The following is a 57,671-nucleotide window of genomic DNA, read 5'->3' on the forward strand; positions in this document are numbered from 1 at the left end:
AAACAAGGCCTAAACTTTTACATCGGCCACTCAGGGCGAAAAAGGCCGGCATTCATTTCAAGCAAAAGCCCATTGATAAAATGCATCATGCCTCCTTTTTGATTTAAGAACACTTATCCATATTGGACAAACAAGGCCTAAACTTTTACATCGGCCACTCAGGGCGAAAAAGGCCGGCATTCATTTCAAGCAAAAGCCCATTGATTAAATACATCATGCCTCCTTGTTGAATTATTTAGTGAGTGGTTACAAACTCAGCACTCGCACTGTATCCCCTGCTACTATTTTTAACGCATCGGCCACATCATGACTTAGCACCGCTTTATGATGCTTAAGTGACACACTGATAGATGCCACCGTGGCACGAAAATCAGTGACTGATATGTTGCTCACTATGTATTCAGCTTGGTCTATAGGTGAGCCAATTTCCACTTGCAAGCGCAAACAATCTCGCACCGAACGAATATGTTCAATTGGGCACTCAACGGTTGGCCCAGCATCAAAAATGTCAATATAGCCATTTTGATGAAACCCCTCTTTCTCTAGCAATTTTAGCGCAGGTAAGGTTTTTTCATGCACTTTACCAATCACCTGTTGCGCTTGTGGGCTAAGTAAACTGATATAAATAGGATATTTAGGCATTAATTCGGCAATAAACTGCTTATTACCTAAGCCAGTTAAATGATCTACAGTGGGAAAATCGACAGAAAAAAAGTGCTGCTCAAGCCAAGCCCAAAAAGGCGAACGGCCATCTTGATCACTCACACCACGCATTTCTGCAATCACAGTGCGGGCAAAACGATTACGATGCTCCGCCATCAATAAAAAACGACAACGTGATAACAATCGGCCAGCATGACCACTGCGGTAAGGCTCACGTAAAAATAAGGTGCAAAGCTCTGACACCCCAGTGTAATCGTTACTTAAAGTTAAGGTTTCAACTAAGTTATAGACCCCAAGTGTAGGGGAAGAGTGCACCACTTTGCCAACATGGTAATTATAAAAAGGCGCGGTCATTCCCACCGCTGCTTCAATGGCTGTCGTGCCGACGATTTCACCCGAATTTAGGTCTTCAGCCACCATCAAATAGCCTTGATCGCCGGCTTGTTTTACTTCTTTGCTAAAGGAGGTAACAGAATGGTCAATTTTACGCTGCAATAATGCTTCGTTGACCGGCAGAGAGGTAAACCCCACACCTGACTCCTCTGCCATTGCTAACAACTGGAACAAGTCTGAAGCTTTAATTGGACGGATCACTAGCATAAGCGTACTCCATCATAATGCCCCAGCAACTAGGCTGGGGCTAAACTATCCATTCACGATAGCACAGATTATTAGCTTAGCACCTCAGCAATGGCTGTGGTTAAACGTGCGAAGCCAAGCTCAATTTCTTCATCGGTAATATTTAGTGCTGGCGCAAAACGCAATACATTCGGACCCGCTACTAATACCATTAAGCCAGCTGCTGCCGCTGCAACCAAAATATCACGTGCTCTGCCATGATATTGCTCGGTCAGCTCAGCGCCAATCAACAACCCTTTACCACGAATATCAGCAAAAAGATTAAATTGCTCATTGAGTGTAGCTAAGTGCGCTTTAAATACCTGTTCTTTTTGCTTAACGCCGGCTAGCATTGCTGGCGTATTAACCAAATCAAATGCTGTTTCTGCCACTGCACATGCCAACGCATTACCGCCGTAGGTACTGCCATGAGTGCCAACTTTTAAGCTTTGGGCAATCTTAGTGGTAGTCAACATAGCTGCAATGGGGAAACCGCCACCCAAGGCTTTTGCGCTGGTTAAAATATCGGGTACCACCTCAGTGCCCATGTAAGCATACAACTCACCAGTTCTGCCCACACCTGTTTGCACTTCATCAAATATTAGCAAGGCATTGTGCTTATCACACAATTCTCTAACGCCTTTGATAAAAGCAGGATCGGCACTAATCACACCGCCCTCGCCTTGCAGGGGCTCAATAATAACCGCGCAAGTGTTATCGCTGATGGCCGCTTCAAATGCAGCTAAATCATTGTAATCAAGATGAGTAATCGCGCCCGGTTTAGGACCAAAGCCATCAGAGTAAGCCGATTGACCACCTGCCGTTACGGTAAAGAAGGTGCGGCCATGAAAACCTTGGTTAAAAGCAATAATTTCCACTTTATCTTCATTGAAATGCTCAATGCTATAACGACGCGCGAGTTTTAAAGCGGCTTCGTTCGCCTCGGCCCCCGAGTTAGCCAGAAAAACTTTCTCGGCAAACGTGGCATCGACTAATTTTTTCGCTAAACGCAGCGCAGGCTCATTGGTCCAAATATTACTCACATGCCAAATTTTTTCGCTTTGCTCTTTCAACGCACTGACTAATGCAGGATGCGCATGGCCTAAACAGTTCACCGCGATGCCACCAGCAAAGTCGATATAGTTATTTCCTTGTTGATCCCATACCCGCGATCCTTTGCCACGTACTGGGATCACCGCCGAAGGCGCATAATTAGGAACCATTACCTCATCAAATAAGGCTCTTGAAACTGCTATGTGTTCTGACATCACTACATCCCTCTACTATCACGCCCTGAAAACAGAACAAACAACCAAACCATGTTAATGTTTTGTTAATTATGTGGGCAAATTTAAAATTCGACAATATTTATGCAAAAAAAGACTGCTTTTGCTACAGCTACACCGCCATCAAAAAGTAAATATTAAGTCACCTTTATTGAATAAAATAACCGAACACCCCAGATAAATCTAGGGGTAAAATATGAAAACATGAATAAAAATTCAAAATAAAAGAATGACTATTTAACCTGGCGAACAAAGTTATCTAACAACTGCAGTCCTTGCTGCGATAAAATGCTCTCTGGATGAAACTGCACCCCTTCCACCGCCAAGGTTTTATGGCGAATAGCCATGATTTCACGCGGCCCTAAATGTTCGGTATAGGCACTCAGCTCAAAACAATCGGGTAAGCTTTCTGGCTCAAGCACTAAGCTATGATATCGCGTCACGGTTAACGGATTTTCAAGGCCAGTGAAAACACCAAGGCCATCGTGGGTAATCGGGCAAGTCTTACCATGCATCACCTGATTCGCACGCACTACCTGAGCACCAAACACTTGGCCAATACTTTGATGGCCTAAGCAGACTCCCAACAAGGGGATCTCACCGGCAAAACGTTCAATCGCGGCCAGCGAAATTCCGGCATCGTTTGGCGTGCAAGGCCCGGGAGAGATCACTAAGTGCCCCGGCGCCATGTCTTTTATTTCTTTTAAAGAGATTTGATCGTTGCGTTTCACGATCACCTCAACCCCTAGCTCACCAAAATATTGGTATAGGTTGTAGGTGAAAGAGTCGTAGTTATCGATCATTAGTAGCATGATTTACCTATTCCAAAATTTGCCATCAGAGGTGCACAAAAAGAAATCGCTATCATACCTACAATCAATGAGGGTGCAATTATTGCTGCATTCAATATCGGTTAAGGCAAGATTTGATAATATTATCGAAACGCAGCTAATCGCGATAATATAGCAAAGTGGTTCAAACAAATGCCCAAGGAGTCAAAATGTCAAACCAATTCAAAGGACTGCTCGCAACTGCCGCACTTGTACTGCTTGGTGGCTGTAACTTTATCATCACCAATGGCGATGTTTGGCGTAATGAAACCCAATTTCGCGCCATCAATTTTATTGCGCCGCAAATCGATGTGCAAAACACCGATGAAAAAGGAATTTGGACCAATAATCTGGTGCAAAATCTTAATTATCGTGAAGTATCTCAGCAAGTTAAGTTTGACTTAGGCAATGACAATCAACGCGATTATTTAATTAAAGCCGTTGATTCTAATAGCCGTGAAGACATAGTCACCACTCACCGCGTCTCCTTGCAACAAGACATGGAGTATTTACTGTATCAATATGGCGATGTGACCAGCGTCGGCAACACTCGGCCATTAATGAGAACCAGTCAGATCTTTACCGATAAGGTGAGCGATGGCTTTGTTCGTACCCGCTTTATTCATGTGCTGCCTAGTTACGCTCAAGACGTAGATGTATACCTTGACAACTATAAACAAATTTCTGACTTAAAATATGGTTTTGTCTCGGCGACCCGCTCTGTTAGCTCCAGCACTGGCGGTTATTTATTACGGGTAGTCAAAGCCAAACAAAACCCAGATGTGTTAGCTAACCAACTGCTAAACAAAACCATTTACTTGGACAACAACAGCAGCTATCAAATCTTTATTTCCCCTGCCTCAGCCAACGGTAATGGCGTTGGCGTAGATGCCACCTTATACCGCGAGCCCACCGAATAAAGATCTGATCGGCCACCCGCGGCGTTTAACTACACTCACACTAGGTAAACGCACGCGGATATTCTAATGACGATGGCCAACTACCACACTCTGCGCCTGATTTTAGGCGATCAGCTCAACGCCCATCACTCTTGGTACCAAACCAAAGATAGTGGGGTGCTGTACTTGATTGCCGAGCTAAAACAAGAAACCGATTATGTGGCGCATCACGTGCAAAAGGTGTGCGCGTTTTTTGCTGCGATGCAAGGCTTTGCTAACGCATTAAAGCAAGCTGGTCATCAGGTATTGCACTTAACCTTAGATGACAGCCAAGTCTATCAAGACTTACCCGATTTACTCACGCAGTTGTGCCAACAACACGGCATTAGCCAGTTACAGTTTCAACGCCCCGATGAATATCGGTTGCGCCAACAGCTTATTAATTTACAAATAGACAAGGTGAATATCAGTGAGTGGGACAGCGAACATTTTTTAGTGCCTTTTTGCGAGCTAGGTGATTATTTCGCCCCAAATAAACATGTATTAATGGAAGGCTTTTATCGCAAGCTGCGCAAACGCTTTAACCTGCTGATGGAAGATGATGGCAAGACGTTAGGGGACAAGCCTCTGGGTGGAAAGTGGAATTACGATGCGCAAAACCGCAATAAGTTTAAGAGTGCCGATCTCGCTAACATTCCCGCGCCCCTACTATTTGACAACCCGATTGAAGAAATTTTAGCCCGCCTTAAGCGCCATCAAATTAACACCATAGGTGAAGTAGCTGAGCACTTACCTTGGCCGATTAACCGCAAGCAATCATTGGCGTTATTGGATTTTTTCTGCCAACACTGCCTGCCAAATTTTGGCCAATTTCAAGATGCAATGACCGCCAACAGTCCGCATCAATGGAGCTTGTATCATTCGCGCTTATCCTTTGCCCTCAATGCAAAAATCTTACATCCGATGCAAGTGATTCAAGCGGCCATTAGCGCGTTTGAGCAGCGCCCCGAGCACATTAGCTTGGCGCAAGTAGAAGGTTTTGTAAGGCAAATTTTAGGCTGGCGCGAATACGTACGCGGCGTGTATTGGGCCAATATGCCCCATTATAGCGAGCTAAATAGCCTCGATGCCCAGCGTGCCCTGCCCGCATTTTATTGGCACGGTAACACCAAGATGAACTGCATGGGCCATGCCATTAAGCAATCCCTTGAAACCAGCTACGCTCATCACATTCAGCGTTTAATGGTCACCGGCAATTTCGCCCTGCTCACTGGCATTCACCCCGATGCCATGGATGAGTGGTATCTAGGCATTTATATCGACGCCATTGAATGGGTAGAAATGCCCAACACCCGCGGCATGAGCCAGTTTGCCGACGGCGGCATTATTGCTACCAAGCCCTACGCCGCCAGTGGCAATTACATTAATAAAATGAGTGATTATTGCAAAGGTTGCCACTATCAAGTCAAGCAACGTGATGGCGAAGGCGCCTGCCCCTTTAACAGCTTATATTGGCAATTTATGATTAAACACCGCGCGCGCTTAGCCAACAACCCACGTATTGGCATGGTGTATCGCAATTGGGATACACAAACGCCCGAGCAACAGCAAAGTATCTTAGCTCAGGCGCAGGATTATTTAGCCAATATTGACGATTTGTGACCGGTAGGCGTAGGAACCGCAGTCATGCGGCGATAAATTGTTAGACTCAACAGACCCAATCGCCCCATGACTGGGGCTTGCTACATAAAAAATTACGCGGCAACTGCTGGCACAGTGTCAGTTGGCGCGGTCTCTGGTTCATTGACTAGATTAGCTAACCAGCGCTTGCCGTGGATCCGTCTTAATACCAACACTATCTTAACGACCTCTTCGGTTAAGATTGCCATGATCACCCAAGGTAAGGGCCAACCGAGAACAAAGATGGTGAACAAGGCAATCGGAATACCAATCCCCCATAACCCAAAGATATCGATAAAGGCAGCGTACTTCATGTCACCACCACTGCGCAGCGCCCCCGAGATCCCCATCATGTTGAATACGCGTAGTGGAATGGCAAAAGCCAAAATCAGCAGCACTTGCAAAGCCATATCTAACTCAGGTGTATTAAGCAACACTAAACCTTGCTTGATCCAATCCAGCGTTAAGTAAGTCAGCGGACCAATACACATGGCAACAGCAACACCGCTTATGATTAACAGCCAAGCTTTATTCCACGCTCGTTCGTATTGCTCGGCGCCTAATTCTTGGCCAACTAAGGTCGCCGTTGCCACGCCTAGGCCAAAAAAGCCAGATAATACGAGGGATTCTATCGGCCCTAAAATACTCATTACAGCTAGCGCACTAATACTAATGTGGCCAAGTAAAAAGCTATAGGTCACTGTACCAAGAGCCCAGCCCCCATTTTGCAACATAGCGGGAACGGCAATACTGAAATAGCGCTGGCGCGCCTTTTTAGCTAAGCCATCTTTATAATCTTGCCAGCGAGGCGCGTATTGACCACGCCATTGATACATATATGCCACCAGCATCACCGTTTGTACAAAACGCGATACAGCAGTACCAACTGCGGCCCCCATCACACCCCACTGCGGAAAGCCCCATAAGCCAAAAATTAACAAAGCGTTTAAGCCAGCGTTAAGCACCACGGCAAAGACACTGATGTAAGTTGGCATTTTCGCTTCACCAACGGCGCGTAACATAGATTCAATGGGCACAGCCACGGCGGTAAAAATCACCGTCCAACCCGTTATTAATAAATACTGCGTGGCAAGCTCACTAAAGCCAGCTTCTCCCCCTGCCAATCCTATCACCACATCAGGAGCAAAAAGATAAAGCAAAACAAATGGCAAGGTAATAACTAGCGACACCATAAAAGCTTGAGCTAAGGTTCGTTTAACCCCAGCAATATTGTTCGCGCCAAAATACTGCGCAGCCAAAATCGCCACCCCAGCACTGCTACCGATAATAGCCAGTAAATTAAAAAACAATACTCGACCGCTAAGGCCTACGGCCGCAACAGCCTGTTCGCCAAGACTAGCAACCATCAATGCATCGACCAGAGCCAACATAGAAAACAACAAAGATTGGATCGCAACTGGGACAGCGATACTGCGAACTTGACGCCAAAACTGGCTGTCTGCTGACTGAAAAAGGGCTTTCATACTGGCTCCAAGTGATCATTGACACAATCGCTATAGAATACGCTTAAGCCCCAAAAAGTGATTATGCTATACTCGCAGCTAGTTATTAAAAACTATCATTCTAGATTATGCCTATATCACCTTGCCATTTTACTATTTCACCAAAATGCCAGCAAAAAGTTCTGGGGCCAGAAGAGCTTGCAGCATTAGCAACACAACAAATTATTCAATGTGGCAGTTGCCTTGCGATAGAGGAGTTTTCAATTTCTCGTCCTAATCCTGATTTTGTGACCTTACTTTTTACCTTTAGTGGTAAGGGCCAACTGCACACCAAAGATCACGACTACGAACTTGAGCCTGGTAGCCTATTAATCATACCGAACAATTTTGCCAATCGGATTGAACTAGCGGATAAAGAATGGCAACTGGCTTGGATGATGATGCAGCCAGACGCCCCTTTGGTAAAAGGTATCAAACAACAAGTCCAGCTACTCTATATGCCCTACGGTGAATTGCTAAAAAATTGCATCGATGGCTTGGTATTAACACAAGGGCTATCTGCTTTATCCCACTCCAAAATTCAGCCTTTGCTGATCGCGCAAATGATCCAAGTATTAACCGCAAGCTTAGCGGATCAATCAGCCCATGATAGGCAAGCACTGCGTTTGCGCCAAGTTTTTGAGCAAGTAGAACAAAAGCTAGACCATAACTGGAGCGTGGAAGAAATGGCTAGGCTAGCGCACTTTTCGTCGCCCCATTTTCATCGTTTATGTAAACAGTATTACCAAAGTAGCCCGCTACAACAGGTGATTAAATTACGTATGAATCAAGCCAAACGCTTGCTCAGCGGCACTGATTGGCCGATCCAAGATATCGCCGAATTAGTGGGATACAGTGAGCTAACCAATTTTTCTACCCGGTTTCGCAAGCTTCATGGACTAAGCCCAACCGGGTTTAGAAAACAACACACTAGCTTTGATACGTCTACGCTAGCCACTGCACAATCAAGCTAGCACCTTGCTCGGGCGAAAGTTGGGTAGTATCTAAGGTGAAATCATAATTAAACACTTTATGTACTAGCGGATACTCATATTCAGCTAAGCCGATAGCGCGATCCCCTCGCGCCAACTCCCGTCGTTGAGCCTCGGCCAAATCACAATACACGCCAATAACACAAACTTGATATGGACTGAGTAGGGTCATTAAGCTATCTACTTCTGCGGCATCAATCCAAGCATTGTCGATAATCAGTTTGCAGCCCGCGTCAAGTAAGCTAGGCAAGCAGCGGTGATAACCATCCACCAATTGAGCGTAATCATAACCACCTCGGGTAATAGGTTCGCCTTTCATCATGTTGGCTAAATCACTCGGTGGTAACGCATAAAGCACGCTATCAATACTAAAATTTAAGTATTGCTCTACCAGTTGCTCCTGTAGCGCCTTCGCCACGCTGGTTTTACCTGAGCTTCCCGTCCCATTTAATATAATGACTTGTGGCAACATGTGTTCCTCCAACTATTAAATTTTATTCGGCTTAGTTACCAAATAAGATATTACATTCAAATAGTTAAAGAAAACATTTTTGAAAATCAATTTAGTGATAGGCTAGCCGTGTTAATCACGCAATCTCGCCCCGCTGGTTTACCCATATATAATGCACGATCTGCTTGCTTTAACAGTGCTTCAGTATCCTTGATATCACTCGAACCGGCTAATCCAATAGTGATCGTTAATACTTCGCTGAATCAACTTAATAGGTCAGCAGCAATGCTCTTACCCCTTGACGATCTTTCTCTGCAGCCGCCATGGCTTCCACGGCAGAAGTATGGCGTAAAATTCTTCAACACCAAAACGGGCTACATTGCCTTGGCCTTCACGCGCTAGCTGAGTTAAACAATGAGCGACTACCTGCATAGCTTGGTCACCTCCGTCGTGACCACGTAAATCATTAAATTTTTTAAAATGATCAACGTCTATCATCATCACGGTAAAGGGCTCATTGGTACGTTGAGCCAAGCGCATTTGTGGCACCAACATTTAGCTCATATAATGAGCACTAATTAGATACTATTGATACTCTCTCGGGCCGAGATCAACCCCTTGGCCCCGCTGCCTAGCATTGCCGGCCATGTCTGTATTCGGTACTTCAGTAAACAAAATTGGCATACCTGAAGTTAAACCCTGATCGACACCAATAAAAGTATTCGGGTCGGACAATTGACCGGTCTGCAGCTCTAAGTTTGTTGGTGTATTGCAAATATCATTACCACCATAAGGGCAACCAGGGAAACCACCGCTGAATTTAATGTCGCCACCCACTAGGTTGTAATCTATGTCATAGTTCATTACCTGAGCGGGATCCGATTCAGTGTAAATATAAAAAGTGTTATCGCCAAGCGTAGACGCCTGAGGTTGTCCCATAATGATATTATTCACTAGCGCAAGTCGATTTTCCGCCGTTAACTGTGAACGACGCTGACCACTGCCTAGTGAAATTAGGCCATCGCCTAGCCCAGTTATATAATTGTTTACTAGCACCGCCTGCGCATTATCGTTGGCAAAAGACACAGAAAGACTGACACCTGAAGCGCGGCAATGGGTTAAATCTGCCAATTCGGGGCGGTTTTCAAACCAATTACATTGACCATTGATGACACTATTGGCGATCAGTAATTGCTCCCCAGCCACCTTAACCTGATTACCTGCATTGGCATACGCTTGCAAGCCATAAATGGTGACATTGCCATCATTGTTATACAGTAAATCTAAGCCATCGGAGGTGTTGTGATGAATACTGCCGCCTTCAAAGATCCAGTTGCCGCCAGTATCACCAGTGCCCAAGCCATCACCATAACCCCCCGCCGTTTGTCCCCAGCAGCCACGGTAACTGCCATCAAGTTGTTCAATACAGCCATTCCATGCTATTTCAGTATGTTTAAAATGCACTAAACCTGAGCTTTTAGCACTCGGCTTACCATCGCCTTCCCAGCCCACCCAAGCATTACCTACAATACGGCTTTGCTCTATGCGCACATCTGTTACCCGAGGAGCGACCACCCCAGCATTGGCAAGACCGTGAATGTTTATATTTTTTAATAATATATGCTTGGCATCGGCGCCATAGACTCCAGTCCCCGCCCAATCACCTTGTGGAACAGGATCATTAACCCGAGTACAAGCTTGAGCCTGTTGTTGGTAAATACCATGATTACTGTGGTTTGGATCGGCAAAGCCATGTAAATGAAATTCACCACAGGCTTGACCATCGGTTATTTCAAAACAGTTCACCTCAACAAATTCCGCTGCCGCTAAATTAATAACGCGCTTAGCCCGCTCAACCCCAACTAATTTCGGAGGTGCAGTGCAACCTTGCCGCCAAGATTCGCCATATAACCGAGTTGGCTTATCCTGTGTCCCTGAAGGTAACACCGCCATGAAACAGTTCCATGGCCAGTTAGCATCGCAGTCGCTAAATCGATGGCTATCAACTTGGTTAGCAATACGCCCCAGACGATATTCGCCACTCGCGACCCAAACCTTATCTCCCCCTTGCATATTCGGTGTTTCACCCGGCGGCAATAGCTCGAATAAACTTCCTAAGGCGCAGGCTTGGTTTAGGCCTGAGCCGGGATAAGCTTGATTACTTTTTCCATCACATTGCCCCCATAGCCCACCGTCGGGGCGAATGTACCAGTCAAACTTAGTCTCTTTAACCAAGGTTTGGGGAATATTAGCAGGCGGTAATTTCACCCCTAAATCGGATGGCGGAGCAATGGGGGCAGAGGTTGGTGAGGGGGAAACACTTGGCACAATTGACGGTGAAACAGAAGGGACTAACGTTGGTGCGACCACAACAGACGATAGCATTGGGTCAGCGTCACCACCGCCACCACAACCATAGAGCAAAGTAAGCCCCATCAAAAAAACAACGAAGACTCCAACCGAACCTTTCTTTTTATTGTCTCTATTCATCTTATGTTCCAAACCGTTTGACCATTAAATTTATGCAACTTGTAGCACAGCAAAGAATGGCATATTTAATAGCTAAGAAACACAAGTTTAAAGCTAAGACTAGACACAAGTAGTGATTTTAATAACTAACAAATAAAGCATCGACATTGCGGACCAGAGTTATGACCCCGCAGTTAAATCGAGTATAGCCAATGGCCACCAGCTTCAAAATGGGGGTACAAAAAAAGCAGCCTAGGCTGCTTTCTATCATTCGTATTTGAAACTTAAATTACTTCTTCTTAACCGCTTTTGGGTTAGGTAGGTCGGTAATTGAACCTTCATATACTTCTGCTGCTAGACCCACTGATTCGTGTAGCGTTGGGTGAGCATGGATAGTTAGTGCGATGTCTTCTGCATCTGCACCTAGCTCAATCGCTAAACCGATTTCGCCAAGTAGTTCACCTGCGTTAGTACCTACAACAGCACCACCAATCACGCGATGCGTGTCTTTATCGAACAGAAGCTTAGTCATGCCGTCAGAACAATCTGATGCAATCGCACGGCCTGATGCTGCCCACGGGAATACTGCTTTCTCGTAGTTAACGCCCTGCTCTTTCGCTTCTTTCTCAGTTAGACCAACCCAAGCAACTTCTGGCTCAGTGTAGGCAATTGATGGAATCACTTTAGGATCAAAGTAATGCTTCTTACCAGCAATCACTTCTGCAGCCACGTGGCCTTCATGCACACCTTTGTGAGCTAACATGGGTTGACCCACGATGTCACCGATAGCATGAATGTGTGGCACATTAGTGCGCATTTGCTTATCAACTTCGATAAAGCCACGCTCAGTAACATTAACGCCAGCTTTGTCTGCATCTAGCCCAAGACCGTTTGGTACACGACCTACTGCCACTAATACTGCATCATATGCTTTCGCCTCTGCAGGTGCGTTTTTACCTTCAAACGTCACATAAATAGCGTCTTCTTTAGCTTCAACTGCAACTACTTTGGTTTCTAGCATGATGTCGAATTTCTTCTTCACGCGCTTAGTGTAAACCTGAATAACATCTTTATCGGCAGCTGGAATGAGCTGGTCAGCAAATTCAACTACGTCAATGTTTGAACCTAGTGCGCTGTACACTTGGCCCATTTCTAGACCTATGATGCCGCCACCTAAAACAAGTAAACGCTCAGGCACTGTTTTCAGCTCTAGGGCACCCGTTGAATCCCAAATACGCGGGTCATCATGCGGGATGAACGGTAATTTAACCGGACGAGAGCCAGCCGCAATGATCGCGTTGTCAAAGTTAACGGTAGTTTTACCGTCTTTACCGTCAACTTCAATTGAGTTAGGGCCAGTAAATTTACCGAAACCTTCAATCACTTTCACTTTACGCATCTTAGCCATACCGCCAAGACCGCCAGTTAGTTGGCCAACTACTTTGTCTTTCCAGATACGAATTTTATCGATGTCTGTTTGCGCTTCACCAAAGATAACACCATGCTCAGCAAGGGCTTTGGCTTCTTCAATTACTTTTGCAACGTGTAACAAGGCTTTTGAAGGAATACAGCCTACGTTAAGACATACGCCACCTAAGGTAGAGTATTTTTCGATTAACACGGTTTCCAAACCTAAATCTGCTGCACGAAACGCGGCAGAGTATCCGGCAGGGCCGGATCCTAGCACAACGACCTGTGCTTTCACTTCGTTACTCATTCTGGCCTCTTATCTTTTGGCTTGTCGGGGTACAAAAATCCCAACAAGTTTACAATCATGTTAAGAAAATGGAAGTAAAAAGGTCGGCAAACGCCGACCTCTTAACATTTACAGGACTAATTTACGTAAATCAGACAGTAAACCATTAATTGTGGTGATGAAACGTGCGCCATCAGCGCCGTCAATCACACGGTGATCGTAAGAAAGCGCTAATGGAACCATCAAGCGAGGTTCAAACTCTTTACCGTTCCATTTTGGCTTCATTTCAGACTTAGACACACCTAAGATAGCCACTTCTGGCGCATTAACGATTGGCGTAAACTGCGTGCCACCGATGCCGCCAAGACTAGAAATACTCAGTGAACCACCTTGCATGTCTTTACCTGTTAGCTTGCCATCACGCGCTTTCTTAGAGATTTCAGCCAAATCGCGGCTTAGCTCGTGAATGCCTTTGCGGTTAGCATCTTTAACAACCGGAACCACTAGACCGTTTGGCGTATCTACCGCTACACCAATGTTGATGTATTTCTTGTAGATGATGTGCTCGCCGTCTTCAGCTAGTGACGTATTGAACTTAGGATGCAGTTCAAGGGCTTTCGCGACCGCTTTGATGATGAAGATCAGTGGGCTAATTTTAATGCCGTTACCGATTTTCGCATTCATCGCGTTTTCGCTTTGACGGAATGCTTCTAGCTCAGTGATATCCGCTTCGTCAAATTGCGTTACGTGTGGAATAGTTACCCAGTTGCGATGTAGCGCAGGACCAGAAATTTTCTGGATACGAGACATTTCAACGGTTTCGATTTCACCAAATTTAGAGAAATCAACTTTTGGTGCTTTCACAACTTGTAAGCCGTTACCACCGCCAACTGACGTTGTTGCCGTTGCTTTTGGACGTGACAATTCATATTTCACATATGCTTGTACGTCTTCTTTGATGATGCGAGCTTTACGCCCCGAGCCCTTAACCTTAGTTAGGTCTACACCAAATTCGCGCGCTAAACGACGCACTGATGGTGAAGCGTGCACTGTACCTGAACCTTTGCTTTCTGCTGCACTTGGGTGATGCGGCACTGGTGGCGGCTTAGGTGCTGCTTGTTGTGGCGTAGCTTGAGCTGGCGCAGGCGCTGCTGCAACAGGAGCCGGTGCCGCATTAGCGGGTGCAGGTGCCCCGGCAACGGTTACTTCAACAACAGCCACTAAGGTACCTTCAGATACCTTGTCACCGACGTTAATTTTTAGCTCTTTGACTACACCCGAAAACGGTGCTGGTACTTCCATTGAAGCCTTATCGCCTTCAACAGTTAGTAGACCCGCTTCTTCTTCGATAGTGTCGCCAACTGAAACAAGTAGCTCAGTGACTTCAACTTCATCGCCGCCGATATCAGGCACGTGAACTTCTTTAAGCTCAGTCGTTGATGCTGCACTTGGCGCTGCTGCAGGAGCAGGTTCAGCAACTGGTGCAGGCGCTGCTTGAGCAGCTGGTGCCTCTGCAGCAGCTGAGCCAGACTCAACGACCACAATCAAAGTGCCTTCAGACACCTTATCGCCAACCGCTACTTTAATTTCTTTCACTACACCGCCAAATGGTGCCGGTACTTCCATTGAAGCTTTATCGCCTTCAACCGAAATCAAGCCTTGCTCTTCTTCAATCGTGTCGCCAACGGCTACTAAAATCTCAGTAACGTCAACTTCATCAGCGCCAATATCTGGCACCGTGATTTCAAGCAGCTGGCTTGCGCCAGCTGGCGCTGCGGCTGCTGGCGCTGCGGCTGCTGGAGCTGGTGCTTCAGGAGCCGGCGTCGTAGGAGCCTCTTGCGCAGCAGGCGCTTCTGCTGCAGGCGCACCGCCCGCCGCTTCCACAGTAATGATAAGAGTACCTTCAGACACTTTATCGCCAACTGCTACTTTGATTTCTTTTACTACGCCGCCAAACGGCGCAGGTACTTCCATTGATGCTTTATCACCTTCAACAGAAATCAAACCTTGCTCTTCTTCAATGGTGTCACCCACGGCGACTAAAATCTCGGTTACATCGACTTCGTCTGCGCCAATGTCAGGAACCAGAATTTCTTTAATATCAGACATTCTCTTAATACCTATTGTTATGCGTGCAGTGGGTTAACTTTGTTTACATCAATGCCGAATTTAGCAATCGCTTCCGCAACCACTGATTTCTCAATGCTGCCTTGCTTCGCTAGTTCGCCTAACGCAGCAACCACTACGTAAGATGCGTTAACTTCAAAGTGACGACGTAGATTTTCACGGCTATCACTGCGGCCGAAACCATCAGTACCCAATACCTTGTATGGGCCTGGTACGTATGCACGTACTTGGTCAGCGTAAGTTTTCATGTAGTCCGTTGCCGCAACCGTTGGTACGCCAGCTTCAAGAACAGTCGTAATGTAAGGTACTTGCTCTTCGGCTAGTGGGTTTAGCATGTTTAGACGCTCAACCGCTTGACCATCACGCGCTAGCTCGTTGAATGAGGTTGCGCTAAATACGCTAGCATCAACGCCGTAATCTTCCGCTAGAATGCGCGCCGCTTCGCGAACTTGCAGCATGATAGTACCCGAGCTTAGCAATTGGATCTTAGCTTTACCTTGGCCTTTCACTTCGTCTAGCTTGTAAATACCTTTACGAATACCTTCTTCCGCACCTTCTGGCATGGCTGGTTGCTCGTAGTTTTCATTCATTACCGTTAGGTAGTAGTAAATGTTTTCGTTGTCTTCGTACATGCGTTTCATGCCGTCTTGAACAACCACTGCTAGCTCGTAACCGTATGTTGGATCGTAAGTGATACAGTTCGGGATCACGTTCGCTTGTACGTGCGAGTGACCATCTTCATGCTGTAAACCTTCACCGTTTAATGTTGTACGACCTGCAGTACCACCAATCACAAAACCACGTGCTTGTTGGTCACCCGCTAACCATGCCATGTCGCCAACACGTTGGAAACCAAACATAGAGTAGTAGATGTAGAATGGGATCATCGGGCTGTTGTTGGTGCTGTATGATGTCGCCGCGGCAACCCAATCTGCTTTCGCACCTAGCTCGTTAATACCTTCTTGTAGTACTTGACCTTTAATGTCTTCTTTGTAGTAAGCCACTTGGTCTTTATCTTGTGGGGTGTATTTCTGACCTTGACGAGAGTAAATACCCACTTGACGGAACAGACCTTCCATACCAAAAGTACGCGCTTCATCTGGGATGATAGGCACAATACGCTTACCAATTTGCTTGTCTTTTAGCAGTACCGTTAGGATACGCACAAACGCCATGGTAGTTGAAATTTCACGGCCGTTTGAACCTTTCAATACCGCATCAAATGCACTCACTGGTGGGATCGGCATTTCAATGTCAGAGTTAATACGACGCTGTGGCAAGAAACCTTTTAGGGCTTCACGGCGCGCCTTCATGTATCTTACTTCTTCCGAGTCTGGACCTGGGTTGTAGTAAGGAATGTTCGGTAAATCTTCATCCGAAATTGGAATATTGAAACGATCACGGTAGTGCTTGATCGCATCTAGATCCATTTTCTTCACGCCGTGAGCGATGTTTTTACCTTCGCCTGCTGCGCCCATGCCGTAACCTTTAACGGTTTTAGCTAAGATAACCGTTGGACGACCTTTGGTTTCAGCCGCTTTTTTGTAAGCTGCATAAACCTTGTATGGGTCGTGACCACCACGGTTTAGACGCCAGATATCTTCATCTGACATGTTAGCAACCATTTCGGCCGTTTCTGGGTACTTACCAAAGAAGTGCTCACGGGTGTACGCGCCGCCTTTGGCTTTAAAGTTTTGGTATTCACCGTCTACGGTTTCTTCCATTAGCTGCAGCAGTTTACCTGACTTGTCTTGTGCTAATAGTGGATCCCAGTAGCGACCCCAGATAACTTTTAGCACTTCCCAGCCGGCGCCGCGGAAGGTACCTTCAAGCTCTTGAATGATCTTAGAGTTACCACGAACTGGGCCGTCTAGACGCTGTAGGTTACAGTTGATAACGAAACATAAGTTATCTAGGCCTTCACGTGCAGCCATGCCGATAGCACCTAATGATTCAGGCTCATCACACTCACCGTCACCTAAGTAACAATAAACGCGCTGCTGTGAACAGTCTTTAATGCCGCGGTCTGTTAAGTATTTAAGGAAACGAGCTTGGTAAATAGCTGAGATTGGACCCAGACCCATAGATACCGTAGGGAACTGCCAAAAATCAGGTAGTAACTTAGGATGTGGGTAAGAAGGTAAGCCCTTACCGTCTACTTCTTGACGGAAATGGTCTAGCTGCTCTTCTGTCAAACGGCCTTCAAGGAATGCACGCGAGTAGATACCCGGAGAGATATGGCCTTGGAAGTAAACTAAATCGCCGCCGTCTTGTTCGTTTGGACCACGGAAAAAGTGGTTAAAACCTACATCGTATAACGTGGCAGAAGACGCGAAGCTTGAGATGTGACCACCTAGGTCTAAATCTTTCTTCGATGCACGTAATACCATCGCTAACGCATTCCAACGCACGATAGCGCGGATACGACGCTCTAACGCCATGTCGCCAGACATGTGTGGCTCTTGACCCGGTGGGATGGTATTAACATAAGCAGTGGTCGCGTCAAACGGTAAGTGACCACCGCTACGACGTGTTTTATCAGCTAGCTTTTCAAGTAGGTAGTGAGCACGCTCAGTACCTTCTTCTGAAATGACCGCTTCTAAAGCCTCTAACCATTCCGCAGTTTCCTGTGGGTCGAGATCTTGCTTCTGGATATCTGACATGGCAGTTTCCTATTTGTTATTCACGATAACGTGACTGCTTTCACGCACAAACGAAAGTGTGATTATTCACACCCAGTTATTCTTTAATTTGCTGAATTCGACGCAAAGAGCGCTCAAGGCGGTTTTCTTCACGACTAATTTCAAGCAGGGTTTCTTCAATAAAAACCAGATGGCGATCAGACGCGTCTCTGGCTTTTTTAGGCGCTTTGCCCAAAATCGCATCAAGCAACATTTTCCGGTGCTCACGAATTGCTTCGGTAATTTCCGGACGACGCTGCAGTTGTTCTAAATTGTGTAATACGTTTTGCTCTAATAACGGTAATAAACCGCGCATCAGATGCATCAATACCAAATTATGAGAGGCTTCGACGATGGCCAAATAAAATGCCACTACTACCTTAGCTTCTGCTTCAAGATCTTGATTTAATTGCACCTGCTCTATATTAGAGAAGGTTTGGCGAATTTGCTCAAAATCGGTCTCGGTGCCACGCAACGCTGCATAAAACGCCGAAATACCCTCAAGGGCATGACGAAATTCTAATAAATCATACTGTGATTCCGGCGTTGAGTTGAGCAAGTCGTACAAAGGATCGGTTAATCCTTGTCTAAGCTCGGCGCCAACAAAAGTGCCACCGCCATGACGACGAGTCAGCAAACCACGCGCCTCAAGACGTTGAATTGCTTCACGCAGAGATGGCCTTGAAACATCAAATTGCTTAGCTAATTCACGCTCAGGCGGCAGCTTCTGACCGGGATTTAAGCTCCCTTCCAGAATCATGCTTTCCAATTGCGCTTCAATCACGTCGGCAATTTTAGGCTGTTTTATCTTTTGATAGGCCATGGTTTCTCTTTTCGAGTACGCTTAGAGCAATTGGTATTACCAATTTTATTTGGCGCAAAAAATAGCAAAGCACTAACATTTTGTCTAGCGAAAAGCTGATCAAGATCAAACGATTTTATGTAACAGCTGCAATTTCATGCCAAAAAGGTCAGACCAATGCACTTGTTTTACATTCATTCAACCTTAACAGCACATTTTGACAACTTTGTTAAAAGCAAGTTATCCCTCAACCTAGGAGCCCTAGTAATGGGGCGATAAAATGACAGGCACTATAAATCACCTATATTAAATTCATCTATTCTAATGAGAATAAACTCATGCCCTTTCACGGCTATCGATTACGGTTAGGTAGAGTGTCACAAAGCAATCGTATTTACTCGATCACTTCAGTGACTTATCAAAGGCAACCACTGTTTAACGAGTTTAACTCTGCTCGCATACTTATTCATGCAATGGCAAAATCAGATAGCGAGCAACAATGCTCAACCTTAGCTTTTGTGGTGATGCCCGATCATTTTCATTGGCTGGTGCAACTGCACTCAAACCTAGAGCTAAAAGATCTCATTGGCCAAGTTAAGCGCCGTACCAGCTATCAACTTCATCAACAAGCGATAGCCAAGGATAAAGTCTGGCAGCATGGCTATTATGATCACAACCTCCGCCACGAAGATGAAATACTACCCACTTGCCGCTACATCGTGGCCAATCCTTTACGTGCCAAATTAGTCACCAGTGTTAAAGATTATCCGCATTGGGATTGCTGTTATTTGTGATGTTCCGCCCGTAGGAGCGCCAGTAATGGCGCGATAAAAGCGCGATATTAATTCACAGCCCAACCTTGCAAATATCGCTGCCAATCAAACCCAGTGCCGGGGTCGGTTTTGCGCTCTGGGGCGATGTCACTATGGCCAGTGATCCGCTGCGGGGTAATCAATGGATAACGCGTTAAAATGGCATCGGTTAATTGAACTAAACGAGCATATTGCGCATCGGTAAACTCGCTGTCATCGGTGCCCTCAAGCTCAATGCCAATAGAAAAATCATTACATTTTTCTTGTCCGGCAAACTCTGACACGCCCGCATGCCAAGCCCGTTTATCAAGAGGCACGTATTGTACTAATTCACCGTCACGGCGGATCAGAGCATGGGCGGACACTTTAAATTGGTGAATAATCTCAAAGTATGGATGTTCACTCGGATTAAGCTGACCGGTAAATAACTGGTCAATATACGGCCCACCAAATTGTGCCGGGGGCAAACTAATGGAATGGATCACCAATAAAGAAATGGACGCATCCAGCGGGCGAAAATCACAAAAGGGCGAAGGCACTTGGCGGGCTTGCGCTATCATGCCTTGGCTATCGATAGTAACAGACATACATTTCCTAAACTCAATGCCATTAATCCGCATATCCTGCCATTTCCAACACCTTAACTAAAGTCTGATCTGCTAAGACAGGTTGTCTTTTCAAGTAAAGCGCGTAATTATCAAGGTAAGCAGGTTTAAGTAAGAGTAGCAATTAACCCGCATTAGATTTCGCTGGGTTATATACCCAATCACCTTGAAGATGCATGTTTCAAGCACCTCTAGGTTGATTGGGTGTAAATAAGCCGAAAAGAATAGATGAGGAAGTCATGGAATTGCCGGAACACAATGCACCAAAAAAAGTAAGTAAATGGATGTGGGTAATTGCTTGGCTGTGCTTAGGTGGCCTGAGTTATCAATATTTTGATGGCAAAATAGCCCGCGAATATAATCCTAACGGCCAGCTAAATAATCAAACCCAACAAGGCAGCATTACCTTAGTGCAGAATCGCCAAGGCCATTACGTGGTTGATGGCCTGATTGACGGACAAAAGGTGACCTTTATGCTCGATACAGGCGCGACCTCAACCGTATTGCCACAGCATATTGCCGATCAAGTGGGTTTAACACGCGGCTACACCAGCCAAGTCAGCACCGCTAATGGCATTATTTCCGTCTATTCAACCGAGATTAAAAGCTTGAGCTTAGGGTCGCTAACATTGTACGATCTCCGCGCGCAAATAAACCCTTATATGGACGACGACACTGTGCTGCTTGGTATGAATGTACTGCGCCAGTTTAAGTTAGTACAACAAGGTAACGAGCTGACCATCAGCTTTAATTAACTTTATCCGCCCGACAGGACATAGCATGAACCAGCAAGAAATCGCCCAAAGCGTCACCCTCGCCCTCACTGAAGATTTAAACGGCCTAAGCGCTGATGTCGGCGATATTACCGCGAACTTAATTGCTGCTGAGACCCAAGCTAAGGCGACCATTATCAGCCGCGAGCAAGCGGTGTTTTGTGGCCAAGCCTGGGCCGATGAAGTATTTAAACAACTTGGCAACAGCGTCACCATTGATTGGCAAGTTAAAGACGGCGACCTCGTTACGCCAAATCAAGTGCTTTGCCATTTATCTGGCCCGGCTCGCACCTTGTTAACTGGCGAGCGCAGTGCATTAAACTTCATTCAAACTTTATCAGGTATTGCCACCGCGACCCATGAATATACCAGTAAAATTGCCCATACCCAATGTAAGCTGTTGGACACGCGTAAAACCTTACCGGGTCTGCGCAACGCATCTAAGTATGCGGTGACTTGCGGCGGCGGTAACAATCACCGCATTGGTTTGTATGACGCTTACCTAATTAAAGAAAACCATATTCTAGCCTGTGGCGGCATTGCAGAGGCCATTAACCAAGCACGCACTCTAAAGCCGGGTTTAAAAGTAGAAGTTGAAGTGGAAAGCCTCGAAGAACTTGCCCAAGCATTGGCTGCCAAGGCCGATGTGGTGATGCTAGATAACTTCACCGTGCCGATGATGGAGCAAGCCGTTGCCAATAACCATGGCACAACAAAGTTGGAAGTATCTGGTAATGTGGATCTAACCACCATCGCCACCTTTGCTGAAACCGGCGTGGATTTTATCTCGGTCGGAGCACTGACTAAGCATGTACAAGCAGTGGATTTATCAATGCGCTTTGTTGGATAAGACTTTGTGGATTGCCCGAAGGAGTGTTTTTTGTAGGTTCTAAGTTTGCTCAGGGAATTTGTGATATTTGCTTAACAAGCTCATCTCCTACGATCGGTGCGACCGTGAAAAATAGCGCGACACAGCTTTCGGAGCGGTTTGATCTCTGATTTAAACCGCGAAACACCAAGTAACTTGCAAAATCAACCTTAGATAAATGCGGCGTTAATCCCTATAGCAATCGACAGCAATAATACTTTTCTCTTAAATATCAAGACTTAGGTTTTACTGAGTCAAGTCTCAATTTTGCTAAAAGCATACGAAATAACTTGATAAAAAGGTGAGAGGTTCATTAGAATCGCCGCGTTGGTTACGATTATTTACATAATTGCTGCGGCGTTAATCTGTCAATTTCGCCGCTTAACACATAGAGCAAACCGTATAGTGTTGTGATAACCATTACAGAGTTAAACGAATCTCTGGCCAGTTTATCTGTATAAAGTGTGAAACACACCACTGTGTTCTAAAGTAAATATGTGAAAACATGATCTAGCTAACTTGTGTCAGATCAAGTTTCTTGAGATGTTACACCACAGGTAATGAAGCCTTAAATAAACTTCTATTACCTACCCTTATCCCTAATAAAACCGTAAGTGAAGGACAACCTTTATGAACAAGCAAATGAACAAAGCACAACAGGGTTTTACCCTAATCGAATTGATGATCGTAGTAGCGATCATTGGTATTTTGGCAGCGATTGCATTGCCGGCATACCAAACCTACACCAAAAAAGCAAAATTTTCAGAAGTTGTGCTAGCCGCATCTTCAGTTAAAAGCGCAGTCGATGTTTGTTACCAAACTCGCGGTGATAATGACCTAACAAAATGTGACACAGCAGCAGAGGTAGGCGTTAGTGCTGCTCGTGTAACTGCGGGCTCTCATGTTGCAAGCCTGTCTTGGGATTCAAATGGTGCATTTACCGTAACAGGTGAAGCAAGTGTTGATGGTGCAGATTATAGATTAGCACCATCAGAAGTTAATGGTTCACTAACTTGGGCAACAGTTAGTTCATCAACCTGTATTGCTGCAGGCTTATGTTAATCTAACTCTATTTTCGACTAAGGCATGAGATATCTCATGCCTTTTTAGTTTTATGAGGCAATGTAATATGGCAGGTAAATATAAAGGATTTACACTAATTGAGTTGATGATAGTAGTAGCTATCATAGCAATTCTTGCCAGTATTGCGTTACCCGCTTACTTAAACTACACCAATAAAACTCGTTTTTCTGAGGTTATTCTTGCAGCAAGTAATTTGAGAAAAACAGTTGACCTATGCTTTCAAGTCAATAATGTTAACGATTTAACTCAATGTAATAGTCTGAATAAATTAGGAGTTTCTAAAGCAAGCTTAACAGTTGGTAATTTTGTCGCTGATGTAGATATTGATTCTGTAGGCTCAATCACAGCGACAACAGTCTCAAATAATGGCTTTAACTCTGAGAATTATATTCTGACACCATCTGTTAATTCTGGAACACTAATATGGCAATTTGATGCTAGCTCAACATGCAAAACAAAAGGCCTATGTTAAGGTTGTTGATTTTTTTGGCACCACTTCTCTGTAATATTTTCAAGGTAGATTAGCTATGAACGTTAAAACCACCTCTTCTGGTCTAATACATAATTTAGCCACAAGGGGCCTAATAGCTAAAGATAAAAGTGCCTCCATTTTAGCAGGCTGCAATAGCGAAAAGATTCCGTTAGTGACTTATCTAGTCAATCAAAAACTGCTTTCCTCAAAAGAGCTAGCTGACTTCTGCGAATCCGAGTACGGCATTCCTTTGCTCGATCTTGATTCTTTCCAGTTAGAAGATATTCCCGATAAGTTTATTAATGAAAAACTTATCGAAAAGCATCACGCACTGCCGATTTATACCCAAGGACACACGCTCTACATTGCAATGTCTGATCCCACTAACGTGGGTGCACTGGAAGACTTTGGTTTTAGCTTTGCTATGCATACCGAAGCTTTATTGGTTGAAGAAGACAAGCTGCAAAAAGCCATTGAAAAACTGACCGAAGATGACACCTCAGCTTTAGGTGAACTTGACGAATCAGACATTGGCGATATCGATGTTGATGATACTGAGTCTCGTCTAGATGAAGCGCAAAATATGGGCGATGATGACGCCCCGATAGTTAAATACATAAATAAAATCCTTTCTGATGCCATTCGCAAAGGCGCTTCGGACATTCACTTTGAACCTTATGAAAAGAAATATCGTGTTCGTCTACGTATTGACGGCATACTGACTGAGGTGGCGACGCCGCCGGTCAATTTAACGAACCGTTTTTCTGCGCGGTTAAAGGTTATGTCTAAGCTGGATATTGCCGAGCGTCGCATCCCACAAGATGGCCGTATAAAACTGCGCTTATCTAAAAATAAGTCAATGGATTTACGTGTTTCAACCCTACCAACCATGTGGGGCGAGAAAATCGTAATGAGGATATTGGATAGCTCAGCGGCTAAACTTAATATTCATGCCCTAGGCTATAGTGATAAGCAAAAGAAACAGTATTTAGACGCTATTGAAAAACCGCAAGGAATGATTTTAATTACTGGGCCTACTGGTTCGGGTAAAACCGTATCTTTGTATACGGGTTTAAATATTCTAAATACCCCAGAGCGCAATATTTCTACTGCGGAAGACCCTGTTGAGATTAACTTGGAAGGCATTAACCAAGTACAAGTAAACCCGAAAGCGGGCTTAACTTTTGCAAGTGCGCTACGTTCATTTCTACGTCAAGACCCTGATATCGTGATGGTGGGGGAAATTCGTGACTTAGAAACCGCCGAAATTGGCATAAAAGCGGCGCAAACCGGTCACTTAGTATTGTCTACTTTACATACAAATTCAGCTTCTGAAACATTGACTCGCTTATTGAATATGGGCGTGCCCGCGTTCAACGTTGCCTCGTCGGTCACTCTAATTATGGCGCAGCGCCTAGCCCGGCGCTTATGTGAGCACTGTAAAACCCCTGAACAAATTCCATCCTCGGAGCTATTAGCCTTAGGCTACACTCAAGCGCAAGTAGCCAAGGGCATCACCACTTATAAGGCGGTAGGTTGTGATAAATGTACCGATGGCTATAAAGGCCGAGTTGGTATTTATGAGGTAATGGTAATGTCGGAAGCCATCAGCCGCGCCATTTTAGATAATGCCAATGCTATGGTGCTAAATGATATCGCGCAAAAGGAAGGTATGCATACCTTAAGACAATCTGCTTTAATCAAAGCTGTCGAAGGCGTCACCAGCCTTTCTGAAGTCACTCGCGTAACCAATGACTAAACAAATCAATTTAAAGGAATCATGATGGCAGTTGCAAAAGCCAAGAGCACTCCTAAAGTCTTCACCTTTAAGTGGAGCGGTGTAAACCGTAAAGGCAAAAAAGTTTCCGGTGAAATGCAATCAGAATCAGCCACACAACTAAAAGCCGAAATGCGTCGTCAGGGCGTCAATATAACTAAGGTGGTGAAAAAAACCGAAACTATTTTTGATAGGCTTGGTAATAAAGTTAAGCCAATGGATATAGCAATTATTTCTCGGCAAATTGCTACTATGCTTTCTGCTGGTGTTCCCTTAGTTCAAAGCTTACAAATGATTGCAAAGAGCAATGAAAAACCAGCAATTAGAGATTTGATAGGAACTATATCAACAGAGGTAGAGACTGGGACTCCCCTATCTGAAGCCCTTAAAAAACATCCGAAATATTTTGACGATTTATATTGTGATTTAGTCCAAGCTGGTGAGCAATCTGGTGCTCTGGAAAGCTTATTTGATCGTATCGCTGTTTATAAAGAAAAAGCTGAAGCTCTTAAATCTAAAATAAAAAAAGCAATGTTTTACCCTGCGATGGTTGTTGTAGTAGCTATAATTGTAACAACCATACTCCTTCTTTTCGTTATTCCACAGTTTGAAGAGATATTTAATGGATTTGGAGCTGAGTTGCCTGCATTTACACAGTTTGTAATAGGTATCTCAAACTTAATGCAAAGTTATTGGTACATAGTATTTGGTACTATAGCGATAATTATCTTCGCTTTTAAAAGGGCACATTTAAGCTCTCAGAATGTAAGAGACAATACTGATAAGTTTGTATTGAAAATACCTGTGATAAGCACCATATTACATAAAGCGGCTATGGCTCGCTTTGCCAGAACATTGTCAACAACATTTGCTGCTGGTATTCCTTTAATTGATGCACTTTTATCTGCTGCAGGAGCATCTGGTAACTACGTTTACCGCAGTGCCATTTTAAATATCCGTAACGAAGTTATTGCTGGCATGCAAATGCATGTGGCGATGCGCACCACGGGTGTCTTCCCTGATATGGTGACGCAAATGATCATGATCGGTGAAGAATCAGGAGATTTAGATGGCATGCTAAATAAGGTTGCTGATATATTTGAGCGCGAAGTAGATGACGCTGTAGATGGCCTAACCAGCATGCTAGAACCACTTATAATGGTAGTTTTAGGTGTCGTTGTTGGCGGATTAGTTATCGCAATGTACCTTCCAATATTCACTCTCGGTCAAGTCGTCGGCTAATCTTAAAGCTGTATTTTTGAAAGGTAAACAGCAGTAATGCAAGATGTCATTTTACAAATGGAGGCCTACCCCGCCTCCATTATTGTTTTTGCTGGGGTGCTTGGTTTAATGGTTGGCTCATTTTTAAATGTGGTTATCCATCGTTTACCTATAATGATGCAAAAAGATTGGCAGTCGGAATGCCGCATTTTGCTCAGTGATGAGCTTAAGTCTCCGCCTAAAGAAGACGAGATAGCTCCTCGTTATAATTTAGTTGTCCCACGCTCGGCTTGTCCTAACTGTAATCACCAAATCACCGCGTTAGAAAATATCCCCGTTATCAGCTGGTTAATGCTTAAGGGTAAGTGCAGTGAATGTGCAACCCCCATCTCAGCGCGCTACCCAGGTGTTGAGCTATTAACGGGTTTGATGTCTATCGCAGTCGCCTTTGTTGTGCCCTTTGGTTGGCCGCTAATGTTAGCCCTTACTTTAACTTGGTTTCTTGTGGTAATGACCTTTATCGACTTTGATACCATGCTATTGCCAGACCAACTGACCTTGCCGTTATTGTGGCTTGGTTTGCTGGCGAACTGTTTTGGCACCTTTACCGATTTACAAAGTGCGGTGCTAGGCGCGGCGGCGGGTTATTTAAGCCTGTGGAGTATTTACTGGGCGTTTAAGCTGCTAACTGGCAAGGAAGGCATGGGTTATGGCGACTTTAAGCTATTAGCAGCCTTAGGCGCTTGGTTTGGCTGGGTGTCGTTGCCGGTGATTATCTTGCTATCATCTTTTGTTGGCGCGGTTGCAGGCATTGCCTTGATGGTGCTAGCGAAAAATGGCCGTGGTCAACAAATTCCGTTTGGCCCCTATTTAGCGGGTGCGGGTTGGTTGTATTTGGTTTATGGCCAAGAATTAATTGAGCTGTATTTTTCGGTGATTTTGTAACATCGAGTTCACGGATTCGTAGGAGCAGAATTTATTCTGCGATATGTTTAAGCATAATCACAAAAACACATCACAGATGGAAGGTTTATCGCGCCATGACTGGCGCTCCTTGTATGTTGAACTTGTTGATTCGTGTTTTTTGTGAGACCTGAGCTTGCTCAGGGAATTTGTGATATTCGCAGAGCAAGCTCTGCTCCTACGGATTTAATAATCATCAAGATCTTGCTTTTCTGGCACAAATGCTGGCTCGCCGGCAATGCGTTTTTCTTCATCGGCCCACTCACCTAAATCAATCAATTTACAACGTTCACTGCAAAATGGGCGAAATTCAGATTCAGGTTGCCAAATAACTTCCGCTTGGCAGGTGGGACAGTTTACTTTGGTAATCGACATAACTAACAACTCGCAATTTGGAAGGGGATATCTTGGGCTTGTTCATCGCCATGGGGTAAAAAACGAATGGCGAAGCGGCTTTTATGACCACTTACGGTGGGATAAAAACCTAACATCGGCGATATTTTAATACGGATCATATCGGTATTATCCGCGTTATCTTGATAGAAACCATTCTTAGCCACTTCATTATTAAAATGACTACTATCGCGGCTCAGCTTCAGATTAAGCTGTAAGGCGCCAATGAGGGGCTGGAAGTCGGCAAGCCAGCGCTTACAGTCTGCCGCTTTTTCCTCTTCCGATAAGTTAAGCCAAAAATACAACTGAGGTAAATCGAAGCTGCATAAACCACCAGGAATTGAAAAACGCTGCCTCACCGCGGACAAAAAGCGATCTTCTTTTAAGGTTTGGGTGATGCGACTCAGCCTTGGCAGTTGGTAAATAAATTTACTCAATTGCTCTTGCAGCAGGTGAATGCGGTTTAAATCAACACCGGGAATAGTGGCCCAGTGGTTAACAGACTCTAGGTGCTTCTCGAGATCTTTCGTTAAGTCACCGCGAATTTCGCAGCGCTCCATCAACTCATGTAAATCGAGAATGCCTTTGAAGAATGCTTCTGGATCGCTGGACGCAGTTAAATGTCGACTCTTAGCTATTTGACCGAAGATATACTCTAGGCGTAAATAGCTTCTGCTTTTCTCGTTAAGTGGATGTTCGAAAATGACCATTCAGGTACAAAAATCCTCAAGCTGTTGGAAAAATCAAAGTTTAGCGCTTAAGTGACAAAATGTTGAGTGTTATGTGGATTAATTTCAGTTCATGCTTGTGACAGTATCACTTGATGTAAGTCTTTAACCTGCTGCGCCAGTGCGTTAACTTCAGCGGAATTATCTAACACGTAATCTGCGAGTTTTAAACGCTGGGCTCTGGAGACTTGCGCCGCCATAATAGATTCAATTTGCGCTTTGGAGTTGTTGTCTCTGGCCATCGCGCGCTTTAGCTGTACATCTTCTGGCACATCAACAATAACCAGCTTATCAATGTAGCTCAACAAGTCATTTTCAATCAGTAATGGCGCTTCTAAAATAGCGTATTCACCTTGGCAAGCTTGCAATTGAGAGAGTAGAGATTGGCGAATTAATGGATGTAATAAGTTATTAAGCCATTGCTTTTCTGTGACATCGGCAAAAACTTTTTCACGTAGCTTGGCGCGGTTAAGCTGACCATCGGGCAATAGAATGTGTTGGCCGAAATGCGCTGCAATTTGAGAGAGTGCGCCGCTACCCGAAGTCGGCATTACCACTTCGCGAGCAACAACATCAGCATCGACTACCGGTACCCCCAATGTTTTGAAAACACCACTAGCGGCTGATTTACCCGAGCCAATGCCACCAGTGAGGCCTAAAATAAACACGCTACTAATCCGCTAACAGTTTATCGACAATCGGTTGATTGGCATCAGGGAAGGTGTAATTTGGCAAATCAGCTTTCGCTACCCAACGTACTTCTTGGCCTTCAAGGCCTTGCGCCTCACCACTAAAATCAGTGCTAATCATAAAGTCCAATAGTACTTGCTTGTCAGGATAATCAAAACTAATGGAGTCAAACAAACGAGCGCTGTTGACGAGAATATTTACTTCTTCTTGCAGCTCACGGATCAATGCTTGCTCGGGGGTTTCGTTAGCTTCTACCTTGCCACCGGGAAACTCCCATTTGCCACCTTGATGTTGATGGTCAAGACGACAGCTGATTAATACTTGTTGCTCGGAGTTGATAATGATGCCAGCGGCGACATGGATACGTTTCATAATAGCCTTTAGGGGAATGTAGCAGCAGAAGTCATTCTGCGATGATGGTGTTGCAATGTTCGCATCTGTATCTGTGAATATTTCATAAAATGTATCGCAGAATAAATTCTGCTCCTACGAAAGAGATATCTCACCCTGTAGGAGCAGAAGTCATTCTGCGATCTTAGCAGCTAGAACGCTTAGCTTAATTTACCGTGGCATTGCTTGTACTTTTTACCTGAACCACATGGGCAAGGTTCATTACGGCCTACTTTTGGCTCTTCACGCACGAATGTCTCTGCGCTTTCGCTTTGCTCTTCTGCAACGGCGTCGGCTAATTGGCTGTGCGCGCTTTCATGTTGGTAAGCTTGTTGCTGTGCTTGTGCTTCACGACGACGTTGCTCTTCTACTGCATTAACGTCGTTCTGAGTTTGCACTTGCACCTTCGCTAGTATCGCCACTACATCATGTTTGAGGTTTTCTAGCATTTCTGTAAATAGCTCAAACGACTCGCGCTTGTACTCTTGCTTTGGATTCTTTTGCGCATAACCACGTAAGTGGATACCTTGACGTAGATGATCCATTGCTGATAAATGCTCTTTCCACAAACCATCTAGGGTTTGTAGCATTACCGCTTTTTCAAAGTTTTGAATAACTTCAAGACCAACCACTTCTTGTTTAGCTTTGTAAGCAAGGCGAGATTGATCGAGAATTTGCTCACGCAACTTCTCTTCGTCAAGCTTATCGTCTTTATCTAACCATTCTTGTAATGGTAGATCGAGTGCAAAGTCACTCTTCAAGCGGGCTTCTAAATCTGCAATTTGCCACATTTCTTCTAGTGACTGTGGTGGAATATATTGATCAATAGTACTGCTAATTACATCACCCCAAACCACCTCAATGGTTTCTGAAATATCACCACTGTCCATGAGTTCATTACGTTGCTCGTAAATGACCTTACGTTGGTCATTGGCAACATCATCATATTCAAGCAGTGATTTACGCATATCAAAGTTACGGCCTTCAACTTTGCGCTGCGCATTTTCAATGGCGCGAGAAACCCAAGGGTGTTCAATCGCTTCGCCTTCTTCCATACCCAACTTTTTCATCATGCCTGAAACTTTATCCGAGGCAAAAATGCGCATTAATGGATCTTCCATCGACAAGTAGAAACGCGTTGAACCAGGATCACCTTGACGACCAGAACGGCCACGTAACTGGTTATCGATACGACGAGATTCATGTCGCTCAGTACCAATAATATGTAAACCTCCGGCTTCCAATACCGCGTCATGTACTTTTTGCCAATCCGCTTTAATATCTTCTAGCTGTGCTGGCGTTGCGCCTTGTTCTTCAGCGTCAGTTAAACGTACTTGCAAGTTACCACCAAGTACGATGTCGGTACCACGGCCAGCCATGTTAGTTGCAATAGTGACTGCACCAGGCGTACCCGCTTGAGCAACAATTTCCGCTTCTTTTTCGTGAAACTTAGCGTTCAATACTTGGTGTTTAATTTTGGCTTTTGTCAGTAGCTTAGATAAAATTTCTGAGCTTTCGATCGATACCGTACCAACCAGCACAGGTTGCTTACGCGCTACACACTCTTTGATATCAACGATGATGGCTTCGTACTTCTCCATCGTAGTTAAGTAAACTAAGTCACCCATGTCTTTACGGATCATCGGTTTGTTGGTTGGCGTCACTACAGTTTCTAAGCCATAGATGCTTTGAAATTCAAATGCTTCTGTATCTGCCGTACCTGTCATACCCGCTAGTTTTTCATATAGACGGAAGTAGTTTTGGAAAGTGATAGATGCCAGCGTTTGGTTTTCGTTTTGAATTTTAACGCCTTCTTTGGCTTCAACCGCTTGGTGTAAGCCTTCAGACCAACGGCGACCGGGCATAGTACGCCCAGTGTGCTCATCAACAATAACAATTTCATTATCTGGGCTAACAATGTAGTCAACGTCTTTTTCAAATAATGTGTGAGCACGCAGCGCTGCATTAACATGATGCAATACTGAAATGCTGGAAGCGGCAAATAACGACGCGCCGTCTTCTAAGATTCCGCGCTCTTGCAAAATTTCTTCTACTTTAATCTGACCACGCTCGGTTAAGAAGGCTTGCTTACTCTTTTCATCAACGGTGTAATCACCTTCACCGACGTAATCTTCAGTATCTTCTTTCTCTTGTTGCTCTAGCAGCGGAATAACTTTATCAAGTTGCTGATAAAGCTCTTGGTTGCCTTCTGTTGGACCAGAAATAATCAATGGCGTACGTGCTTCATCAATTAAAATTGAATCCACTTCATCCACAACCGCGTAGTAAAGTTCACGCTGGGTACGGGCAGCAGGCTCAAACGCCATGTTGTCGCGTAAGTAATCAAAACCAAATTCGTTATTGGTACCATAAGTGATATCGGCGGCATAAGCGGCACGCTTTTCATCTGGCGTCATACCCGACAAGTTAATGCCAACCGACAGGCCTAAAAATTCAAATAAACGTCGGTTCCACTCAGCATCACGCTTGGCTAGGTAGTCGTTCACGGTAATAACGTGTACGCCCTTACCGGTAATAGCGTTTAAGTATGCGGGTAAGGTAGCGGTTAATGTCTTACCTTCACCGGTACGCATTTCAGCAATTTTGTTGTCATGTAAAATCATGCCGCCCAGTAACTGCACGTCAAAATGACGCATACCAAATACACGCTTTGAACCTTCTCGAACGACGGCAAAAGCTTCTGGTAGCAACTCATCCAAGGTTTTACCTTGCTGGAAAGCATCTTTAAACTCTTGCGTCTTAGCACGTAGCTCTGTATCACTAAGGGCTTGAAATTGTTCTTCTAGATCATTGATCTGTTTAACAACTTTACTTAATTTTTTCAGAAGTCGGTCGTTTCTACTGCCGATGATTTTGGTTATTATTTTGTTAAACATCTATCAACTCTCGCGTTTTAATCATTAAAGCTTGCTCAATCCTTGGCAAGAAAGTTATTTTCTAATTTGTGCTTGGTCTAACCGGCTTTTCGGTAAATATATTTACGCGGATTAACCTGTACGCCATCTTTTAGGACTTCGTAGTGCACATGGGGCCCCGTTGAACGCCCCGTTGTTCCCATTAATGCAATGGTTTGACCGCGGGTAACGACATCGCCCTCAGCTACGTTGACGGCTTTAGCATGAGCATAACGAGTAACAAATCCATCGCCATGATTTATCTCAACTAATTTACCATAACCCGTTTTAGTTCCAGCCCAGCTAACAATACCCGCCGCCGTGGCGGTGATGGGCATGCCATTACGCCCAGCAATGTCGACACCTTTGTGGTAGCGCGCACGTCCAGTAAATGGGTCACTGCGAACACCGAATAAAGAAGTGACATAGCCTTTACCTTTAACTGGCATACCAAAAATGAAGCTGTCATCAGAGATATGGTGATTCATTAACACAGATTCAAGTAATTGCATCTGTTCTTCGTTAGTTTTTATTTCAAAAGCCACTTCTTCAATCTGCTGAGTCAGTGTTTTTAGATCTACGCTGAGTACGAGATCATTATCTGAAATAGGGCCACCCATCGGCATAGGTTGAGAAAAATCAAATTCGCCGTCTTCCAATTCTGCTTGCTCAGCTAAGCGGCCGCCCAATGCATTCAAGCGACTAACTTGTGCTTGTAGCTCACCTACTTTCGTCGCCAACATAATTAACTGCTGATCAGATTCTTGTTTTAAGCGGGTTAGTTGCTCGTTTTTTTTGCTTAGATTGCCTGTAATACTGGCAATTTTATATTGCATTAGTGTGGCAGAATAGCCGTCGTAGAGGCGATGTCCGACCATTGCGGTGACAAAGGCAAATAGCACTAATAAAAACCAAATCCATTTGAGCTTTATCACTATGCTGTGCCGATGTTTCTGACCGGCGTAAATAACTGTTACACTCATGGTTATACTACTCGATTAGATCTTAAATAAGATGCGTAAAAATCATCCTTGTCCACTTACCAAATTGGCTTCTGACTCTAATTTCAGAAAATTGAAAGAGCGAGCCGATCAATTATCAGCGCTCGACAGGGTACTACAAAGTGTGTTGGAACAACACCAGATTAAACATTGCAAGATCGCAAATTTTAGAACTGGAACCTTATTCCTCGCCGTTTCCAGCGCAGTTTGGTTAACAAAATTCAATCAAAAGCGCAGCGATATTTTATCCGACCTACGTCAAAGTATTCCGGCATTGGTTAGCATTGAAGCTAAAATCAATCCTGAACTAGCCAAAAAAGTAACCGTAAAGGTCAATGAACCCGTTCAATTTAAAGCTAACCCTAGGAGGATCTCTGAAACTTCAGCGGGCTATATTTTGAGCGCTGCTGAACACGCATCGGGGAAACTGAAGGAAAAGCTAGAAAGATTAGCTGCACTGGCTACAGAGAGACGAGCCAGTACAGATAACGATAATTAGCCTAAGACTATTAGCCTAATTAAATCAAACGCAGTTTATTAGTTACAAATAGTTTTAGCTAAACTATTTGTTAAGCAAACGCTGGCGATAGGTATGTCACCGCCTCTTCTGCTTCTTGCTCAAAGCTCACCATTTCCCACGCAGTTTGGTCTGCTAACAGCGCACATAACAATTTATTGTTTAGTGCGTGTCCGGTTTTGTAGGCTTTTAACTCACCTAAAATAGTGTAGCCACCTAAGTATAAGTCACCAATAGCGTCCAATACTTTGTGTTTTACAAACTCGTCTTCATAACGCAGACCGTCTTCGTTTAACACACGGTAATCGTCTAAACCAATCGCATTGTCTAAACTCGCACCTAGAGCCAAGTTGTTAGACTGCAAATACTCAACATCACGCATAAACCCAAAGGTACGTGCGCGGCTGATTTGCTTTAAAAACCAAGGACCAGAAAACTCACTAACAATGTGTTGGTTTTGCCCTTCAATTACCGGGTGAGCAAAATCAATCGCGAAATCTAAACGGAAACCCTTATTAGTCGGGTTTAGCTCCGCCCATTTATCCCCATCCTCTACGCGAACAGGCTTTTTAATGCGGATAAATTTCTTCGCGACGTTAAGTTCTTCTATGCCGGCAGACTGAAGCAAAAACACAAAAGGACTGGCACTACCATCCATAATTGGAATTTCTGGTGCATCCACGTCAATCACAATATTATCGATACCTAAGCCCGCTAAAGCAGCACTTAAATGCTCAACTGTTGAAATTTTTTCGCCAGACTCGTTCACTAAACAAGTACAAAGCATGCTCTCTTGCACTGCCTGCGCGGTAGCCTTAATGCTTACCACAGGATCTAAATCGACCCGACGATAAACAATACCTGTATTAGCTGGAGCGGGACGCAAAGTCATCGTGACTTTATTACCCGAATGCAGGCCAATACCGGTTGCTTGTACGCTTTGTTTTAATGTTCTTTGTTTAATCATTGAGTCTTCCGTTTTTCAACACAGTCGTATAAATAATAGCGTCATTACCCAGTATCCGATATATAGACAAACGCCTACTTTTATAGGGGCCATACTAGATAATAGACTGTATTTCACGCGTTATTACGCAACATGTTAACACATGTCACAGAATTTCCAAATATGATGATTATTTAGTCTGCTTGCTTTCTTAAAAAAGCAGGAATATCTAAATAGTCAATGTCCGATTTGGCTTCTGCTGCTGGTTTCGCCTTGGGCTCTTCAGCTGGTTTCGCAACAGCTTGTTGCTGTACCGCCGCAGACGATTCATTAATAATTGGCGCATTAACTGCTGTTTCACGTACCACAGGCTTAGGGTTAACTAATGTGATATCTGGCTTACGCTCACCGCCAATACCTGTTGCAACAACCGTTACTCGTAGTTCATCAGACATTTCTGGGTCGATAACAGCACCGACAACCACAGTGGCATTTTCAGATGCAAAAGTACGTACTGCATTACCAACCGTTTCGAACTCTTCAATGGTGATATCAAAACCAGCTGTGATGTTGACCAGAATACCGCGCGCCCCCGCTAGATCGACATCTTCGAGCAGTGGACTAGAAATCGCTGCATCTGCCGCTTCTTCAGCACGATCATCGCCACGAGCAACACCGGTACCCATCATGGCCGTACCCATTTCTTTCATTACGGTGCGTACGTCGGCAAAATCCACGTTGATCAAACCTGTGCGAGTAATTAGCTCGGCAATGCCTTGAACTGCGCCAAATAAAACATTGTTAGCTGCTTTGAATGCGTCCAATAGGCTGATACCACGACCGAGTACTTTTAACAGCTTATCATTTGGAATAGTGATTAACGAATCCACTTCCGTCGCTAATTGTTCAATTCCTTGCTCGGCATAACTTAAGCGCTTTTTACCTTCAAAAGCGAATGGCTTAGTCACCACTGCTACGGTCAAGATGCCCAACTCTTTAGCAATGCTTGCTACAACTGGCGCGGCGCCTGTACCCGTACCGCCGCCCATACCGGCAGCAATAAAGATCATATCAGACCCTTCAAGTAATTCTTTAATGGCTTCACGATCTTCTAGTGCTGCTTCACGTCCCACTTCTGGGTTCGCGCCAGCACCTAAACCTTTAGTGATACCAGAGCCAATTTGTAATGTGGTCCCTGCATTTGAATTACGCAGTGCCTGCGCATCGGTATTCACCGAAATAAACTCAACACCTTCAATGTTTTGAGTCAACATATGTTCAACAGCGTTGCCGCCGCCGCCACCTACACCAACGACCTTGATGACAGCTTCGTCTGCATGACTGTCCATTATTTCAAACATAACTCTCTCTCCGTTTACCTTTGCCTGTTCGCAAAAAATTTAAAATTCGCCTTTAAACCAACTATGCACTCGCTTAACGAATGAACCAACCCCTTGGCTCTGCTCTTTCTCTTGCCAAGTGGTGATCTGGTTTGCCTTTTGATACTGCAGTAATCCAACCACGGTTGAAAAAACTGGTGAGTCTACATACTCAGTTAACCCTTTAACATTGAGTGGCTTGCCTACACGAACCTGAGATTGAAAAGTCACTTCCGCACTCTCAACTAAGCCCTCAATTTGCGCCGCACCTCCTGTAAGTACAACGCCTGCAGCAAGCTGGTGTTTAACCCCTTGCTTTTTTAACTTTTCTTGTAGCTTATCAAGCTCTTGCTTTACTAAACCTAATAATTCGCTATAGCGAGGTTCAATCACCTCGGCCAGCGTTTGTCGTTGTAGGCTACGCGCTGGCCTGCCACCAACACTTGGCACTTCAATGGTGTCTTCACGACTGACTAATGAGCCCATCGCACAGCCATATTTCACTTTTACGACTTCCGCATCGGATGGCGGTGTGCCAAAGGCATAAGCAATATCGCTAGTCACTGCATGGCCAGCGTAAGGGATCACCGCAGTATGGCGCAGAGCGCCGCCAGTGAATACCGCTAAATCCATGGTGCCACCGCCAATATCGACCACGCACACACCCAGTTCTTTTTCGTCTTCTGTTAACACGGCATAGCTTGAAGCCAAAGCAGAAAAAATAAGTTGGTCAACTTTTAAATCACATCGTTCAACCGCTTTAACAATATTTTTTGCCATGTCGTTATGACACGTGATCAAATGAACCTTGGCTTGCATCCGCACACCGGATAAGCCCACCGGGTTTTTAATGCCCTCTTGGTAGTCAATGGCAAACTCTTGCGCCAACACATGTAAGATTCGGTGCTCATCACGGATCCGCACCGATTTAGCGGTGTGGATCACATTGTCAACATCATCTTGGGTCACTTCTTCATCAGAAATAGGCACCATACCAATTTCGTTTTGACAACTAATATGTTTACCTGAAATACCTAAATAGACCGAAGATATCTGACAATCAGCCATTAACTCAGCTTCTCGCAGCGCGCGTTCAACCGACTTGACTACCGAGTCCAGATCATTGACCCCCCCCTTGTCCATACCTTTAGACTGGTGGGTTCCCATGCCAATAATATTTAACTCTCCATCGGGTAATACCTCACCGATCAGAGCGGCAACTTTAGTGCTACCTATATCTAAGCCAACTATTAATTTTTTATCCGTTGCTTTGGTCATCTGGCTCTCTTTTTGGTTTCCATCCTACTGCTACGCCGGTGTCATAACGTAAATCGACATAAGCTACTTTTTCAGCATCCAGTAAAGGATAAATATCAATAAATCGTTGTACTCTATCTACTCTTTGCTCACGGCCAAGTTTTAACTCAATACCTTGCTTAAGTTGTATATTCCATGCGTAGCGATGGGTCAGTTCAAGGGCTTCAATATTAAAGCCATTCAGCATCAGCAAGCTTTCTAACTGTTTATATACTTCTAACACTTCTACCGAGCTTTGGTTTGGCCCGTATAAATACACCAGCTGCTCAGTAATTTTATCTTGTGGTGCGTTGAAGACCTCACCTTGGTTATTCAGCAAATCCTCTTCATTCCAATACGCACTTACTGTTTGCTCTTGTAAAAACACTTTTAATCTATCTGGCCAACGCTTACGTATTGACGCAGAATAGACCCAAGGCAGTGATTCTAAGTTTTCTTGCAATTGTGCCACATCTAAGGTGAAAAAGTTCTGCGACTCAGGGATTGCCAATAATACTTGGCGAACCTCATCATCACTCACGTATTGGCGATCGCCCAACACAATAAGTTCACTCATTGGCAACCTTTTCTGGTCTGTCAACCACTGTGCCACTGTTAATCCTGTCCAATACAACCCGGCAAGTACCAATAAAAAGAACAATAAGCCAGCGAAAAAAGCAGCACGACTTTGTGAATGTATGACCACTGAATCAGATTCATTAGACACATCAGCACGGCTCTTTTTTTGCTTAGCGACAGGTTCAGCCACTCATTTCCCTTTTACCGATGTTATGAACAAAAATTACGCCTTGTTTCTACTTCAAAAAGCCGTTAAACGCTGCATTATATCGAGCATTATTCTGGGTTCAATGTAATTACTGCGTCAAAACACAACAAAACATTCAAATCTGAACAAATATGAGTAACAGATGCTAATCTAACACTGCTGAGCGTTTCATTGCTGCAACATTTAACTCAAATTCAGCTAATTCTTTTACTGCACCACCAATATTGCCGGCTCCTTGCGTCAATACCAAATCGCCATCTTGCATAATATCAGCTAATACCGCGGGCAACTCTTGCACCGTGGGAACATGAATGGGCTCTCTATCACTACGTTGTCGTATGGTTCTGCATAAAGCGCGACTATCCGCACCCGGTATTGGTTGCTCACCCGCGGCATAAACATCAAGTAAGATTAACTGATCAACTTGCGACAACACATTAGCAAAATCTTCATATAAGTCACGTGTACGGGTAAAGCGATGAGGCTGATAAGCCATCACTAAACGACGCTCTGGCCAGCCCGCTTTTGCTGCTTTAATGGTCGCCAATACCTCACTAGGATGATGACCATAGTCATCCACCAGCATAACTTTGCCTTTGCCCGTTTCAAACTCGCCATAATGCTCAAAGCGACGGCCAATACCAGCAAAATTTTCCAGAGCAGCAAGGATCGCATCATCTTCAATATTGTCTTCGCTGGCCACAGCAATCGCCGCTGCCGCATTTAGAGCATTGTGACGACCCGGCAAGTTCAAGGAAATGGCCAACGGCTCTTTATCTTTACGATGAACATTGAACTGACAGGCACTTGCTGTTTGTACAAAATCCGAAATACGTACATCAGCTACATCCGAAAAACCGTAAGTAACATAGTGACGGCCAACACGAGGCAGTAAAGATTCCACCACTTCGTCATCAACACATAATACCGCCACACCATAAAATGGCAGGTTATGTAAAAATTCAATAAAGGTATTTTTCAATACCTCAAAATCACCTTGGTAAGTATCCATGTGGTCAGCTTCGATATTGGTCACCACAGAGACCATTGGCTGCAGGTGCAAAAATGAAGCATCGCTTTCATCAGCTTCTGCAATCAGGTAACGACTAGCCCCTAATTTTGCGTTAGTGCCCGCACTATTAAGCAAGCCCCCAATAACAAAGGTAGGATCTCGCTCGGCTTCACCATAAATACTGGCGATTAAGCTGGTTGTGGTGGTTTTGCCATGAGTACCAGCAATCGCAACACCATGGCGATAGCGCATCAATTCCGCCAACATTTCGGCGCGGCGCACAATCGGAATTCGTAGTTCTTGAGCGGCTATAATTTCTGGGTTTTGCTTATCAATGGCAGTAGACACCACCACCACAGAAGCGCCGGCAATATTATCAGCACCATGACCAATGGTAATGATCGCACCCAATCCACGTAAACGCTGCACTACTTGGTTTTCACCTATATCAGAGCCGGTGATCTTGTAACCTTCATACAATAACACCTCAGCGATGCCGCCCATGCCAGCACCACCAATGCCAACAAAATGGATATGCTCGACACGGCGCATTTCAGGGATCATGGCTCTAATTTTATCTAGTTCAACGTTAATCATTACTTCTTCTCAGTTAATTCATTACATATTGCAGCAACACGCAAGGTCGCATCCACAATCCCTTGCTCACGTGCTTTAGTTGCCATTTCAAGCAATTGCCTTGGCTGCTGGGTCAATTTGTTTATTTCGTTAGCAAGTGAGTTTGCTGTTAGTTCAGTTTGTGGCATTAAAATAGCAGCACCACTGGTTACTAGGCTCAGTGCATTTTTGGTTTGATGATCGTCAACCGCATGGGGCAAAGGCACAAAAATAGCGGGCAATCCGGCGACCGCCAACTCCGAAACCGTTAACGCCCCAGCACGGCAGATAACTAAATCAGCCCAGTCATAAGCCTGCGCCATATCATCTATAAAATCAGACACTTCAATTGTTGGTATTGTTGCATCTGCCTGATAATTAGTTTCAGTATAAGCTTGCAACACCGCCGCACTGTTACCACGCCCTGTTTGATGGCGAATATGAACACAGGGATTAGCCAAATGGGCTAAAACCTGTGGCAAAGTATCATTTAGTACTTTAGCCCCCAAGCTACCACCCACCACTAACAGATTTAACGGCAAGCTTGGCTCTGATAATGACAGCTTGCCTAGGGCGACCACTTCTTGACGCACCGGGTTGCCCACTCGCTCTGCTTTAGGTAAATTTACCGTATTGGCAAACGCAGCTAAAACCCGCTTGGCAAACTTCGCTAAAATGCGATTAGTCATTCCTGCCGCGGCATTTTGCTCATGAAGCACCAACGGCACACCACTCAGCCAAGCCGCAATGCCACCTGGGCCACTAGCAAATCCGCCCATGCCAAGCACCACATCTGGCTGCTGTTCTTTTAATACCTGACGCGCTTGCAAGATAGATTTAACAATTCTAAATGGCGCTAATACTAACCGCTTTAACCCATTACCACGCACGCCCGCAATGTCGATAAAGCTGATGTCGTAACCGTGTTTTGGTACCAATTGCGCTTCCATTCTGTCGGCTGTGCCCAGCCAGTGTATGCGCCAACCTTGCTGCGCTAACTCTTTGGCAACCGCAATGCCAGGGAACACATGGCCTCCGGTGCCTCCAGCCATCACTAATAAGGTTTTGTCACCAGACTTATTTGTCATGCTTTACCTCTCGCGCTTGGCTAGTATCACGGCGAAACTCATAATCAATGCGCAGCAAAATAGCTACCGCCAGCGCCATCATTAACAAACTTGATCCCCCATAACTGACCAAAGGTAAAGTCAATCCTTTGGTGGGTAGAATACCGGCTGCCGCGCCAATATTTACTGCGGTTTGAAAACTAAACCAAATGCCAATCGCCATGGCTAAATAGCCACTGTAAAGCTGATCGTGCTGTAAGGCTTTTTTGCCGATTAATAGCGCTTTAATCGCCAACCAAAGTAATAAGCTCAGCACTACAACTACGCCAATAAAGCCCATTTCCTCGGCTAAAATAGCAAATACAAAGTCGGTATGAGCTTCAGGTAAATACTCAAGCTTTTGCACTGAATTACCTAAGCCTTGGCCAAACCAGCCGCCGCGGCCAAATGCCATTAAAGATTGTGTTAATTGATAGCCACTACCAAAGGGATCTTGCCAAGGGTCTAAAAATGAGGTGACACGGCGCATCCGGTAAGGCTCAAGCACGATCAACAAGATCACAGCTGACACCCCAGTGATAAAAATCGCGATGAATTGACCCAGCTTAGCGCCGGCCAAAAACAATAAACCAATAGTGGTTACCATCATCACCACCACCGAGCCAAAATCTGGCTGTGATAGTAATAAAACCGCCAGTGCAAATAACACTATCAAGGGCTTAAAAAAGCCTTTTAAGGTTTCTTGTACCTCTTGCTTCCGTCGTGCCAAATAGCTAGCTAGATAAGCAAATAAGGCAAACTTAGCAAATTCAGCGGGCTGAATATTAATCGGCCCCACACCAATCCAGCGCACAGCACCATTAACGCTGCGACCGATAACGAGAACGGCAATTAACATCACAATAGCCAGCAACAAAAACCGCCCGCTGTTTTCTTGCCAAAAATTCACTGGCAGCATTAATACCAACGCGCCAACCACTAAAGCGGCGAGCGCAAAAATGCCATGGCGTTTTACAAACATCATTGGGTCGTTATTAATTGCAATACCTTCAGGGATCGACGCCGAGGCCACCATGATCATGCCAATCACAATTAAACTGAGCGCCAAAACCAACAACTGGCGATCATATAAGCTGCTTGTGGTTGCTGGAAATAACCAGCTTTTAAAGCTGCTTAGTGACATGGCAACTCCTCGACCAGCGCGCGAAAGGCATCGCCGCGAGCCATGTAGTTAGTAAACATGTCTAAACTGGCACAAGCCGGTGATAACAGCACCCAATCTGCTGGCTCTGCGATCTTGGCGCAATAAGCCACCGCCTCTGCTAAATCATTCACCACCACACACTTACTGTTCAAACGGGCTATCTGGTGCTTGTCTTGGCCAAAGCAAACCACGCTGGCAATTTGTTGTGCAAACGCTTCTTTTAGTGGTGAAAAATCACCACCTTTACCATCACCACCGGCAATCAAGTGCAGCTTCCCTTGGATCACAGGTGCTAAGCCATCAATGGCTGCTAAAGTCGCACCGACATTGGTGGCTTTAGAGTCGTTAATCCAACGAACGCCGTTCACCTCTTTAATAAACTCACAGCGGTGAGGCAAGCCGGTGTAGGTTTTTGCAGCGCGAAGTGCGGCTTGGCGATCGACCCCCGCCGCATCAACAAGGGCTAACGCCGCCAGCACATTAGCGATGTTATGAAGGCCTGAAAGAGCTAATTCATCAGCATAAACCAATACCTCACCACAATGAGTCAAACCAAGTCCACGCTCAGTGGCGCGCAGACCATAATCTGACTCGGCATCGGTACCAAAAGACACTAACTGTGCTGATGTTTTTTCCGGGAATGTCAGTGGGTCATCACGGTTAATTAATACTTGCTGCGCCCCTTGATAGATGGTTAATTTAGCTTGGCGATAAGCATCAAAGGAATCATAACGGTCCATGTGATCTTCGGTCACATTCAATACCGTAGCGATGCAAGGCTGCAAACTATGAGTAGTTTCGAGTTGAAAGCTAGACAGCTCTAACACATACAAGTCGCAATCTTGCTCCAACAACGATAACGCAGGCACCCCAATGTTACCGCCAACGCCCACTTTTACACCGGCTTGCAACGCCATTTCACCCACTAAGCTGGTCACGGTACTTTTACCATTTGAGCCAGTAATGGCGATAACTGGCGCTTTCACGGCGCGGGCAAACAGCTCAATATCACCGATGATTTCAACGCCCGCCGCAGCTGCTTCTTTGAGTGCTGCTGAGGCCAGCGCTATTCCTGGGCTTGCCACAATTAAATCGGCTTGATTAAGAATACTTTGCGGGATTTCTCCTGCATGAAGAGTAACATTATCAGGCAGTTTATCTTGCCCAGGAGGCTGAGCACGGGTATCAATCACAACAGGCAAAATACCTTGTTTTAGGCAATAGTGAACACAGGACAATCCTGTTATACCTAGACCTAAAATAACTACATTTTGCTGCTTCATATTCAACTTCCGTTAACCTTTATTGATTAGCGTAACTTCAACGTTACTAAGCCTACTAACACCAACACCAAGGTGATAATCCAAAAACGCACTATCACACGCGGCTCAGGCCAACCTTTTAACTCATAATGATGGTGGATTGGCGCCATGCGGAAAATTCGTTGGCGGCGCAGTTTATAAGAGCCAACTTGCAAAATCACCGACAGCGTTTCCATGACGAATACCCCGCCCATGATCACTAAAAGAATTTCTTGACGCACCAGTACCGCGATGGTGCCAAGCAATGCACCTAAGGAAAGCGAACCTACATCCCCCATAAACACTTGCGCGGGATAAGTGTTAAACCATAAAAAGCCTAATCCTGCCCCCACGATAGCCATACAAACAACCAATACCTCACTCGCTTGCGGAATGTGAGGAATAAATAAATAGGAAGAAAAATTCGCGTTGCCGGTAAGATAAGCAATAATACCAAACGCTGCCGCGACCATAACAGTTGGCATAATAGCAAGGCCATCAAGGCCATCAGTTAGGTTGACCGCATTACTACTGCCAACAATAACAAAGTAAGTCCAAATAATAAAAAACAAGCCTAGCTGCGGCATTACCTCTTTAAAAAAAGGTACAACAAGCTGAGTTTGACCATCACTATTCGCGGTGAAATATAAAAAGGCTGCCACCGAGATCGCCGCGGCAGAAAGCCAAAAATACTTCCAACGCGCAATTAATCCATCGGTATTTTTGTGTACTACCTTACGGTAGTCGTCAACAAAGCCGATAGCCGCAAAACTAAACAGCACAAAAAGCAGCACCCAAATGTAGCTATTATCAAGTCGAGCCCAAAGCAAGGTGGAAACGGCGATCGCCGCAACAATTAACACCCCGCCCATGGTAGGCGTTCCACGTTTACTAAAATGCGATTCAGGGCCATCGTGACGAACAACCTGTCCAATTTGCATCATTTGCAATCGACGAATCAATTTAGGTCCCATCCACAATGACACCACTAGCGCCGTTAATACACTCATCACTGCACGAAAAGTCAGGTATGAAAAAACATTAAAAAACGAAAATTGGGCAGTTAACTGCTCCGCCAACCAAACTAACATGCTTGTGCCTTCTGACTTTGATTTAAAAATGCCACGACTTCTTCCATATGGGCACTACGTGAACCTTTCACCAATATGCTAATGGTTTGATCTTGAGCGTTTAGCTGAGCGTCTAACCAAGTATATAAGGCTGACTTCTCGGAAAAATAATGGCCAATACTGCCCGCACCTTCAGCGGTGTTTAAGCTTAAAACCCCTACCGCGGCTACCGCAGTAATGCCTTTTGCTAGAGCATATTCACCTAGCTCTTGATGATAGATACGCGCTTCATCGCCTAGCTCTCCCATGTCGCCAACCACAAAAATTTGCTTACCAGGGTAAATACTAAGTAAATCGATAGCCGCCTTAGCCGAGGCTAAATTAGCGTTGTAGGTATCATCGATAACAGTTAAGCCATCGCGTACTTGCAACACATTTAGCCGGCCTTTGGCACATTGCATATGACCAAAACCTGTCGCGATGGTGGCCAGACTAACGCCCAACTCTAAACACAAACTAGCTGCAGCAAGGGCATTGGCTACGTTATGTAAGCCCGGCACAGGTAGGCTAATTTGCTGCTCGCCTTGCGGGGCATGCAACATAAAGGATGCTAAGCCTTGCTGATCAAGCTGAATATTAGTGGCAAATACATGTGCATTTTGATCTTGAGTTGAAAACCACTTCAATGGTTTATCTTTAACTCTTTGTTGCCAATAGCCAAGGTATTCGCTGTCGCCGTTAACAATGGCAACGCCGTGCTCTTGTAAACCAGAAAAAATTTCACTTTTAGCTTGCGCCACGCCTTGAATAGAACCGAATCCTTCAATATGGGCCGGCATCACATTATTAATCAAGGCGACATGAGGGCGAACCAATGAACTGGTGTAGGCGATTTCACCTTTGTGATTCGCGCCTAATTCAATCACAGCAAACTGATGTTCATGAGTAAGACGAAGTAAGGTTAATGGCACCCCAATTTCATTGTTAAAGTTACCTGCCGTTGCCAGCACTTGGCCTTCACAGCCTAAAATAGCAGCTACCATTTCTTTCGTGGTGGTTTTACCATTACTGCCCGTAATGGCGATGGTCTTCGGATTCACTTGCGCTTTCACATAAGCGCCTAAGGCACCTAAAGCATGTTGCGTATCCGCCACAATAACCTGCGGTAAACCGCAATCCACTTCACGTTCAACAAGCAATGCCGCAGCGCCTAACGCCTTAGCTTGTAAGGCAAACTCGTGGCCGTCAAAAGAAGTGCCTACCAAGGCAATAAATAAATCACCTACGCTAATATTTCGCGTATCGGTAGTAACATTGCTAATTGAGCAGTTGTCACCATTTAGCTGCCCATCAACCGCAGCTGCTATCTCAGCAAGATTTAAACGGATCATGCTTTACCTACTAATAAATAAGGGGCGAAATGAGTTAAACAGTACATGAGTCGCCCACTAATAAGGATTCGATCGCTTCGCGATCACTGTAATATAAGGTTTCGTTACCAATAATCTGGTACGTTTCGTGGCCTTTCCCTGCCACTAAAATCACATCTGTTGCATCGGCATGGGCCAACGCATAAGCAATGGCTTGTTTACGATCGTGGATCACTTGAACATTTTCTGTCGTGGTAAAGCCTGCCAAAATATCTTCAACAATAGCCGCAGGACTTTCAGTTCGTGGGTTGTCATCCACCACGATAACCTGATTGGCGTAAGCTTGCGCAGCCTGAGCCATTTCTGGTCTCTTGCCCTTGTCGCGATCACCGCCGCAGCCAAATAACAACCAAAGCTTGCTCTCGCAGTGTAGCTTTAAGCCTTGTAGCGCTTGTGCGAGTGCATCAGGGGTATGCGCGTAATCCACCACAAAAGCAGGTTTATTTGGCGCAGAAATATATGCCATACGACCATCGACAGCCTCTAATTCCGGTGCCTGCGCCACTAGTTCAGATAATTCATAGCCTTGGCATAACAACGCCACTAAAGCACAAGCTAAATTAGACACATTAAATTTGGCGTAAAGTGGTGCACTGATTTTCCCTTCGCCCCAGCTAGAAACAAAAGTAAACCGGATGCCATTATTCAAGTATTGCGCATCAAGAATGTGCAAAAAGCGGCCTTGATGAGCAATCGGCTTATGGAAGCCAACGCTAATGGCATCAGGCATTTGCGCTAACCAAGCTTGGCCTATTGCATCATCCGCATTAATAATTTTGTGCTGTAAGCTAGTAAACTCAAATAACTGCTTCTTCGCTTTGCCGTAAGCATCCATAGTGCGGTGATAATCTAAATGATCACGGGTTAAATTAGTAAAAATGGCGGTATTAAATGGCAGCGCCGCCACTCGGTTTTGTACTAATCCGTGAGAAGAAACCTCCATTGCGACATGAGTTGCACCTTGCTCGTGCATTTTTTGCAATTCATGCTGGATTTCAATTGGGCTTCCCGTGGTATTTAAACCTTGGCAAAGCTGACCAAACAGACCATTACCTAATGTGCCGAGCATGCCAGCTTTGGCGCCAAGTAAAGTCAGCCAATTAGCGATAAGCGCACAAATAGTGCTTTTACCGTTGGTTCCCGTGACACCAATTAATGACATATTCTCCGCAGGCTGCTGGTAATAACGCCCAGCAATGGCCGATACTTGCCGGCCTAACTGATAAATATAAATAACTGGCTCAGCCTGCTCTTTGTTCACCAGCTGTCGATCAAGCTCAGGTTTATCTGTTTCAACCAATGCCGCGATTGCCCCATTGGCAATGGCTTGTGGCACAAAGGCGGACGCATCTTGCTGCGATCCAGTTATCGCGATAAACACATCGCCTTTGGTCACCTTGCGGCTATCTAGGCAGATCCCTTTAATGTTGAGCATGGCCAACGAATCAGGAAGTGAATGTATTAAATCAGATAATTGCATATTATTGCTCCTGCGCCATTGGTTGATGACGACTTAAACGAACTTCTTTATCGTCGGGGGCAACATTCAACAGCTGTAACGAACCATCCATCACTTCTGCAAACACTGGCGCAGCAACGTCGCCACCATAATAGCGATCGCCTTTTGGCTCATTCACTATCACCGCAATCGCTAGTTTCGGATTAGATACCGGCGCAACACCTGCAAATACCGCGACATAGTCATCACCGTAACCACCGGCCACCGCTTTACGAGAAGTACCGGTTTTACCTGCTACACGATAACCTTCAACCTGAGCTTGAGTCCCTGTGCCACCCAATTTAGTCACGCTTTCAAGCATGCTAACTACTTGTAATGCCGTTTCTCTTGGTATGACTTGCTCACCTTGCGGTTTTTCATCACGTTTGATAATTGAAAGGGGATAGCTCACGCCGCCGCTACCTAAAATTGCATAAGCTTGCGCTAGTTGCAGTGTATTAGCTGTAAACGCATAGCCAAATGACATAGTGGCTAATTCAAAATCAGACCAACGACGGCGTACAGGTAGCACCCCGGATGTCTCACCAATTAGCCCTATTCCCGTATCCGAGCCAAAACCAAATTCAGCAAACGCAGCCTGTAATCTCGGAGCTGTAAGCTCCAGCGCTAATTTACTCACGCCGATATTGCTCGATTTTTGCAATATCATGGTCAAATCCATCTTGCCATAATTGCGGTGATCAGCCACACGACGCCCACCAATGCGCATCCAGCCCGGCGAGGTATCAATAATTTCATCAGGCTCAACAACGTTATTAATCAAGGCTCCCGCAATAACAAATGGTTTCACCGTAGAGCCCGGTTCAAAGGTATCAGTGATAGCGCGATTTCGCACCCGAAAGCTTTGATATTGACCGCGATTATTAGGATTAAATGAAGGCGAGTTAACCATGGCCAACACCTCACCATTAGTCACATCGATCACTACCGCGGATCCCGATGTGGCTCTATTTAGCTTGACGTATTTTTTCAAGGCTCGATATGCGATAGATTGAATACGCTGGTCAATACTTAAAGTGATATCCTTGGCCTGCTGCGCTTCTTTGACAACGGCAATGTCTTCAATTACTCGACCATGGCGATCTTTGCGAACTTGACGTTGACCAGGGATACCCGTCAGCCAATCATCATAAGCCTTTTCGATGCCTTCTTGTCCTTTATCATCAATATTAGTAAAACCAATAATCTGTGAAGTGATCTCACCAGCGGGGTAAAAGCGACGTGACTCAGGTTTAAGATAAACCCCCGGCAAAGCGAGCTGTTTAACATATTGCGCCATTGCGGGACTCACCTGACGCTGAAGATAAATAAAACGTTTTTTGGGGTTTTTAACCTTATTAATTAACTTATCGGTTTCTACTGACAACACATCAGATAAGGCCTGCCAAGCCTTGACATTGCTTAGGCTGCCTTTTTCATGAATCACTTTAGGATCAGCCCATACCGCTTGTACAGGTACACTGATAGCAAGAGGTTGGCCATTACGATCACTAATAATACCTCGCTGCACCTGGGTTGAGGTGGTGCGAAGACTACGCAAGTCGCCCTCTTTTTGTAACCGATCGGGTTCAATAATTTGGATATAAGCAGCACGCGCCAAAAGCGATGAAAACACCAACACGATCACCACCGATACCGTCATAAAACGCCAGTTGATAAAGTTAGGCTTAGCTTTCGGATTTCGTTTTATCATGGTAATTCAACCACTTGCTCAAACTTCCCTGTAGCACGATGCATATTCAGCTGTTCATTAGCAATGCGACGAATGCGGCTGTGCTCCACTAAAGCGTTTTGCTCTAACAATAAATTACGCCATTCAATATCTAACTTATCTTTTTCTCCGCGCAGCATTTCACGCTTTGCGGTCATCAATCTCGTTTCATGGGTCGCCAAAATCACCGAAAAAGCGCTGACGACCACGGCAACGGCAATTAAGATGGTGAACTTATGTTTAAGCAGGTCTTTAACGACTATCTGCAATAAACTTGGCTTAAATATCATGCTAACCTTTTAGCTACGCGCAACACTGAGCTTCTTGCACGAGGATTGTGTTCGATTTCTAATGGGCTCGGTTTTAATGCCTTACCCACCGATTTTAATGTTCTGTCACGATTTAACTGATCTTCCGTCAGAGGTAGCCCTGCCGGTACTTCTGGGCCTTTTTCTTGATTACGAATGAAACGTTTAACCATACGGTCTTCTAACGAATGAAAACTGATCACAGATAAACGCCCCTCAGGTTTTAATACTGCCAATGAGCCCATTAATGCTTTATCTATTTCTTCTAGCTCACTGTTAATATAAATGCGGATAGCTTGGAAGCTGCGTGTGGCGGGATGTTTGTTTTTTTCTTTACTGGGATTCACCCTTGCAATCATCTCTGCCAATGGTTTAGTACGGGTATAAGGTTCGCGCTCTACTCGGTCCATCACTATCGCACTAGCAATTTTACGGGCGTGGCGCTCTTCACCAAAGGTTTTTAATACCCAAGCAATATCATCAACGTCCGCTTTGGCTAACCAATCAGCCGCACTGATCCCCGAAGTAGGGTCCATACGCATATCCAAAGGGCCATCACGTAAAAAACTAAAACCACGTTCAGCATCATCAAGTTGTGGTGATGAAACACCTAAGTCCATCAGTACGCCATCAATTTGCCCAGTTAAACCAAGCTCTTCGATATAATCCGCTAAACCTGAAAATGGGCCATGAACAATTTGAAAGCGCGGATCTTCTGCAGCCAGCGCATTACCAACGGCAATCGCCTGTGGATCACGATCGATTGCAATCAAACGGCCCTTATCACCAAGTTGCGATAATATGTGACGCGAATGACCACCGCGACCAAAGGTACAATCCACATAAATACCGCTTGGGTGAATATTCAAACCCGCAACGGCTTCATCTAATAAAACGGTGGTATGGGCAAATGCAGTTGTCATTAAAGAGAAAATTCCTGTAATCCTTCGGAAAGCGCTTCATTACTGAGTTGCTGAGCCAACAAATCTTGTTCAACTTGTTGCTGCCACTTAGCGTCATCCCAAAGTTCAAATTTATTGAGCTGGCCGACTAACATCATCTTTTTATCGAGGCCAGCGTACTGTCGTAGCGGTGCTGTTAACAATATCCGCCCTGATTTATCTAGTTCGCAATCTGTGGCATATCCCAACAGTAAACGCTGCAGTCTGCGCTCTTGAGGGTTCATGCTCGACAGCTTGCTTAATTTCTTTTCTATTTCTAGCCATTCATTAAGTGGGTAAAGTAATAAGCTCGTTGAATTAATATCCACTGTGCATACCAATTGCCCTTGGCATTCATCAGAAAGCCAATCTCGATATTTGGTTGGAATCGCAAATCGCCCTTTTGAATCAAGGTTGATTGCATGGGCACCCCGTAGCACGTGTTATATACCCCTAATAAATCAATTTTCCCACAAAATGACACTTTTCCCCACAAAGACTAATTTTAAGGCTGTTTTCAACCAATGCAAGCAGGGATCGTGATTACATGTCGCATTATTTTGCTTAAAATCCAAGCAAGTTCAGGAAGCCTCTGATTTAGATGAATTAAAATGACAAGTAAAAGATAAAAAATATCTTGGCATTCAAGTTTGTGAAAAATAATTCATCTTCAACAAGGACTTAGAATTGAGCACTGTTGATTTTTAAGCATTTTTTAGCCACAAAAAAAGCCAGGTAGATTTTCATCTACCTGGCTGAATTTGGTGAGTTGACCGATAAGCCGGGTTCTGTCGTGAACCGTCATTCGTCTAGGCCAGCAATCACTCACTGGCTCAAGCAACCTACCCGCTTCCGATATGGGCCATACCTTAAGGAAGCCTATTTGGTCTTGCTCCGGGTGGAGTTTACCCTGCCACAAACTGTTACCAGCTGCGCGGTGCGCTCTTACCGCACCCTTTCACCCTTACCGGCGCTTACGCGCTTAGGCGGTTTGCTCTCTGCTGCACTTGTCGTAGGCTCGCGCCTCCCAGCCGTTAGCTGGCACCCTGCCCTGTGGAGCCCGGACTTTCCTCCCCTCATTTATTCGAAAATAAATAAGCGACGACGGTCTAGTCAACTCAGGGCGCGGATTATAGCGAGGTGGTGCACAAATAGCAATGCCATAGCAACAGCTGAAATATTGTGTTTTTACAAGTTATCCAGCCCCCATTTATAGAGGGCATTTTTCTTCACTTGATGGATTTCAGCGGTAAGTGCAGCCGCTTTTTTCAGTGGGAGCTCTTTACTTAACAAGGATAAGGTTTGCAAAACAGCTTGCGATAACGCATTGGGATCAGCTTTAAAACCCGCTATTAATAAAACAAACTCACCGCGACGACGATTTTCATCTTCTAATAACCAAGGCAGCACTTCACCTGCCGAGCCGCCATGAATAGTTTCAAAAGTTTTACTGAGCTCTCTTGCCAGCACTATTTTTTTGTCAGCTCCCATCACGCTAATAATTTTTTCTACTGTATCAAGAACACGGCGCGGTGATTCATAGAAAATCATCGTCCGCGGCTCTTCCAGTAATGCCGTTAAGGTATCGGTTTTCGCCTTATCTTTGGCTGGTAAAAAACCTTCAAAAGAAAAACGATCAGAAGGCAAGCCAGATGCACTTAACGCGGTAATAGCTGCACATGGGCCGGGCAATGGCACAATTTTTATTCCTGCCGCACGACAATCATTGACTAAATGATAACCCGGATCGCTGATCAACGGTGTTCCAGCATCTGAGACGAGCGCAATATTTTGCCCCTGCTGCATTTTAGCAATCAAGATGGCCGATTTTTGCTGCTCATTATGATCATGCAGTGCAAAGCAAGGTTTACTGATTTGATAATGATTAAGTAGTTTAGCTGTGTGGCGAGTATCTTCTGCGGCAATTAAATCAACTTGATTTAACACGGCAATGGCGCGCTCGGTAATATCTTGAATATTGCCAATGGGGGTTGGCACGATAAATAGAGTAGATGTTTCTAACATTTTATTGGTTAATCCTTTGAGCGCTGCAGCCCGGTCGCGATTGTTTTTACTTGGGTCAGGTTATTCAAGCTTGAGCAAACCCATTAAAAACAAGCAAACATGAATAAATTCCCACTGTTATCGTCGCAATCATTGTTAAAAAAACATCAGACGATTAAACTATGCACACATTTATAGTGGAAAGTGAGCTAATGGTTTTGAACCCTTTTTTTAAGTCTTTTAGTGTAACACGCACCAGCCTTTGTTTAACGACTCTTCTTGTATTAAGCGCCTGTACCAGTACAGACCAGTCCAAGACAGCCAATGAACTAACGCCGCCTGCTGTCATGGCGCCATTAACGGCAACCTCAGACTACTACTTAGAACAAGCAACCAAGACTGCCGGGGCCAATAGCGTTAACTGGCAATTACTCGCGGCTCGTTCTTTTCTTGCTGGTGGCCACACACAACAGGCTCTAGCGGTGTTACAACAGCTTGAGAAGCTGCCTCTCTCACCCAAACAACTGGCAGAAAAGAACCTGATTCAAGCGCAAAGCTTTGCTGGCGAGGGAAATCTCGAGCAAGCATTAACTCAGCTAAAGCAAGTTGATACTCAATATTTAGATCCATCTGCCTGGCCAAGTTACCTCACGCTGAAAGGTCGTGCTGAACAAGAGCAAGGTCAAATCACTGCTGCTATGTTCAGTCAAATGCAGCTTGCAGAATACCTAACAGATGCTGAGCAAATCCAAGCCAATAATGACACTATCTGGCAACTGATGACGCTCCATAATCAAGCCCAATTACGTGAATTGTCACAACAAACTGTCGATAGTAGTATTCTAGCTTGGTTAGAGTTAGGCCTGATCAGCAAGCAATATAGCATTCAGCCTGAGGTGCTGAAACAACAAGTTGCATTCTGGCAAAGCCAATTTGTGGCACACCCAGCATCGCTATATTTACCAACAGCTCTGTTACAAGACTTCAACTCGCAACCCCTTACGACCGATAATGTAGCCGTTTTCTTACCATTAACTGGTAAATATGAAGTTCAAGGCCAAGCCATTCGTGATGGTATGCTCAAGGCATATACCGATAGCAATTCTATTTCAGTGGTTAACTTTTACGATACGAATGCCAACGATATGACTAGTTTGTACCAAACGGCACTGAACCAAGGCAGTAACTTTATTGTTGGACCGCTATTAAAAAGTAACGTGGAAAGCTTGGTTAAATTAAATACAGAATTGCCAATGCTAGCACTTAATCGTGTTGAGGGCATTCGCCAAAACAATCAACAGTTTTTCTTTTCTCTTTCACCTGAAGGAGAAGCAGAGCAAACAGCACAAAAAATGTTTGATGACGGCCGTACCTACCCTGTCGTAGTAGCCTCAAAAGGCAGTTTTGGCTCTCGTATGGCAACAGCATTTAGTGATAAATGGCAACAGCTAACAGGCAACACGCCGGAAATTCATTACTTTTTAAACAGAAATCAACTGCAAAAATTCGTACCTAGCTTAATGCATGGAGATTTAAGCCGAGGCCGCAGTAACCGAATTAAGCAACAAGTATCGTTTAATGTGAAAAGCAATACTCGTCATCGCCAAGATATAGATGGTTTTTATGTTGTCGCTCAACCTATTGAACTGCGCATGTTTAAACCATTCTTAGATGTTACAGTTGACCCAAGGTTGCCGCCAATTCAAATTTACTCAGGCGCTCGCAGTCATCCTGAAAATATGAATCATTCAGAAAAGCAAGATTTAACCGGTGTTCTTTATAGCGATCTGCCTGTGATCCTCGAGCCAGACAATCCAGTGTTAACCGAAGCAAAAATGCTTTGGCCAAATCGGGGTTTAGATGATTTACGCTTCTATGCAATGGGCATCGATGCTTGGCACCTTATTCCTGAACTGGCAGCATTACGCGCAGATCCTAATTATCAAGTGCAAGGTTTATCAGGTGCGCTACGCTTAGATGGTGATGCATTTATTGATAATTATCTTGCTTGGGCCAGCTACGAAAATGGTGAGCGCATATTAGTTTCACCAGTGACTATCACCCAAGATGGAAACCACTATGGCACCGCTAAGTCTGTAACCGAGGATAGTAGTGCTAATCCCTTATTAGATGATGAGAGCCGTATTAGCTTTGACGAAGAGGTGTTAATTGAAGCACCTAATACTATAGACGAATCTGTATCAGCAGATGAGAGCAATTATTAAACGTCAAACCGGCGATCAATACGAGCAACGGGCCTGTGATTTTTTAATAAGCGCAGGCCTAAGCCTTGTCTGTAAAAACTATGTCTGTCGATTTGGTGAAATAGACCTAATCATGCAGCATGATGATACGTTAGTCTTCGTTGAAGTGCGCTATCGAGCTGATAGCGACTTTGGCGGAGCAATCGCTTCTGTAACAAGAAGCAAGCAGCGACGTATCATCAAAGCGGCTAAGGCTTATCTTATGCAACGTCCCTTCGAGGTTTACTGCCGCTTTGATGTGGTCGCCTTCGAGTCACAACACGATCCCATTTGGTTACAAAACGCATTTCAGGAGTAATTTAAGGTGCGCGACAAAATAAAAGAAAACTTTACCGAAAGCATTCAAACCAAGATCGCCGCGGCTGAAGCCCTACCTGAATATATAGAAAAAGCGGCACTTATGATGGTGCACAGCTTACTAAGTGGTAATAAAATTATTGTTTGTGGTAATGGTGGTAATGCCGCACTCGCGCAGATTTTTGCATCACACTTGCTGAACAAATTTGAAACCGAGCGACCAAGTTTGCCAGCTATTTCAATCACACCGGATTCGACTCTAATTTCAGCGATTGCCACGGATACCCATTTTGATGAAATTTATGCCAAACAAGTAAGAGCCCTAGCCCAAGGTGGCGATATCTTGTTGGCCATTTCCCATGGCGGCAACAGCCGTAACGTTATAAAAGCTGTTGAAGCGGCAGTGAGTCGGGATATGAAAATTGTCGCACTGACTGGCGGTGACGGCGGTGAAATGGCTGGTTTACTCAGTGAGACAGACGTTGAAATTAGAACCCCTTCACCGAAGGGCTGTCGAATCGAAGAAATGCACTTATTTGTCTTAAACTGCATTAGTGATCTAATAGATCAAACCCTTTTTTCTACCGATAGATGAGTATAGTTAAATGAAAAAACGCCTAAGTTTCGCTTTGATTGCCAGCTTAAGTTTAGTTCAAGGCTGTGCTGGCCTTTTTGTTGCAGGCGCTGCAACTACAGCCGTGGTGGCAAATGATAGACGCAGTATCGGTACCCAACTTGATGATCAAAACATTGAGTTAAAAGCTATCAATGCGTTAGCAAAAAATGAGTTACTTTATAAAGCATCGCGCATTTCAGCCATTGCTAATAATGGTAATGTGTTATTGGTCGGGCAAACACCCACTACTGAATACCAAAAGCAAGCTGAAAAAATAGTAGATGACATTTCGGGTGTACGTCGAGTATTTAACGAATTACGCCTCAATAAACCAATCAGTTTGGGTCAACAAACCTCTGACACTTGGATCACAACCAAAACTAAGTCACTCATCTTAGACGATCCAGCAATCAATACATTGAAGCTAAAAGTGGTGACTGAAGATGCCGAGGTCTTCTTGATTGGTCTCGTCACCGAGAAAGAAGCCGAGAAAGCAGTGGAGATTGCCCGTCATGTAAAAGGCGTTAAACGGGTAGTGAAAGTGTTTGAATACGTTGCCGAGTAGCTTAATATTTATGTTGAAAAATAAAAAACCGCTTTTCAGCGGTTTTTTTTATTTAACGACACGTAAACCCGGTTTTCCTTTAGGTGGGGGTGTCGGCTCTGGAGCTTCTGTTGGCGTTTCTTCAGTCAACTGAGCGTCGTAAAAAGGCTCTGCAGGAAACATAGTTCCCGCACCATTTTCACGCGCATAAATCGCCTCTACCGCATACATAGGAATGTAGACCTGGAACGGGGAGCCAGAAAATCGAGCATTAAAGCTAACCGCTTCTTTACTCATGTCAAAAGCAGTCACCGCTCCCGGAGCAATATTTAAGACAATTTTACCATCTTTAATAAATTGCTCAGGCACATTTACATGGGGTAGAAATGCACTGACCACTAAATGAGGGGTCATGTCATTATCTAAAATCCAGTCGAAAAATGCCCTTAATAGATAAGGGCGATTTGGTGTCATTTCACTCATAATTAGATAAGTACGCGAATGTCGCGCTCTGTCTCTGTTAATGCCGCTTGGAATGATTCACGATCAAAAATACGGATCATGTAACCCTTCATACCTTTCATTGCTGGGCCATTTAGCTCAATACCCAATTCTGGTAAACGCCATAACAGCGGAGCCATATAGCAATCAACCAAAGTAAACTCTTCACTCATGAAGTAGTCCATTTCATCAAACACAGGTGCAATGGTTGTTAGCGACTCTTTCAATTTTGCGCGCGCTGCGGTTGCTTGCTCGGCCGAGCCTTTCATGATCAGGTCAACTAAAGAGTACCAATCATTTTTGATGCGATGCATCATAAGACGACTGTTACCACGAGCAACCGGATAAACAGGCATCAATGGTGGATGAGGAAAGCGTTCATCCAAGTATTCCATGATAATGTGTGATTCATAAAGAACCAGTTCACGGTCTATCAGAGTAGGAACTGAATTGTATGGATTAAGCTCCACGAGTTCAGTCGGTAAATTGTCTGGATCAACTTGTGTGATTTCGACACTTACGCCTTTTTCAGCCAGCACAATGCGAACCTGATGACTGTATAAATCTGATGCACCTGAAAACAAGGTCATCACAGAGCGTTTATTAGCAGCAACTGCCATTTAATCCTCCAACTCTTCAAAAACATAAAAAGGCAATGAGGGTAAAACCCCCATTGCCATTAATAACACATTTTATTATCGATTCGTCTAATGATGAACGTCGCGCCAGAACTCTTTCTTCAGTAAATAAGCAATAATGAAGAAGATAAATATAAAGCCAAGGACAAACATCCCTAAGCGTTCACGCTCAACGCGCATCGGCTCACCCGAATAGACCAAGAAGTTTACCATATCTAGCACAGCTTGGTTATATTCATCTTTACTTAGTTCACCGCTACCATCAGCTTCGATTGAAACTAAGGTTTTATGCTCAACGCCATCAACCATTTCCGTTT

At 44.7% G+C, this 57,671-nt stretch carries 53 protein-coding genes and 1 other RNA gene (1 of these 54 cut by a window edge); 16 read left to right on the top strand and 38 right to left on the bottom strand.

Annotated elements, in window-relative coordinates:
- Positions 1–246: 246 nt before the first annotated feature.
- From astA to K1M91_RS01935, 3 genes are all read right to left on the bottom strand, one after another.
- Positions 247–1,263, bottom strand: a complete 1,017-nt coding sequence (gene astA, locus K1M91_RS01925) for an arginine N-succinyltransferase (protein WP_232799872.1) — start codon at positions 1,261–1,263, stop codon at positions 247–249.
- A gap of 71 nt (positions 1,264–1,334) precedes the next feature.
- Entirely contained in the window at positions 1,335–2,537 is a 1,203-nt protein-coding gene (locus tag K1M91_RS01930) for an aspartate aminotransferase family protein (protein WP_303508589.1), read from the bottom strand.
- Between the two features lie 263 nt (positions 2,538–2,800).
- Positions 2,801–3,379 carry an aminodeoxychorismate/anthranilate synthase component II gene (locus K1M91_RS01935; protein WP_232799874.1) on the bottom strand — a complete coding sequence of 193 codons (579 nt, stop codon included), beginning with the start codon at positions 3,377–3,379 and terminating at the stop codon, positions 2,801–2,803.
- Between the two features lie 188 nt (positions 3,380–3,567).
- On the opposite strand from K1M91_RS01935, the gene K1M91_RS01940 reads away from it, so the two are divergent.
- Positions 3,568–4,317 (top strand): DUF4397 domain-containing protein, encoded by a 750-nt coding sequence (locus K1M91_RS01940; RefSeq protein ID WP_232799875.1) that lies wholly within the window; start codon positions 3,568–3,570, stop codon positions 4,315–4,317.
- Between the two features lie 72 nt (positions 4,318–4,389).
- Positions 4,390–5,958, top strand: a complete 1,569-nt coding sequence (locus tag K1M91_RS01945; protein WP_232800038.1) for a cryptochrome/photolyase family protein — start codon at positions 4,390–4,392, stop codon at positions 5,956–5,958.
- Between the two features lie 92 nt (positions 5,959–6,050).
- On the opposite strand, the gene K1M91_RS01950 is transcribed toward K1M91_RS01945, so the two are convergent.
- Complete coding sequence (locus tag K1M91_RS01950; RefSeq protein ID WP_232799876.1) at positions 6,051–7,460, bottom strand: MATE family efflux transporter; 1,410 nt, start codon at positions 7,458–7,460, stop codon at positions 6,051–6,053.
- Between the two features lie 107 nt (positions 7,461–7,567).
- Between K1M91_RS01950 and K1M91_RS01955 the strand changes: the two genes are divergently transcribed.
- The gene (locus tag K1M91_RS01955; protein ID WP_232799877.1) at positions 7,568–8,452 is read left to right on the top strand and encodes an AraC family transcriptional regulator; all 885 of its coding nucleotides are present in this window, start codon (positions 7,568–7,570) and stop codon (positions 8,450–8,452) included.
- On the opposite strand, the gene K1M91_RS01960 is transcribed toward K1M91_RS01955, so the two are convergent.
- From K1M91_RS01960 to pdhR, 7 genes are all read right to left on the bottom strand, one after another.
- On the bottom strand, positions 8,424–8,942 hold the full coding sequence (locus K1M91_RS01960; RefSeq protein WP_232799878.1) for a zeta toxin family protein: 519 nt from the start codon (positions 8,940–8,942) through the stop codon (positions 8,424–8,426). The two genes, K1M91_RS01955 and K1M91_RS01960, sit on opposite strands and share 29 nt — an antisense overlap.
- 270 nt (positions 8,943–9,212) lie before the next feature.
- Entirely contained in the window at positions 9,213–9,476 is a 264-nt protein-coding gene (locus K1M91_RS01965) for a GGDEF domain-containing protein (protein WP_232799879.1), read from the bottom strand.
- A 30-nt stretch (positions 9,477–9,506) separates the two neighbouring features.
- Entirely contained in the window at positions 9,507–11,411 is a 1,905-nt protein-coding gene (locus tag K1M91_RS01970; RefSeq protein ID WP_232799880.1) for a hypothetical protein, read from the bottom strand.
- A 268-nt stretch (positions 11,412–11,679) separates the two neighbouring features.
- Complete coding sequence (lpdA, locus tag K1M91_RS01975) at positions 11,680–13,107, bottom strand: dihydrolipoyl dehydrogenase (RefSeq protein ID WP_232799881.1); 1,428 nt, start codon at positions 13,105–13,107, stop codon at positions 11,680–11,682.
- Positions 13,108–13,215: 108 nt separating this feature from the next.
- Positions 13,216–15,195, bottom strand: a complete 1,980-nt coding sequence (aceF, locus tag K1M91_RS01980; RefSeq protein ID WP_232799882.1) for a pyruvate dehydrogenase complex dihydrolipoyllysine-residue acetyltransferase — start codon at positions 15,193–15,195, stop codon at positions 13,216–13,218.
- Positions 15,196–15,212: 17 nt separating this feature from the next.
- A complete protein-coding gene (gene aceE / locus K1M91_RS01985) occupies positions 15,213–17,876 on the bottom strand; it encodes a pyruvate dehydrogenase (acetyl-transferring), homodimeric type (RefSeq protein WP_232799883.1) in 2,664 nt (887 codons plus the stop codon).
- A 76-nt stretch (positions 17,877–17,952) separates the two neighbouring features.
- On the bottom strand, positions 17,953–18,717 hold the full coding sequence (pdhR, locus tag K1M91_RS01990; RefSeq protein WP_232799884.1) for a pyruvate dehydrogenase complex transcriptional repressor PdhR: 765 nt from the start codon (positions 18,715–18,717) through the stop codon (positions 17,953–17,955).
- A 353-nt stretch (positions 18,718–19,070) separates the two neighbouring features.
- Here pdhR and K1M91_RS01995 point away from each other — a divergent pair, with 353 nt between their 5' ends.
- Positions 19,071–19,490: a transposase gene (locus K1M91_RS01995; RefSeq protein ID WP_232799885.1), complete on the top strand. Its 420-nt coding sequence runs from the start codon at positions 19,071–19,073 to the stop codon at positions 19,488–19,490.
- A 47-nt stretch (positions 19,491–19,537) separates the two neighbouring features.
- Here K1M91_RS01995 and ampD read toward each other — a convergent pair whose 3' ends face one another.
- Positions 19,538–20,095 (bottom strand): 1,6-anhydro-N-acetylmuramyl-L-alanine amidase AmpD, encoded by a 558-nt coding sequence (ampD, locus tag K1M91_RS02000; protein ID WP_232799886.1) that lies wholly within the window; start codon positions 20,093–20,095, stop codon positions 19,538–19,540.
- Between the two features lie 257 nt (positions 20,096–20,352).
- Between ampD and K1M91_RS02005 the strand changes: the two genes are divergently transcribed.
- From K1M91_RS02005 to K1M91_RS02035, 7 genes are all read left to right on the top strand, one after another.
- Entirely contained in the window at positions 20,353–20,868 is a 516-nt protein-coding gene (locus K1M91_RS02005; protein WP_232799887.1) for a retropepsin-like aspartic protease, read from the top strand.
- Between the two features lie 25 nt (positions 20,869–20,893).
- Positions 20,894–21,736, top strand: coding sequence for a carboxylating nicotinate-nucleotide diphosphorylase (gene nadC, locus K1M91_RS02010; RefSeq protein ID WP_232799888.1), 843 nt, complete (start codon positions 20,894–20,896; stop codon positions 21,734–21,736).
- A gap of 648 nt (positions 21,737–22,384) precedes the next feature.
- On the top strand, positions 22,385–22,816 hold the full coding sequence (locus K1M91_RS02015) for a prepilin-type N-terminal cleavage/methylation domain-containing protein (protein ID WP_282561058.1): 432 nt from the start codon (positions 22,385–22,387) through the stop codon (positions 22,814–22,816).
- 67 nt (positions 22,817–22,883) lie between these two features.
- Complete coding sequence (locus tag K1M91_RS21320; protein ID WP_282561059.1) at positions 22,884–23,309, top strand: prepilin-type N-terminal cleavage/methylation domain-containing protein; 426 nt, start codon at positions 22,884–22,886, stop codon at positions 23,307–23,309.
- Positions 23,310–23,364: 55 nt separating this feature from the next.
- Entirely contained in the window at positions 23,365–25,068 is a 1,704-nt protein-coding gene (pilB, locus tag K1M91_RS02025) for a type IV-A pilus assembly ATPase PilB (protein WP_232799889.1), read from the top strand.
- Positions 25,069–25,092: 24 nt separating this feature from the next.
- Positions 25,093–26,328: a type II secretion system F family protein gene (locus K1M91_RS02030; protein WP_232799890.1), complete on the top strand. Its 1,236-nt coding sequence runs from the start codon at positions 25,093–25,095 to the stop codon at positions 26,326–26,328.
- A 36-nt stretch (positions 26,329–26,364) separates the two neighbouring features.
- Positions 26,365–27,252 (top strand): A24 family peptidase, encoded by an 888-nt coding sequence (locus tag K1M91_RS02035; RefSeq protein WP_282561060.1) that lies wholly within the window; start codon positions 26,365–26,367, stop codon positions 27,250–27,252.
- A 204-nt stretch (positions 27,253–27,456) separates the two neighbouring features.
- Here K1M91_RS02035 and yacG read toward each other — a convergent pair whose 3' ends face one another.
- The 6 genes from yacG to K1M91_RS02065 form a co-directional block, all read right to left on the bottom strand.
- A complete protein-coding gene (yacG, locus tag K1M91_RS02040) occupies positions 27,457–27,645 on the bottom strand; it encodes a DNA gyrase inhibitor YacG (RefSeq protein ID WP_232799891.1) in 189 nt (62 codons plus the stop codon).
- 2 nt (positions 27,646–27,647) lie between these two features.
- Positions 27,648–28,373 (bottom strand): cell division protein ZapD, encoded by a 726-nt coding sequence (zapD, locus tag K1M91_RS02045; protein ID WP_232799892.1) that lies wholly within the window; start codon positions 28,371–28,373, stop codon positions 27,648–27,650.
- Between the two features lie 89 nt (positions 28,374–28,462).
- Entirely contained in the window at positions 28,463–29,059 is a 597-nt protein-coding gene (gene coaE / locus K1M91_RS02050) for a dephospho-CoA kinase (RefSeq protein ID WP_232799893.1), read from the bottom strand.
- A gap of 4 nt (positions 29,060–29,063) precedes the next feature.
- On the bottom strand, positions 29,064–29,456 hold the full coding sequence (gene mutT, locus K1M91_RS02055; RefSeq protein WP_232800041.1) for an 8-oxo-dGTP diphosphatase MutT: 393 nt from the start codon (positions 29,454–29,456) through the stop codon (positions 29,064–29,066).
- A gap of 176 nt (positions 29,457–29,632) precedes the next feature.
- A complete protein-coding gene (gene secA / locus K1M91_RS02060) occupies positions 29,633–32,368 on the bottom strand; it encodes a preprotein translocase subunit SecA (RefSeq protein ID WP_232799894.1) in 2,736 nt (911 codons plus the stop codon).
- A 77-nt stretch (positions 32,369–32,445) separates the two neighbouring features.
- Positions 32,446–33,369 carry a M23 family metallopeptidase gene (locus tag K1M91_RS02065; protein ID WP_232799895.1) on the bottom strand — a complete coding sequence of 308 codons (924 nt, stop codon included), beginning with the start codon at positions 33,367–33,369 and terminating at the stop codon, positions 32,446–32,448.
- Between the two features lie 31 nt (positions 33,370–33,400).
- Here K1M91_RS02065 and K1M91_RS02070 point away from each other — a divergent pair, with 31 nt between their 5' ends.
- On the top strand, positions 33,401–33,886 hold the full coding sequence (locus tag K1M91_RS02070; RefSeq protein ID WP_232799896.1) for a DciA family protein: 486 nt from the start codon (positions 33,401–33,403) through the stop codon (positions 33,884–33,886).
- A gap of 70 nt (positions 33,887–33,956) precedes the next feature.
- Here the strand turns inward: K1M91_RS02070 and lpxC are convergent, their stop codons facing one another.
- From lpxC to rsmI, 17 genes are all read right to left on the bottom strand, one after another.
- Entirely contained in the window at positions 33,957–34,871 is a 915-nt protein-coding gene (lpxC, locus tag K1M91_RS02075; protein WP_232799897.1) for a UDP-3-O-acyl-N-acetylglucosamine deacetylase, read from the bottom strand.
- Between the two features lie 173 nt (positions 34,872–35,044).
- Positions 35,045–36,211 carry a cell division protein FtsZ gene (ftsZ, locus tag K1M91_RS02080; protein WP_232799898.1) on the bottom strand — a complete coding sequence of 389 codons (1,167 nt, stop codon included), beginning with the start codon at positions 36,209–36,211 and terminating at the stop codon, positions 35,045–35,047.
- Between the two features lie 39 nt (positions 36,212–36,250).
- Entirely contained in the window at positions 36,251–37,507 is a 1,257-nt protein-coding gene (ftsA, locus tag K1M91_RS02085; protein WP_232799899.1) for a cell division protein FtsA, read from the bottom strand.
- Positions 37,488–38,294, bottom strand: coding sequence for a cell division protein FtsQ/DivIB (locus tag K1M91_RS02090; RefSeq protein ID WP_232799900.1), 807 nt, complete (start codon positions 38,292–38,294; stop codon positions 37,488–37,490). Before K1M91_RS02090 ends, ftsA begins: the two co-directional genes overlap by 20 nt.
- Before the next feature lie 163 nt (positions 38,295–38,457).
- Complete coding sequence (gene murC, locus K1M91_RS02095; protein WP_232799901.1) at positions 38,458–39,921, bottom strand: UDP-N-acetylmuramate--L-alanine ligase; 1,464 nt, start codon at positions 39,919–39,921, stop codon at positions 38,458–38,460.
- Positions 39,921–41,027 (bottom strand): undecaprenyldiphospho-muramoylpentapeptide beta-N-acetylglucosaminyltransferase, encoded by a 1,107-nt coding sequence (murG, locus tag K1M91_RS02100; RefSeq protein ID WP_232799902.1) that lies wholly within the window; start codon positions 41,025–41,027, stop codon positions 39,921–39,923. Before murG ends, murC begins: the two co-directional genes overlap by 1 nt.
- Complete coding sequence (ftsW, locus tag K1M91_RS02105) at positions 41,017–42,189, bottom strand: cell division protein FtsW (RefSeq protein WP_232799903.1); 1,173 nt, start codon at positions 42,187–42,189, stop codon at positions 41,017–41,019. Before ftsW ends, murG begins: the two co-directional genes overlap by 11 nt.
- Complete coding sequence (murD, locus tag K1M91_RS02110) at positions 42,180–43,493, bottom strand: UDP-N-acetylmuramoyl-L-alanine--D-glutamate ligase (protein ID WP_232799904.1); 1,314 nt, start codon at positions 43,491–43,493, stop codon at positions 42,180–42,182. Before murD ends, ftsW begins: the two co-directional genes overlap by 10 nt.
- Before the next feature lie 26 nt (positions 43,494–43,519).
- Complete coding sequence (gene mraY / locus K1M91_RS02115; protein ID WP_232799905.1) at positions 43,520–44,602, bottom strand: phospho-N-acetylmuramoyl-pentapeptide-transferase; 1,083 nt, start codon at positions 44,600–44,602, stop codon at positions 43,520–43,522.
- Positions 44,596–45,972 (bottom strand): UDP-N-acetylmuramoyl-tripeptide--D-alanyl-D-alanine ligase, encoded by a 1,377-nt coding sequence (gene murF, locus K1M91_RS02120; RefSeq protein WP_232799906.1) that lies wholly within the window; start codon positions 45,970–45,972, stop codon positions 44,596–44,598. The genes mraY and murF overlap by 7 nt, the downstream gene beginning before the upstream one ends.
- A 34-nt stretch (positions 45,973–46,006) precedes the next feature.
- Positions 46,007–47,491 (bottom strand): UDP-N-acetylmuramoyl-L-alanyl-D-glutamate--2,6-diaminopimelate ligase, encoded by a 1,485-nt coding sequence (murE, locus tag K1M91_RS02125; protein WP_232799907.1) that lies wholly within the window; start codon positions 47,489–47,491, stop codon positions 46,007–46,009.
- Position 47,492: 1 nt separating this feature from the next.
- On the bottom strand, positions 47,493–49,172 hold the full coding sequence (locus K1M91_RS02130) for a penicillin-binding transpeptidase domain-containing protein (protein WP_232800042.1): 1,680 nt from the start codon (positions 49,170–49,172) through the stop codon (positions 47,493–47,495).
- A gap of 47 nt (positions 49,173–49,219) precedes the next feature.
- Positions 49,220–49,531: a cell division protein FtsL gene (gene ftsL / locus K1M91_RS02135; protein ID WP_232799908.1), complete on the bottom strand. Its 312-nt coding sequence runs from the start codon at positions 49,529–49,531 to the stop codon at positions 49,220–49,222.
- Positions 49,528–50,472, bottom strand: a complete 945-nt coding sequence (gene rsmH / locus K1M91_RS02140; RefSeq protein WP_232799909.1) for a 16S rRNA (cytosine(1402)-N(4))-methyltransferase RsmH — start codon at positions 50,470–50,472, stop codon at positions 49,528–49,530. The genes ftsL and rsmH overlap by 4 nt, the downstream gene beginning before the upstream one ends.
- Positions 50,472–50,930, bottom strand: coding sequence for a division/cell wall cluster transcriptional repressor MraZ (gene mraZ / locus K1M91_RS02145; protein ID WP_232799910.1), 459 nt, complete (start codon positions 50,928–50,930; stop codon positions 50,472–50,474). Before mraZ ends, rsmH begins: the two co-directional genes overlap by 1 nt.
- A gap of 321 nt (positions 50,931–51,251) precedes the next feature.
- Positions 51,252–51,611, bottom strand: an RNA gene (gene rnpB / locus K1M91_RS02150) — RNase P RNA component class A.
- A 67-nt stretch (positions 51,612–51,678) separates the two neighbouring features.
- Positions 51,679–52,515 (bottom strand): 16S rRNA (cytidine(1402)-2'-O)-methyltransferase, encoded by an 837-nt coding sequence (rsmI, locus tag K1M91_RS02155; RefSeq protein WP_232799911.1) that lies wholly within the window; start codon positions 52,513–52,515, stop codon positions 51,679–51,681.
- Between the two features lie 191 nt (positions 52,516–52,706).
- On the opposite strand from rsmI, the gene K1M91_RS02160 reads away from it, so the two are divergent.
- Genes K1M91_RS02160 through dolP form a run of 4 tightly spaced genes read left to right on the top strand, consistent with a single transcriptional unit; the run spans position 52,707 to position 56,236 of the window.
- Complete coding sequence (locus K1M91_RS02160; RefSeq protein WP_232799912.1) at positions 52,707–54,719, top strand: penicillin-binding protein activator; 2,013 nt, start codon at positions 52,707–52,709, stop codon at positions 54,717–54,719.
- The gene (locus K1M91_RS02165) at positions 54,703–55,056 is read left to right on the top strand and encodes a YraN family protein (RefSeq protein ID WP_232799913.1); all 354 of its coding nucleotides are present in this window, start codon (positions 54,703–54,705) and stop codon (positions 55,054–55,056) included. The genes K1M91_RS02160 and K1M91_RS02165 overlap by 17 nt, the downstream gene beginning before the upstream one ends.
- 6 nt (positions 55,057–55,062) lie before the next feature.
- Complete coding sequence (locus K1M91_RS02170; RefSeq protein ID WP_232799914.1) at positions 55,063–55,650, top strand: SIS domain-containing protein; 588 nt, start codon at positions 55,063–55,065, stop codon at positions 55,648–55,650.
- Between the two features lie 10 nt (positions 55,651–55,660).
- Positions 55,661–56,236, top strand: a complete 576-nt coding sequence (gene dolP, locus K1M91_RS02175) for a division/outer membrane stress-associated lipid-binding lipoprotein (protein WP_232799915.1) — start codon at positions 55,661–55,663, stop codon at positions 56,234–56,236.
- A gap of 48 nt (positions 56,237–56,284) precedes the next feature.
- Here the strand turns inward: dolP and K1M91_RS02180 are convergent, their stop codons facing one another.
- From K1M91_RS02180 to K1M91_RS02190, 3 genes are all read right to left on the bottom strand, one after another.
- Positions 56,285–56,689, bottom strand: a complete 405-nt coding sequence (locus tag K1M91_RS02180) for a ClpXP protease specificity-enhancing factor (protein WP_232799916.1) — start codon at positions 56,687–56,689, stop codon at positions 56,285–56,287.
- A gap of 11 nt (positions 56,690–56,700) precedes the next feature.
- The gene (gene sspA / locus K1M91_RS02185; protein ID WP_232799917.1) at positions 56,701–57,336 is read right to left on the bottom strand and encodes a stringent starvation protein SspA; all 636 of its coding nucleotides are present in this window, start codon (positions 57,334–57,336) and stop codon (positions 56,701–56,703) included.
- 87 nt (positions 57,337–57,423) lie between these two features.
- A protein-coding gene (locus K1M91_RS02190) for a cytochrome c1 (protein ID WP_232799918.1) crosses the window boundary here: on the bottom strand, positions 57,424–57,671 show its end. The gene runs 490 nt beyond the window's last position; the window shows 248 of its 738 coding nt (coding positions 491–738); its start codon lies off the right edge, out of view; the stop codon is at positions 57,424–57,426.

Source organism: Motilimonas sp. E26, from assembly GCF_021278025.1.
GTDB lineage: Bacteria > Pseudomonadota > Gammaproteobacteria > Enterobacterales > CBDFNC01 > Motilimonas.

Bases quoted from the DNA above. Each gene is read 5' to 3' on its own strand.
- astA (WP_232799872.1), bottom strand. From the start codon at position 1,263: ATGCTAGTGATCCGTCCAATTAAAGCTTCAGACTTGTTCCAGTTGTTA.
- K1M91_RS01935 (WP_232799874.1), bottom strand. From the start codon at position 3,379: ATGCTACTAATGATCGATAACTACGACTCTTTCACCTACAACCTATAC.
- K1M91_RS01940 (WP_232799875.1), top strand. From the start codon at position 3,568: ATGTCAAACCAATTCAAAGGACTGCTCGCAACTGCCGCACTTGTACTG.
- K1M91_RS01945 (WP_232800038.1), top strand. From the start codon at position 4,390: ATGGCCAACTACCACACTCTGCGCCTGATTTTAGGCGATCAGCTCAAC.
- K1M91_RS01950 (WP_232799876.1), bottom strand. From the start codon at position 7,460: ATGAAAGCCCTTTTTCAGTCAGCAGACAGCCAGTTTTGGCGTCAAGTT.
- K1M91_RS01955 (WP_232799877.1), top strand. From the start codon at position 7,568: ATGCCTATATCACCTTGCCATTTTACTATTTCACCAAAATGCCAGCAA.
- K1M91_RS01960 (WP_232799878.1), bottom strand. From the start codon at position 8,942: ATGTTGCCACAAGTCATTATATTAAATGGGACGGGAAGCTCAGGTAAA.
- K1M91_RS01965 (WP_232799879.1), bottom strand. From the start codon at position 9,476: ATGTTGGTGCCACAAATGCGCTTGGCTCAACGTACCAATGAGCCCTTT.
- K1M91_RS01970 (WP_232799880.1), bottom strand. From the start codon at position 11,411: ATGAATAGAGACAATAAAAAGAAAGGTTCGGTTGGAGTCTTCGTTGTT.
- lpdA (WP_232799881.1), bottom strand. From the start codon at position 13,107: ATGAGTAACGAAGTGAAAGCACAGGTCGTTGTGCTAGGATCCGGCCCT.
- aceF (WP_232799882.1), bottom strand. From the start codon at position 15,195: ATGTCTGATATTAAAGAAATTCTGGTTCCTGACATTGGCGCAGACGAA.
- aceE (WP_232799883.1), bottom strand. From the start codon at position 17,876: ATGTCAGATATCCAGAAGCAAGATCTCGACCCACAGGAAACTGCGGAA.
- pdhR (WP_232799884.1), bottom strand. From the start codon at position 18,717: ATGGCCTATCAAAAGATAAAACAGCCTAAAATTGCCGACGTGATTGAA.
- ampD (WP_232799886.1), bottom strand. From the start codon at position 20,095: ATGTCTGTTACTATCGATAGCCAAGGCATGATAGCGCAAGCCCGCCAA.
- K1M91_RS02005 (WP_232799887.1), top strand. From the start codon at position 20,353: ATGGAATTGCCGGAACACAATGCACCAAAAAAAGTAAGTAAATGGATG.
- nadC (WP_232799888.1), top strand. From the start codon at position 20,894: ATGAACCAGCAAGAAATCGCCCAAAGCGTCACCCTCGCCCTCACTGAA.
- K1M91_RS02015 (WP_282561058.1), top strand. From the start codon at position 22,385: ATGAACAAGCAAATGAACAAAGCACAACAGGGTTTTACCCTAATCGAA.
- K1M91_RS21320 (WP_282561059.1), top strand. From the start codon at position 22,884: ATGGCAGGTAAATATAAAGGATTTACACTAATTGAGTTGATGATAGTA.
- pilB (WP_232799889.1), top strand. From the start codon at position 23,365: ATGAACGTTAAAACCACCTCTTCTGGTCTAATACATAATTTAGCCACA.
- K1M91_RS02030 (WP_232799890.1), top strand. From the start codon at position 25,093: ATGGCAGTTGCAAAAGCCAAGAGCACTCCTAAAGTCTTCACCTTTAAG.
- K1M91_RS02035 (WP_282561060.1), top strand. From the start codon at position 26,365: ATGCAAGATGTCATTTTACAAATGGAGGCCTACCCCGCCTCCATTATT.
- yacG (WP_232799891.1), bottom strand. From the start codon at position 27,645: ATGTCGATTACCAAAGTAAACTGTCCCACCTGCCAAGCGGAAGTTATT.
- zapD (WP_232799892.1), bottom strand. From the start codon at position 28,373: ATGGTCATTTTCGAACATCCACTTAACGAGAAAAGCAGAAGCTATTTA.
- secA (WP_232799894.1), bottom strand. From the start codon at position 32,368: ATGTTTAACAAAATAATAACCAAAATCATCGGCAGTAGAAACGACCGA.
- K1M91_RS02065 (WP_232799895.1), bottom strand. From the start codon at position 33,369: ATGAGTGTAACAGTTATTTACGCCGGTCAGAAACATCGGCACAGCATA.
- K1M91_RS02070 (WP_232799896.1), top strand. From the start codon at position 33,401: ATGCGTAAAAATCATCCTTGTCCACTTACCAAATTGGCTTCTGACTCT.
- lpxC (WP_232799897.1), bottom strand. From the start codon at position 34,871: ATGATTAAACAAAGAACATTAAAACAAAGCGTACAAGCAACCGGTATT.
- ftsZ (WP_232799898.1), bottom strand. From the start codon at position 36,211: ATGTTTGAAATAATGGACAGTCATGCAGACGAAGCTGTCATCAAGGTC.
- ftsA (WP_232799899.1), bottom strand. From the start codon at position 37,507: ATGACCAAAGCAACGGATAAAAAATTAATAGTTGGCTTAGATATAGGT.
- murC (WP_232799901.1), bottom strand. From the start codon at position 39,921: ATGATTAACGTTGAACTAGATAAAATTAGAGCCATGATCCCTGAAATG.
- murG (WP_232799902.1), bottom strand. From the start codon at position 41,027: ATGACAAATAAGTCTGGTGACAAAACCTTATTAGTGATGGCTGGAGGC.
- ftsW (WP_232799903.1), bottom strand. From the start codon at position 42,189: ATGTCACTAAGCAGCTTTAAAAGCTGGTTATTTCCAGCAACCACAAGC.
- murD (WP_232799904.1), bottom strand. From the start codon at position 43,493: ATGAAGCAGCAAAATGTAGTTATTTTAGGTCTAGGTATAACAGGATTG.
- mraY (WP_232799905.1), bottom strand. From the start codon at position 44,602: ATGTTAGTTTGGTTGGCGGAGCAGTTAACTGCCCAATTTTCGTTTTTT.
- murF (WP_232799906.1), bottom strand. From the start codon at position 45,972: ATGATCCGTTTAAATCTTGCTGAGATAGCAGCTGCGGTTGATGGGCAG.
- murE (WP_232799907.1), bottom strand. From the start codon at position 47,491: ATGCAATTATCTGATTTAATACATTCACTTCCTGATTCGTTGGCCATG.
- K1M91_RS02130 (WP_232800042.1), bottom strand. From the start codon at position 49,172: ATGACGGTATCGGTGGTGATCGTGTTGGTGTTTTCATCGCTTTTGGCG.
- ftsL (WP_232799908.1), bottom strand. From the start codon at position 49,531: ATGATATTTAAGCCAAGTTTATTGCAGATAGTCGTTAAAGACCTGCTT.
- rsmH (WP_232799909.1), bottom strand. From the start codon at position 50,472: ATGACAACTGCATTTGCCCATACCACCGTTTTATTAGATGAAGCCGTT.
- rsmI (WP_232799911.1), bottom strand. From the start codon at position 52,515: ATGTTAGAAACATCTACTCTATTTATCGTGCCAACCCCCATTGGCAAT.
- K1M91_RS02160 (WP_232799912.1), top strand. From the start codon at position 52,707: ATGGTTTTGAACCCTTTTTTTAAGTCTTTTAGTGTAACACGCACCAGC.
- K1M91_RS02165 (WP_232799913.1), top strand. From the start codon at position 54,703: ATGAGAGCAATTATTAAACGTCAAACCGGCGATCAATACGAGCAACGG.
- dolP (WP_232799915.1), top strand. From the start codon at position 55,661: ATGAAAAAACGCCTAAGTTTCGCTTTGATTGCCAGCTTAAGTTTAGTT.
- K1M91_RS02180 (WP_232799916.1), bottom strand. From the start codon at position 56,689: ATGACACCAAATCGCCCTTATCTATTAAGGGCATTTTTCGACTGGATT.
- sspA (WP_232799917.1), bottom strand. From the start codon at position 57,336: ATGGCAGTTGCTGCTAATAAACGCTCTGTGATGACCTTGTTTTCAGGT.